The following is a 56,532-nucleotide window of genomic DNA, read 5'->3' on the forward strand; positions in this document are numbered from 1 at the left end:
GTAATCACTCCCTATATTGGTTGGAATTAGCTACTACCATTGTAAGTGATTGCTTTGGGCTTTTTAATTTCTGTTCGGATTAATTATAGAATTTGCCAGTTATTTAAATTTAGAAAAGTTGGCCGATGCCGTAGTGAATAGCCATGGTGACTAGGCCGATTAGAATGTTCCGAATAATCGAAACTTTGACCTTGCCGTCACCAAGTTTAGCACTGATATAAGCTGTAATGGAAACCGCCACAGTAACGGCGATGATGGTCCCCGTCATTTTGTAGGCTTCAGGGAGAATAATCATAGCAAATAATGGGAAAACACCACCGAAGGCTGCGGAGAAAAGAGAAGCAAAGGCTGCTGCCCAAGAATTCATATAATGGCCGAGTTCTAAATCGTATTTAACGTTGACGATGGTCGCTAAAGGTTTTTTCGACATGAGATCTTTGGCAATCGCTAGTGAGGTTTCTGGTGTAACGCCTTTTGATTCGTAGAAGGCTTGCACTTCTTTGATTTGGCCTTCCTTATCATGAATTAAGCGTTGCTGTTCAATGGCAACGGCAGCCTTTTCAGTGTCACTTTGAGAACTAACGGAGGCATATTCGCCAGCGGCCATTGAAAAGGCACAGGCTAGTAGGTCTGCTAAGCCAGCGATAAAAATCGTGAAATTATTAGTTGTGGCGGCGGCAACACTAAAAAGTACGCCAACGACGGTTAAAATCCCGTCATTGGAACCTAAAACACCAGCCCGTAAGGTATTCATCTTTTCTTCCATTGTTTGGTGGGGCTTTTCAATTGAAGGGGTAGTTGTTTTTGAAATCGACATAGAAAAGGATCCTTTCGAGGAAAAATAATTGTGCTTTTTAAAAATTAGTTAGCAGGGTTTTATTGTTTGAACAATGTCCCGATTGCGTAAGTGACAATCATTGTTAATAAACCGGAGACGACGTTTCGAATAATGGCTTTGGAACGATTAGCTTTGCCAAGGGCAGCGGCGCTATAACCAGTAATAGCTAGGGCAATCATCACCGCGATGATAGTTGCGATAACGCTAATGCGATTAGGGAAAAGGGTAATTGCTGCTAGTGGCAAAATAGAACCGATAGGAAATGAAATAAATGAAGCAATCGCAGCTGCATAAGGATTTGTGAAGGCGTTAGGTAAAAAGCCGTATTTTTCCCGGATAACAGTTGTTAGTGGGTCAGCAGTCATCATTTCTTGGGTGGCTTTAGTCGCTAATTCCGGTGCGATACCCGTTTTAATGTATTTTTGACGGACAAAAGCGCTTTGAGATTCATAATTACTTTTTAGATTGAGTTGTGTGTTGAAAATGGCCATTTCTTGCGCATCTTTTTGTGTGCTGACAGAGACGTATTCGCCCATCGCCATCGAGATGGTGCCGGCTAACATGCCGGCAATCCCTGAGATAAAGATGGCGAAGTGATCGCTAGTGGCACCGGCAACCCCAATAACAATACCAGCAACGGAAAGAATCCCGTCGTTGGCGCCCATCACACTGGCTCGCATGACGTTAATTTTTTGAGCAAGAGATAATTTTTTAGTCACAGTAAAGCCTCCAATAACCTTTATTACTTTATAACCATTATAAACTACGATTTGTAATACTTCAACCGATTACTTTTAAATTGCGCAAAATTGAAATATTTTTTAAATTAAAGCTTGCCTTATAGTCCACTAGAAGGTGTATTCTACAGTTACTGAAGTGAAGGAGTGACGATCATGAGCAAAATATTAGTATTGGGTGCGGCAGGCCAAGTCGCACAGCTGGTTATTCAAGATTTATTAGCAGCTAAGCAACACGAATTAGTTTTATATCTGCGGAATGCTGAACGATTGGCAGCTTTAAAAACAAATCCGCATGTGACGATTATCGAAGGCGATGTTTTGGATCAAGCGCGATTAACGGCAGCTTTGAAGGGGATCGATATCGTTTATGCTAATTTAGGTGGCGAATTTGAACCTTTAATGAAGACCGTCGTCAAAGCAATGACAGCGACCGGTGTTAAACGGTTGATTTATATCAGTGGGCTAGGTCTTTACCATGAAGTGCCGGGAGAATTTGGTGCGTGGAATGAACGTGCTGTGGGTCACGATGTCATGGAAGATACGCGCAGAGCAGCAGCAGTTGTTGAACAATCGCCATTAGACTACACGATTTTACGGTGTGCTTATATGACCGACGAACCGATTGTTGATTATGAATTAACGGAAAAAGGGACACCATTTAAAGGGACGATCATTTCACGACAGAGTATCGCCAAGGTGGTGGTAGACCTAATTGATCAACCAACCCTTGGTATTCGCGCAAGTTGGGGGATTAATCAGCCTAATACGGACGGTGATCGACCGGTTTATTAAAAGGAGGCGGTTAGCTTGGCAGAAAAACATTATAAGATTGGTGAATTTGCAACGCTAGTAGGATTATCAACGTATACGTTGCGCTATTACGAGGAACAAGGTTTAATCAAACCACAACGGGATGCAGCCGGGTTACGCTATTACACGTTAGAGGATGTTAAATGGGTCGGTTTTATCCTCCATCTAAAAGGGAAGGGGATGCGGATTACCGAATTACAGAACTATGTTGAATTGCGAGCGCAAGGTGATCCAACGATTGAGGCGCGCAAGGCGCTATTGCAGCAGGTTAAAGCACGCGCTGAAGCCGAAGTCGCTGAGCTACAAGCGAACTTGGTGATAATGGGCCGTAAAATAGACTGGTATGATGGCAAATTAGACCAGTCGATAGGTCAATTAGAAAGCTTTGAAACCTATTTACAGCGATTCGAATCATAATAAAGTGAGGTTATTGAAATGGTTAAAAATGAACGATTAAAAACAGAACAATTATTTACAGTAGGGGAACCGAATGTGGCTTACCAAGATTTTTTTGTTGGGCAAAGCTATTTATCAATGTTGGTTAACGAACCAGATGTGAATGCTAATGTTGGTAATGTCACGTTTGAACCGGGCTGTCGTAACAATTGGCACATTCATCATGATGGTTATCAAATTTTATTAGTTACTGGTGGTGAAGGCTGGTACCAAGAAGCCGGGAAAGCAGCCCAACATTTGGTGCCTGGTGATGTGATTGTCACTAAAGACGGGATTAAACATTGGCATGGTGCCACTAAGGACAGTTGGTTTAGCCACATCGCAATCACAGCTGGAACACCTGAATGGCTAGAGGCTGTTTCTGATGCTGATTATGACGTATTAACAAATTAAAAGGAGGTTTTTAAAATGGCAAAAAAACAGACGGCAGGTCGCGATTTATTAGGTGATTTTGCACCTAAATTCGCTGAATTAAATGATGATGTTTTATTTGGACAAGTCTGGTCACGAGAATCAGAACTACCAGCGCATCAACGGAGTTTAATTACAATTAGTGCATTAATTTCTGGTGGTAATTTCGAACAGTTACCAGCACATCTAAAAATTGGCAAGGAAAACGGCATTACCGAGGCAGAAATTGTCGAAGTTATCACGCATCTGGCCTTTTATGTGGGTTGGCCAAAAGCTTGGTCGGCAATGAACGCCGCTAAAACAATTTACCGGGCTTAAAAAGTATTTAAAAAGTGTCGTTCAAATTAAATTGAGCGACACTTTTTTTGAGCGAATTGATAAGGTGGACAACTATCTTTTTTTAATTGGACTAGTTCAGCGCTTGCATTGGCGTATTACCAGGTATTCTAAAAATTATGATTTGAGAGCTACCATATTTTGAATTAAATACAAGAGTTTAAATTTAAAAAGTCTGCGTGTACTATATATAGTGTTGTTAATTCTTTAAAGGCACCAAGATATAGAAAATGGTGTTGACGATCTGAATAAATAACTAATTTGACATAAAGAGGGTTTTTGATCAATGCAAGATAGTCGTGCAATCGCCAGTGTATTTAATCCAAAGTGGTATATCCAACAAATGAAGGGCTGGACAACAGCCAGTTATGGCTTATTAATGTTTGGTTTGGGTTTTATTTTAGCTGCCACAGTTTCAGGTGGACCAATTAACAGTGTTTCAATCTTAACGATGTTTGCGGGCATGTTAGGTTTTACATGTACGATTAGTATCACTAATACCAAACCCTTAAATGGTGTTTTTGGGATTATTTCTGCGTTAATCTACATTATTGTGGCTTACAACGCTAAAAACTATAATGATATGTTATTACAAACAGTCTACATTATTATGTTAGATATTCCGGTCTTATTGATGCCAGATTGGGCACAAAATGTCGATAAAAAAGTCCGTGGTCTTGCGAGTCGCGGTAAGGGTCTTCGTAACTGGGTACTGACGTTATTATTCTTCGCTGCTTCAGTAGGGTTGTTATATCTCTGGGAAAGTAATATGACAGATAGCCCACGGCCGTTGATTGATAGTGTTGCCGCTTCGGTTGGCTTTACTGGTGCGTTATTGACAACGTTACGTTTTAAAGAAAGTTACTACTTCTGGTTTATTCAAAGTATTGTTTCGATTACGTTATGGGGCATCACAGCGATGCAAGGCGGTTCTAACTGGGTCCTATTCTTTACCTACATCTTGTACTTATCAAACGATTTAGTGTCATTTTTCGATAAGAACGTTGTTTGGTTCCATCCCAAAGAAACGATTGCTGAAAATTAAAGTATCAAAAAAGCATCCTAATATGTGTTAGGATGCTTTTTAATTTGAAAATATTAGAGTTTAACGCCATTTTCTGCGAATAATTCTGGCAATGTTTTAAGTGATTGACCATCATATTCAGCGAAGAAATCAGCAACGCTGTATTCTTTGCCGGTAGGACGAGAAGCATCATAGCTTGCGCTAATTGATTCTGTAAGCTTGCCATCTTTGATGGTTAATTCTAATTCTTCAACAGGGATACTACGTTTGTCAGTAATCTTAGCATCGATTAAGAATGGGCGACCCGCTTTTGTGACTTCAAGAGCTTTGTCAAAAGCGGCAGGTAATTCTTTAGAAGAACGAACGGTGATTGATTCAACGCCCATTGCTTGGGCAATCATCGCGAAGTCTTGATCTTCGATAAAGATTCCTGAATAATCCATTGGTAAATCATCTTGTTCACTCTTAATGAAGTTTAATGAAGCATTAGAAGTGATGATATTGATGATTGGTAATTGATATTTCTTTTCGGTGATTAAATCTTGTATCACCATTGAAAAGGCACCATCACCAGCAATATTGAAGACTTGACGATCTGGGTAGCTGAGTTGACCAGCTAAGGCACCAGGCACGCCTGAGCCCATTGAAGCAAAGAGGGCTGAAATTACCCATTTATTCTTCGGTGTTAAGTGCAAGTGGCGGAAACTATTGATGATATTATCACCAACATCAATTGAAAAGACAGCATCTGGGTCAGCAATCCGATTAATTTCTTTATAGATTGGTTCAAATTCAAGTGGATCAGATGGCCGATTTGTTAAGGCATCAAGATAAGCTTGCCAGTTCTTCATATCAGCAACGGCAGCCTTGAAGAATGGACTTGGTGCAGCAGCTTGACTACGGGCAACCACTTTTTCAACAAAAGTAGTTGCATCTGACCAGATACCAAAATCTAAGAAATGGTGACGGCCAAATTGTGCTTCGTCATTATCGATTTGAACGAATTTAAAGTCGTGTGTCCGGTAAATTAAGTTAGCAAATGGGAAGTCGGCACCGATGGCAATCACAAGATCACTAACGGCCATGATTTCATCGGCAGCTTTTGAAGCAGCTCGGTTAGCCATGCCTAAGTTACCTTCATAACTATCAGGTACTAAGCCTTTTGCAAGACCAGTCATGACGATTGGAATTTGTAATTTCTTCGATAATTCAACGAGTTTGTCGCCGCCATCTTTAATTCCACGACCGACGTGGATCACAGGACGTTTGGCATCTTTGACCATTGCTAAGAATTGGTCAACTTCTTCATCAGTAGCAACAGGACCTGCAACTTGTTTACGATCTGTTGGTGAGCTTGAGCTGTATGGTGTGTCTGGAATTTCAACGTAACCAAAGTTATTAGGAATAATGACAACTGCAACACCCTTGTGTTTGTATGCTTCACGAATAGCCTTATCAACAACATATGGTAAGCTTTCTGGCGTCATAACGAGTCGGTTATAAACGGAAACGTCATCAAACATTGGATTTTCATTAAATTCTTGGAAGTAGTTGTAGTTCATATTTGTACTTGGGACTTGGCCAACTAATGCTAAAACAGGGGCGTGATCTTCTTTAGCATCGTATAAGCCTGTCAAAAGATTCGTTGCACCGGGACCAGCAGAACCAAAAGCAACCCCAATTTTACCCGTTAATTTAGCATCAGCAGCGGCAGCAAGTGCACCAACTTGTTCATGACGTACTTGGATATATTTAAGTCGGTCTTGTTCAACCGTTAATGCACGCATTGTTGAATTAAATGAGCCACCAGGATAACCAAAAACATGGTCAACTCCCCAAGATTCAAGAACGCGAAGCATTGCAACGCTTGCTGGAATAGTTTCTTGCGTTTCAGTATTTGTACCAGTCATAGTAAAAGAACTCCTTTAAGTGAATTAACGATTTAGGTTGCGCACAACCTTATGACATATAATTTAGCACACGTTGAAATCGATTACAAGCGTTTCGCTTCTTTTATCAACGGACTGAACTAATTACTGGTATTGTGACAAAATAAAATAACAAGTATCCCATATTCTGAACATGATTCAGAACTAGGAACGCTTGTTATTTTTTAGGCATTAAGATAATTAAGGAGTTTTTCCGTTGTTAGTTGTTGTTTTTCCACCGCATTAAAATCAGCAATTAATTGACCGGCTTTTAACACTAAAAGACGGTTGCCATAACGCAAGGCATCTTCCAAATCATGAGTAATCATCAAACAGGTGAGTTGATTATCCTGAATGGTTTGATCTGTAAAAGTCATCAATGCCTGGCTTGAAACGGCGTCTAAGGCCGATGTATGCTCATCCAATAATAGCAATTCGGGTTTTTGAATCGTTGCCATCAAGAAGTTTAGGGTTTGGCGTTGTCCACCAGATAAGGTACTGACTGGTCGATTAAGCTGTTGTTCTAGATGGTTGGGTAACGTTTTGGCGAGAGCCTTAATTTGCGGTAATTGTTGTTTTAGACGACGGGGCAACAAACGACGCCGCTGACCACGACGCATGGCTAATAGGATGTTTTCGGCGACGGTCATATCAGCGGCTGTCCCTAATTTAGGATCTTGATAAACACGACTAATTAAACGTGTCCGCTGTTGGGCAGATTGCTTGGTAATCTCTTGCCCATTAAAAATAATTTGGCCACTCGTCGGCGTTAAATCACCAGCAACAGTGTTGAAAAAAGTTGATTTACCAGCACCGTTGGCTCCTAGTAGCACAACGAATTCTCCGGGATTGATGTCAAGGCTTAACTGGTCGAGTAATTGTTTTTGGTCATTATCATCAGATATTTGATAACTTATTTGGTTTAAAGTCATACGAGGCGTCATTTTGTGGTCATTCCTTTCTTTTGTTGTGGTGCAATGATGAAGATGGCGAGGATAATGGCTGAGAACAGTTTGAAATCATTAGCATTAAAGCCAAGTTGGAGGACCAATAGTAAGATTAAACGGTAGACGATACTGCCAAGGATGATGCTGATTAATTTAGAAATGAAGTGGTGACCGACTAATAGCCGTTCACCAATGATGATGGCGGATAAGCCAATGACCATTACGCCAATCCCCATATTGACGTCTGCAAAGCCGTTATATTGCGCAACCAAACCACCTGCTAAAGCGATGAGACCATTGGAAAGGACGATTCCAATCGTTTTAGTTCGTTTGACGGCAATTCCTTGAGAGAGCGCCATTGTCGGATTATCACCGGCTGCAATCAGTGCTTGTCCGAATTCAGTGTAGAGTAATAAGGCAAGGGCCAACATCGCCACGACAATAATGATGAGGTTCAAAATTAGTAGCCGTTGATCGACAGTGAATTGTTGTAAAAAAGGCAATTGGTAGAGATTATGTTGATCACCGATTGCGAGGTTGGCTTGGCCTAAAATACGCAAGTTAACTGAATAAAGACCGGTTAGCGTCAAGATACCGGCTAAGAGGCTCTGAACGTGAAAATAATTGTATAAGATAGCAGTGACTAACCCGGCAAGACAACCGCCAACAAAGGCAACGAGTAGCGAAAGGGCGATATTGTGTTGTTGTAGCATGACGGCACTTAATGCCGCGCCTAGTGGGAAGCTACCTTCGACAGTCATATCAGGAAATTTTAAGATCCGGAAGGTAATGAAGACCCCTAAACTAAGTAAACTCCATAATAATCCTTGGTCGATGGTTGAAATAATGAGGCTCATTTGATAATCGCTCCTTTTTCTTTAGCGGTTTTGACAAGATTTTGAGGAATGGTGATGTGTAAGTCTTTGGCCTTTTTGAGATTTAAGACAAGGTGGCCTTTACGTAAATAGCGAATGGGTGTTGAAGCGGGTTTTGAACGACCGCTTAAAACGGCAGCGGCCATTTTGCCGGTTTCAACGCCCAAATCATATTGACTCAAGCCAACGGTGGCAAGCCCGCCGTCTTTAACCATCGTTTCAGCTGAAGGAAAGACCGGTGTTTTAGTTTTATCGGTGACGTGGACAAGTGTGCCCATTGCACTGGCAATTGTGTTATCGGTCGGTACGTAAATTGCGTCAACTTTAGGCGCTAGATTTTGGCTGACTTGTTCCAGATCGTTGACGGAACTAAGACTTGCATCAATGACTTGGAGGCCTTTTTGTTTGGCGAGTTGCTTGAATAGGTGCATCTGACTGGTTGCCGAGTTATCACTGCTGGAATATAAGATACCAACGGTTTTAAGCTGCGGCATGATGGCTTGCATTAAATCGAGTTGTTTTTGAATGGGTGCTTGGTCGGAAACGCCGGTGATATTGGCGCCGGGATGTTGGTTATTTTTAACGAGGTTTGCACTTGCCGGATCGGTGATGGCGCCTAGGATAATTGGCAGTTGTTTAGTGGCGTTAGCAAGGCTTTGGGCGGCTGGTGTTGCAATGCCGATGGTAACTTTTGCCTTTTCTGTAACAAAGCGGTTGCTCATTAGGCGCAAGTTACTTTGATCGTTTTGTGCGTTTTGAAAATCAATTTTAATATTTTGATGATTATGATAGCCGGCACTCGCTAAACCTGCGACAATACCGCGGTGGATTTCGTCAAGTGCGGGATGGGATAAGGGCTGTAAAATACCAACGGTTGGCAAATCAGGTTGGTGGGCTTCTTTAATTTTTTTGATACCTAGCAGTGTGAGTAAACTACCGAAAATTAAAATGAGTGGTAAAAAACGTTTTAGTTTAGACATTGACGAAAGCTCCTTTAACGTGCTTTTCAGCCCATACTTCTGCGGTTAGCTACGTCCCGCAAACGAACGATTACATCGTTCATTCACTGGACTAGGCTACTCCTCAAAGTATAACCAGGCTGAACGCACTTATTTCTCAAATAAAAAAAGTCCCCCACATAGTCATGTAGGGGACAGAAAAAGCCTACATGGATTTCCTCGAGTAAAATCCATGTAGGCTTAAAATTCAATCGATTACTGATGAATGGCCGCATGGATACAATCAAAAGACTGTATCCCACGACGGTATACAATCTCACTTAGCGGCTTTGCCAACGAATATTCAATTGTACTAAGTGAGTGTTTGTCATTTTCAGTAACCTCCGTTTTATTTGATGTTGAAAAGTATAGCGGCTTGCCAGAATGAAGTCAAGGCCTTTAAGAAAATAAATTCTGAAAAGAAAGCAAAACTTGCGTGAAAAAGCCAGTGAGCAGTATTTTTGACACTGAGTTGTTTAAGATAGTACGTTTGTATTGGTAGAAATAAAACAAACAGGAGATGAAATAATGAAACAAGTACCAGAAACAAAAATCAAACTAACGGATGTAAAGGAGTTGATTAATAAAGGGTATAACCTTTTAGGTGAGCTTCGTGAAGAAGCAGATGCTCCAGTAGCAAAAGCAGAATTTCTGACAGAAGAAATTACAACCGTTTATGGAGAAGAAGCAGCGCGTAAATTTTATAATCCTGAAAACTTCAAGCGGGAAGGGTCTATGCCAAAAGTAGTATTGAAAACTTTATTTGGTGAAGACGGCGTACAGACGATAGATGGAAAGAAACACCATCAACGTAAAAATTATTTCATGGATTTGATGACTCCAGAACGTATGGAAGACTATAGAGCTATTCTAGATCAAAATCTTGCAACCGAACTCGATCAGCAACATGGCACTTTTGAGTTATTCGACCTTTCTAAAAGAGTTCTCTTTAACTCTATTTGTGAATGGGCTGGAATTAATCTAGCACAGTATGATCCGAAAGAAATCGATAAGCTTGCTAGTAATCAAATATCCATGATTAGCGGAGCCATCACTTCTCCAACGAACCACTTAAAAGGAGTAAAAGACCGTAACGAATCAGAGGGATGGGCTCAATCATTAATTAAAGAAGCTCGCAAAAATCCTGTACCAGGCAAAGAAAATCTTGCCCTCTATACATTCGCACAAGCAGAAGACCTAGAAGGAGAGTTATTACCAGTAGAGGTTGCAGCAGTTGAATTGCTAAACATCATTCGTCCTACTGTAGCACTGACGGTTTGGATGGCCTTAATGGGGCATGCGCTTTTCAGTAAAACGAACTTGTATGACCAATTAAAAGAAGACTTTGATACCCTACAAGATTCCTTTATTCAAGAAATGCGTCGCTACTATCCATTCTTTCCTATGTTACCAGCAATCGCTCTTCGTGATGTAGAAATTGATGGTTACGAAATACCAAAAGATAGCTGGGTTGTCTTAGATATTTATGGTACAAACCATGACGCTCGTACGATTGATCATCCAGAAAAATTTGATATCAAGAGATATATTGGAAAAACAAAAGAAATTTCTTATGAAGAAGAATACGAAATGATTGCGCAAGGTGGAGGAGAATTTAGAAATATGCACCGTTGTGCAGGAGAATGGATTACTCTTCACAGTATGCGTGTCTTTTCTGACCAATTAGTAAATAAATATAACTTTAGTATTCCCGAACAAGACTGGACCGTTCCAATGAACCAATTTCCTACGTATCCAAATAGTAAAGCATTGTTGTTTAAAGAATAATTTAAAAATAAAAGTTTGGTAGAGAGCTCCCGATAAAATGGTACCCATGTCAAGGACACAATAAAAAAAGAGATTAAGCTGCTTGAAGATGCCTCCTATATTGAATAGGGGTCATCTTTTTTAAATTCCATTGATAACGGTAATTGTTAGAGTAACGTAAGCGCCTAATAGAAAGGTACCTAGAAAATGAAAAAGAGGCTGGCTCACTGGGTCTATACTAATATCCTTCCAGAATACTCCATATAAAACAGTTCATTTTTTAAGCGTCCAAAAAGAACCTATACACCACTGCCTTAACTGGTTTCTATTCAATAGCCCAGCATTCGGACTTTCCCAGAATAATCTTGTTCATATTCAAGATAATGAAAAACCGCCATCTGTTATTCTTTTAAAATAAGTTTCTTTTAGAATAAATTACGTTGTACCATTTTTTGTGAAAATAACTAGCATCGAAATAAGCCGTAGGCTTCCTTATTTGTAAAATAGCGGAAAGTAGTCAGTTCATTCCATGGTTTGTGTAAAAAAGTGTCTGTTTTTTTACTCCGCTTTTATTTTTGCGTACGTCAAACAAACGATCCCTTCTAATTTTAAAAAAATTAAGCTACCCAAGCAGTTAGATAAGCTAGATGGTTTTTACTGATCTTATCTTTCGCAAAGGCTAACATAATGAGAAAAGTCATCGTCACAAAAAGATTCAGTTTCTTTTTTCCTCGTATCGTATGATTCTCAAATAGGTAATCTCGATCGATTCGTCCATTTACTCGCTCAATAGAGGTTCGCTTTTTGTAGATTCGTTTGAACTTAAAACTATCCCTAGCGACTTTGTTAAATATACGTCAGTCTTCTTCACATTTTATTCTGAAAAGCCGGTTATCCTGATATTGAGATTTAAATCCATAACGTAAACAATCTGTTTTCTTATCATGTCCCATATACGCTAGCTTTATCTCATTTCCTTTTTCATCGACATAGGAAACCGCTCCGTTATACGTATAAATTAAATCTGTATCTCGATATTGTTGGGTTAGCGTATCTTTATCCCACTGGTTTTTAATATCAATAACGGGGATGATGTTTTTAGATTCAATGAGACTTAATAATGGAGCTCCATCATATCCTCTGTCAGCTAGAAGATAGTCACACTGTTTCGTTTGTGAGGTAGAAAATTGTTTGATCAGTCTTTTTGCGACCGTCGGTTCGCCTTCAGATGCTTTAGTCACTTCGTAGGCTACAGACAATTCATAATTTGCATCAACGATTAAATGAAGTCGATAACCAAACCATGTTTTCTTCTTTGTTATCTTCTCGCCATTGGCTGTCGTAGTGGTATATTGTTTTAGTGTGAAATCTGCTTCAGTATCTCTTCTGCCATCATGTTCTACTTTTTTATTTGGTTTTGTAGCATAAGAAGGGATGATTTTTCCATCTAAAGCTAACGTTTGCCCAAATCCATCCAGTGTTTCATATAAAGTAGTGACCAATTCAGTAAACATCTCATCTAATAGGTGTTGATGGAGCAGTAACTTTTTTAAAAATCGAGAAAAAGCAGCTTCTGTGGGAGCTAGTTGAACCCTATACTTGCCTTTTTGTGAGCGCGAAAAATGAGGTGAAATCCGCATAGTTCTCTGAGTTGGCTATTCCGCTTCAACTCTCGAATCAAAGAAGCGACAGAGCGATGTTGAAAGACAAAACTAGCTACGAAAGCACGCCACATGGTATGAACTGGATAATCATTTCTGCCCTTTCCACGTTCTTCTTCTAATGCAGTTAACAGATTTTCACCCGGTAATGCCGTTAATACATCATTCAACTTTTCTAAATCAAGGGGGCAATCTAGCTTGCATTTTACCTTTAAAAAAGCTAAAGTTATTAAGTATACTTGTGTTTTAAAAACAGGAGGAATAGACTACTATGGCACATATTTCATTTGATGCATCACGTTTGGACAAATTTGTTCAATCAAACGAACTTGCAGAAATGCAAGCAATGGTTAATGCTGCAGATTCACAATTACGTGAAGGAACTGGCGCAGGCAACGATTTCCGTGGCTTCTTAGATTTACCAGTTAATTACGATAAAGATGAATTTGCACGGATTAAAGAAGCTGCTGCTAAGATTAAGAGCGATTCAGAAATCTTCGTGGCAATTGGTATCGGTGGTTCATACCTCGGCGCTAAAGCTGCAATTGATTTCTTAAACAACACGTTCTACAACATGTTACCAGCAGAACAACGCGATTTCCCACAAGTTTTATTCGCTGGGAACTCAATTAGTTCAAGCTACTTATCAGACTTAGTTAACTTGATCGGTGACCGCGATTTCTCAATCAACGTTATCTCAAAATCAGGGACAACAACGGAACCTTCAATTGCTTTCCGTGTCTTAAAAGATAAGTTAATCAAGAAATATGGTAAAGAAGAAGCTAAAGGCCGGATCTACGCAACAACTGACCGCGCTAAAGGTGCTTTGAAGACTGAATCAGATGCAGAAGGCTATGCAGAATTTGTTGTGCCTGATGATATCGGTGGTCGTTTCTCAGTATTAACAGCTGTTGGTTTATTACCAATTGCCGTTGCTGGTGGCGATATTGATCAATTAATGAAGGGTGCCGCTGACGCACGCTTAGAATATACAGATACAGACGTTACTAAGAATGATGCATACAAATATGCTGCATTACGTAACATCTTATACCGTAAGGGTTACACAACTGAATTATTAGAAAACTACGAACCAACATTGCAATACTTCTCAGAATGGTGGAAGCAATTGATGGGCGAATCTGAAGGTAAAGACCAAAAAGGGATCTATCCTTCAAGCGCTAACTTCTCAACTGACTTACATTCATTAGGTCAATACATCCAAGAAGGTCGTCGTAACTTGATGGAAACTGTTGTTAACGTTGAAAAACCTAACAGCGACATTGACATCCCAGCTGACGAACAAAACTTAGATGGTTTAGGTTACTTAGAAGGCCATACAATGGACTTCGTTAACAAGAAAGCTTACCAAGGTGTTGTTTTAGCACATACTGATGGTGGCGTACCTGTTATGACCGTTAATATTCCTGACCAAACAGCTTATACATTAGGCTACATGATTTACTTCTTCGAAATGGCAGTTTCAATTTCAGGTTACTTGAACGGCATTAACCCATTCAACCAACCTGGTGTTGAAGCTTACAAGAAGAACATGTTTGCTTTATTAGGCAAACCTGGCTTCGAAGAACTTGGTAAAGAATTAAACGAACGCCTATAATTGATAGTATTTCGTTTTAAAGAAAGCGACTAAAATTAATTTTTAGTCGCTTTTTTAGTGTATAAAAAAAGAGTCAGGCCAAATTGATGCTTGACCCGACTTTAATTTATCTATATTATTCAAATGTCATTTCATTGACTGATTCTTCAAGGCCTTCTAGGACCTCATTTTGTTCGATGAAATCAACCCAAGTTTGATAGTCATCAGCATGCTCACCCCGAATGTTAAAAGCCATCTTTTGTTGGATACTGGCGATGAATTCGGCGACCATCTTATCGACAGCACGATCAACCTTAGCTTCATTCCAACGTTTGGCAGGTTGACGCTTCATATTTTTTTCATTTTGATAATCGAGGCTCTTATCGCGAAAGGTATCGAGAGCGCGGGAGTTTGCTTCGAGGTATTCTAATAAAGCGGCATTATTCATTGAATTCTCCTTAAAATGTGTCTAATAGGCAGCTAACAACGATTTTAATTCTTGTTGCGCAGCCGTATCCTGTGAAACGGTAAATGGTGTAGGGGACGTATTTCGGCTACCACTAAAGGGGGCTAATGCAAAACCATCTTCCGTATTTGTGGTTTGCCCATTTCCCGTTTTGAGTTCGTAAACGACACCGTTATCACCTAATAAATACTTACTAATCGGGCGGTTCATATTCATATTGCTAGCATAATTTCTGGCGTAGGAATCGTATAATTGTGAATCGATACCAGTCGTGCCATCTAATGCGGTGTAAAAAACACAACCACCAACTGCTTGAATGGGGTAGTGGCGCCCGTCACCTTCACCATGTTGGACTAAAACACGGCCATCCGGTGTTTCGGCAAACCAATCACCAGGATCGTCAGCCCCGTGGTCAAAGTACCAGTCACTAACAGCCATATTACCAACTTCAGCACGTTGACCGGCCCACTCTAAGAAATCATGGGTGATTGCTGCTTTTTGACTATCAGTATAAGTGTGAGTCGTTTCTTGAACGGTATGGCTAGTTGTTGCTGAAGAAGTAGTGGTTTTAGAAACCATTTCTGCAGAAGATGATTTTGAATGAGCAACCTGTGAGCTTTGTTGAGCTGAGGATGATGCCACTGAGTGCGTACTAGGTTGTTTTGCTTGGCAAGCTGTTAGTAATAAAAGACTAGTGCCGAATAATAGTGTTAGTGTTTGGTGCTTAAACATGATAAATTCCCCCAATTAAACTTAATAAGTCATTGCCCGGTGGCCTTGGTAACTTGCAATCTTCCAGAAGGCCTTAAATGTCATTTTTTTGCGTTTCCCTGTGTAAGGATCATTAAAATAGAAGTGCTCTTGGTCATAACCGACGATTAAAACGGAATGAGCAGGTTGCCCGTGATAATTAATCCACGCGACGATTGGTTTTTTATGATCAAGTGTCTTTTTTAAGGTCGATACGGATGCATTAGAAAGATCGGTGAAGCTGCCTAGATATTGATCGAATAAATCGGCCCAAGCAGGTGGGTACATGGTATAACCGGAATCATCAAATGGGTTACCCCAAAAACCGGTCTCCATATCGCCAGTGGTTGTGTAGGGAATCAATTCTGGGATAGCTGTTTTGGGTAAGTCGATATCTTTATAAGTCATCAGCATTGCGACGGCCGTGATTTCGCAGCCAGTTGGTAATTCTGGAAATTGAGAAATGGGTGCGATATCTAACAGGACTTTTTTAGGTTTTTTAGTGATATCTTGTGCGGATTGGGCATTTTGTATTTTTAATAGGGGCTTACCAAACTGCGCTTGGACCATCAACAGGCCAATGCCAGCCATCAGTAGTATCCCTAATAATCTTAGACGGTGCTTCTTTTTTAGTTTCAATAATCAGTACTCCTTGCTATAGATGATAGTGGCTGGCGAGTAGTTCAAAGCCAGTTATCAGCAAACTGATACACAGAACTTGCCACCACATTTGTGTGAGAAGGGCTAGTAGGATGAGCCCGCCGCCCATTAAAAGGACGGGTAAATTCCAAGTGTGCTTGGTCCAGAAAATAAGGGCCGTACTAATAAAAATTTCGCAAACAACTAATAAGACAGCAATCATAAAAAAGCCTCGCTTCCAATATTATAAAGACTTCTTATATAGCAGTATACCATTTTGTATGGGGGACAACCATTGATGAGCGCAAAAGTAAAGCGCCTAGTGCTAAACAAAATTTTGTTTAAGACTAGACGCTTATTAATTATTTGAAAAAGGCCATCAAGAGGTGATTAATTTGATCGAACCAGGTGGTAGGATGCACTAATGTCGTTAAGATTTGTTTTCGATGTTTGTGCCAGGCGGCCTTAAGATGTTGATCCGAAAGTTTAGTAATATCAAATGCCACACATAACACTCCTTACTTGAAATATAGTTGTTAAGAGGGGATTTAGCCTTCATTATATAACAATTATTAACATTAGCAAGGGTGTTATTAACAATCAATAATCAATTATCGTCGGCCAATGGTGCGTAAAAAAGAGTACTTTGTTAATAGAATTGGTCAATAACAATGCTTGATAAATGTTAAATACGAATGAAACGGTCTTGGGGGCGCTTTAACGAGTATGACAATCTTTACCGAATTTTAAAGCCTCGTTCGCCTTATTTAACCAACAAGACATTTGTGGTCGAATGAATACTGATAAATTGGGCCACTGAACCAATGAGCAATCGTTCAATAGCACCTTTACCACTAACCCCGACAATGGTTAAATCAATATCGGCTTCTTGTGGGATAGTGATGGCTAATTCACGGCGGGGTGAACCAACCTTGAAAATGGTTTGGACGTCTGCAACGCCTTGATCCTTGGCTTCCTTGGCTTTTTCTTCTAAGTAGAGCTTCGTTGATTTTCGTTCGGCCTCTAGAGAAGAAGAGGGATATGTGATGCTTGTGCTGACAGAGACTTCATCTGGAATAATCTGAGCAATAAAAAGTTTGGCATGATTACGTTTAGCCACTTCGATCGCTTGTTTAAGCGCCTTATCAGCTAATTCTGAACCGTCTAATCCAACTAAAATATTATGATATTCTAACATGATAAAAACCTCCTTCTTAATAACTTAAATATAACATAATGGATTAGTTTTTTCTGCTAATTTGATTTGGTGGTATTAAGTTGTGCTTGACCGATCGTTTACGTAATTATGGCGATGGGTTATACTGAACTTATGAATAATTTCTCCCGAAATTAAAAACTACTTATATAATTTAATTAAATAAAAAAGACCTGAAGATTGTCAGCTTCAGGTCTTTTTTATTGCCCTATTCAACGTGCGTAATGGCAAGTTGTGTCATTTTATGTTTCTGATTAGTTGTTGTAATGATTGAATAGCGAATCTTTTTAGTTGTTAATTGTAAAAGTTTATTGGGACGGTTGAAGGACTGCTTTACAAGCGTTGTAACTTGCTTGTTGTCGGTGCCCAGGCTAGCGGTGAAAGATTCCAAATAGTTTTTAAAGACAAGGTTGTTCTTCGCATCTAGCGATTTAACGGAAATTCCTAAGATTTGTCCATCACTAGCATTGATAGAGATAACATTATGATCATCAATTTGATCCGAGCGAATACCTTCAATCGCTTTAGCATCAAAAACGCCTAAATTTTTTTGGCGTGCTAAAGGATTGTAACGTGCGATGAAAGTAGACCATTTTGTAATAGGTGTTGCAGCAGGACCTTGCAAGTATGTTGGATTATTAAGCTGTTCGTTATCGGCAAATGTGACACGATATTCTTTGGCTTTGTAGGGAATATCAACTTCAAAAGTCCCATCAGTCACTTTGACTGAATGGGTTTGATCGCCAATTTGCCAGTACACCCGTTTTTGCTTGGTTTTACCGGTCACGGTTGCATTGAACCCGCTCCCATTTTCATGAAGCTTAACCGCTACGGGGTTTCCGCAGGCGGTAAGTAGTAAAAGAAGACTTGCTAATAAACTAACTAGTGTTATTCGACGCATTTTTTTACCCTCCAAAATGTAATGGGGTTAACCATAGTTTCAAAAATAAAATGCTCCCCAGCATTTTATTTGAATGGCGTAAACTGTTGGCACCTAATTGAAAAATGATATTTTAGTTTCGCTAATTAATAGCGGTTGAACGGGCATTTTTTAACTGATCAATCGCACGGACATGACTTTTATTTGTTTTATAGATATCATCTGCGTAATCTTGATACGTACTGTTAGGACGCGTTGCAGCTAAGATAAAAGCATTAGTCTTTGCCAAAACGTTTTTAGCGTAGACAAGCCGTTCTTTGTTATGACTTGTCTTATAGTCTTTCATGCTTTCATAATCAGTTTGGGCAATAGCGTAATAATTATCAGCATCATCGAGCTTGCCCTTAGCAACTAGACGACGCCCTTCACCAGCGATTGCATTTTCGTTATCAGTATAAGTTGAATCACCGATTGTAACGGAACCGTCTTTAATCAGTGTTTCCCAAGTAGCAGTGTATTTTTGGGCAACATATTCTGTGGAAGCTGTTGCTTGCTTGATATGTTTTAAAAATTGACGTTCATGTTTATTAAAGCTTTTCTCACGTTTTTCAAGTTTAACTTGTGCTTCATGCGCGGCTTTTTGGGAGAGGTAGTATTGATAACCAACCGGTGCGGCCGCGACGAGCAAGCCAATTAATGCAATAATCAACGCGGCTTTAATGCTTTTTTTAAAGATAAGAAGGAACAAGAGTAGTAATAAGCCCAATCCAAAGATGGCTAAGCCGAAATAGAGAATAACGGCTAACATTAAGTTCATAAAGTGACCTCCAATTAGATAATCAGCGTTATCATGGTTAACCAATGAATATTATCCCATTTTACACAATTTAAGCAAGTTATTTTTAATAGAATAATGTGAAAAAAGGACAAATTTTTTCATAAAAGGGCTTTAATTAGAAAAGCTAATTGTTTTTCTGAAAATTATCACGTATCATGTGATATATACTTATGTTAACATTAGGAGGAAATAGTAGTGGATGCTTCTTTGACAACCCGTTTGGCTGCCGAATTTATTGGAACTGCAATTATGATTATTTTTGGTAACGGGGCAGTAGCCAACGTTGAATTAAAGGGAACAAAAGGTTTTAGTAGTGATTGGTTCTTAATCGCTTTTGGATATGGATGTGGGGTTATGATTCCCGCTGTTATGTTTGGTAGCATTTCTGGTAATCATCTTAATCCAGCTGTGACATTGAGTTTTGCAGTGATGGGCTTATTCCCATGGGAAAATGTCTTACCATATATCATTGTTCAATTCTTAGGCGCAATGGTTGGTCAATTATTATTGGTTGCAGCTTACAAACCATATTATGATCGTACAACAAACCAAGAAGGTATTTTAGGCTCATTCGTTACAATTGATGCTGCTCATAGCCGTATGAATGGTTTTGTAAATGAATTCCTTGGGACACTTATCTTAGTTTTCGGTGCTTTAGCAATCGGTGCTGGTAAGTTTGGCGCTGCCGGACATATCGTTGTTGGTTTATTGGTTATGACATTAGTGGCTTCATTAGGTGGCCCAACAGGTCCTGCCTTGAACCCAGCTCGTGATTTAGGCCCACGTTTGGTGCACATGTTGACACCACTTAAGAACAAAGGCGACTCACAATGGAGTTATGCTTGGGTACCAGTCGTTGCACCAATTATTGGCGCAATCTGTGGTGCAGGAATCTATCAAATTATTTTTGCATAATGATCAAAATAGTCCGCGAGGGCTATTTTTTTTGCACAAAAATACCCGGCTTAAACTCTAATTGGGGAAGAGAGTGAGCCGGGTATCTTATGAGTATCGAAATGATCTTACTTGGGGGAGTATTAATCATTCTTGCTAAAATATATCATAAATACCACTAAAATTAAAGCAAATTACGCATAAAACATAAAAAATGTATAAAAAATAATGATAAATGGTAAAATAAGTCAATGACAGCGATTGCAAACCCGCCTGATTAGCGATTAGTTATTTAGTGAAACTTAAAACAAGGCATGCTACAATAAAGTTATAACAAATGATGCCGATTACATTTTAAAGGAGAAGAGTCAATGATCAAATTTCCGGAATATTTTATGTGGGGCGCAGCCACGTCAGCACCCCAATCAGAAGGCTATGCGCTTAATTATGGTAAGTCGGCCTCAACATGGGACAAATGGTTTGAAATGCACCCTGAGAAGTTTAATGGCGACCAGGGCCCCGATTCAGCCAGTGACACTTACCGATTGTACAAAGAAGACGTTCAAAATATGCAAAAGATTGGTTTGAATTCATTCAGGACCTCAATTGCTTGGACCCGCCTAATGCCAGACGGGGAACATGTTAATCCGGAAGCGGTCGCTTTTTACCGAGATTATTTTGAACGTTTGAAGGCTGCTAATATTACACCAATCATCAATTTATTCCATTTTGACATGCCTTGGTGGTTAATGGAAAAGGGTGGATGGGAAAACCGAGAATCAGTAATGGCCTTTGCGCGATATGCCAAAACAGCATTTGAATTATTTGGTGATTTGGTGGACCGTTGGACGACTTTTAATGAACCAATCGTTCATATTGAATGTGGTTATTTAACGGGTTACCATTATCCAGACATCATTGATTTCAAGAAGGCAGTTCAAGTTGGCTACCATACTTTGTTGGCACACGCTGCGGCGGTTGCTGAATTTAGAAAAGTAAAACCAGACGGTCAAATTGGAATTATTCTCAATATTACACCAGCTTATGCGAAGAGTGATGCGCCAGCAGACTTGGCAGCTAAAGAAAAAGCGGATTTACTTTTGGCTAAGAGTTTCTTAGAACCAACAGTTTTAGGCCAGGTGCCACCTGCTTTGATAACGTTGTTGGCGGAACACCAATTGACGCCTGTTACTGAAGTCGGTGACCGAGATTTATTAGCGGCTAACCGTGTTGATTTCATTGGTGTTAATTATTACCAACCATTGCGAGTACAGGCACCAACCAATCCACACTTCCCGGCGTTGACGACCGATGACCTCTATGAGAATTACGTCTGGCCAGAACGGCGAATTAATCCATATCGTGGCTGGGAAATCTATCCAGAAGCCTTGTATGATGTTGCGATGATGATGAAGAACGACTACCAGAATATTCCATGGTATGTTTCTGAAAACGGCATGGGTGTCGCAGATGAAGAACGGTTTATGGCTGCAGACGGTGAGATTCAAGATGACTATCGGATTGAATTTATGCAGGAACATTTACGCCAATTACACCGAGCGATTGCAGATGGTAGTAGTTGCTTTGGCTACCATACTTGGACGTTTAATGATTGTTGGTCTTGGTTAAACGGGTTTAGAAATCGCTATGGTTTCTTCCGGGTTGATCTGGAGCATAATGCACAACGGACTATGAAGAAAAGTGGTCATTGGTATCGTCAATTAACGGAAAATAATGGGTTCTAATTAAAAAAAATGTCTCGCTAGACCAAGAATAGTTTAGCGAGACATTTTTTAATTAATAAATTTTAGTTGCAACGTATTTAGTTTGAAGCGCGTTAAAGTCGTAAGTTGCTAGATTAGTAAGATCTGCATCGCCGTTGAAGACAGCTGTCGCACTACCGGATAACATTAAGTTAATCGGTAAATCATCTTTATAACGTGCTAAAACAACGGGTTTGTTATGGGCAAAAGCATAACCGCATTCCCACATCGTTCCTGAGTCGGGTTCAAATTGACCTGATTCTGTTTGATAGTCTAATACTGCTACAACGAGATCAGCTTGATCAATTTGGCGAATATCAAATCCGAAAGTAGCGGTTTGCCATTCAAAACTACCAAATTCAGCTTCTGAATAGCTATGTTGATTGGGGCGGAAAATACTTTCGGTCTCAACTGTTGGATTTTGCGCTAGGAGAGCCGCAACTTTGTCGAGTCTTTCGATTTGTTCAGGACTAAAAAAAGGACCTGCGAGATAGATTTTTTTGTTGGTAGACATAAGAGCCGCCTTTCTGGATAATGTTCGTGTTTTAGATAAGCAGTTAAGCTTAAAAGAGTGAACTACTTCATTATAGACGGTAAATAAAAAACATTCAATCAAAAAAAGGTTGCTTCAGCAACCTTTTTTGATTTAACGCTGTTTAAGAAAAATGGCTAGCGCAATTAAAATTACCGCAACAACGACAAACAGATAAATAGAAGATGTCCCAACTGCTTTTTTACGTTCCTTAGCAAGGGGGCGATTAGCTAGCTTTTTATACTGTTTCTTAGCGATTTCGAGTTTCTTTTGATCTTTATCTTTCATATTAATGTACCTCTTTTATTTCAGTGTATCTATTATAGCATGAAACACCATCTTTAATAAAGTTGGAGACTAACAACTAGAAATTATAGATATAACTAGACATTCCGCCTAGAACAAGCTACGATAATGCTAATATCTAAGTAAAGGAAGTAAGAAGATGAAATTGGCAACAGAAAAGAAAACAACCCGGCAAAAATTGTCAATCGCTGGCATGTTAATTACGATGGGCGTTGTCTATGGCGATATTGGGACATCACCATTGTACGTGATGAAGTCCATTGTCGAGGGCAATGGCGGTATTCGTAATATTAGTCAGGATTTTGTGGTGGGGAGCATCTCACTTGTTTTCTGGACATTGATGTTAATGACAACGGTTAAATATGTATTAATCGCGCTGCGCGCCGATAACAACGGTGAAGGTGGTATTTTTGCATTGTATACGTTAATCCGTAAACAAGCTAAGTGGCTCGTGATACCAGCGATTATTGGCGGGGCGACGTTATTAGCTGACGGGATGTTGACGCCAGCTGTGACGGTCACAACTGCGATTGAAGGACTGAAGGGATTGCCGATTAATGGCAATGTTTTGGTTTCCAACCAACGTGAAGTGATTATTTTAACTGTCACAATTTTATCAGTACTCTTTTTTATTCAGAAGTTCGGAACCGATTTGATTGGTAAATCATTCGGGCCAATTATGTTGATTTGGTTTACATTTATTGGTGCGATTGGCGTTATGAATTTAATGGGGGATTTAACAATGCTTAAAGCATTGAATCCTTACTACGCAATTCATCTCCTATTTAGTCCTGAAAATAAGGTTGGGATTCTAATATTAGGTAGTGTCTTCTTGGCAACCACTGGTGCCGAAGCGCTCTATTCTGACATGGGTCACGTTGGCCGGCATAATATCTATGGTAGCTGGCCTTATATTGCCGCTTGTTTGGTCCTTAATTATTTTGGACAGGGTGTTTGGTTATTACAGCACAAAGAAGTTGCCGCTTATCAAAATATGACAGATTTCAATCCATTCTTTGAAGCAATGCCGGCACAATTGAAAATTCCAGCGATTCTTTTAGCGACAGTGGCCGCAATTATTGCGTCGCAAGCTCTAATTTCTGGATCCTATACGTTAGTTTCTGAAGCGATTAAGTTACGGTTATTGCCACGGATTAAAGTTGATTATCCCGCTAAATTAAAAGGGCAACTCTATATTTCAATTGTGAACTGGATCTTATGGGCAGTTTGTTTAGCGGTTGTTTTCTATTTTAAGAACTCAGCTCATATGGAAGCAGCCTACGGTTTAGCAATTACGATTACAATGTTAATGACGACGATTCTCTTGTTCCATTATTTGGGACGACGCGAGAAGCGGTGGTTCTTGGCTTATGTCGTATTACTATTCTTTGGCGCAATTGAGACGATTTTCTTTATTGCAAGTGCCGCTAAATTTATGCATGGTGGTTATGTGACAGTTTTAATCGCCTTTGTCATTTTATTCATCATGTTTGTTTGGTATCGGAGTAATTCGATTAAGGAAAGTAATACCTTTAAATCAAGTACAGTGTCACTATTAGCGTATAAACGCCAACTACATGACCTACGGAATGAAACGTCATTACCATTGTATACAACAAACTTAGTTTATCTTTCAAAACCTCAGGCAGAACCCCGGGGCAAGAATATGGTGAAAAAGAATATCCTCTATTCAATATTGGATAAACGGCCTAAGCGTGCTCAGGTTTATTGGTTTGTTGCTGTGAATGTGACAGATGAGCCTTACACTGCAGAGTACACGGTTGATACATTAGGTACGGATTACATTGTCAGTGTCCAATTGTATTTAGGCTTTAAGATGGAACAAAAAGTAAATATCTTTATTCGCCAAATCATCCATGAAATGATTCATAATGGTGAATTACCAGCACAACCACAACATTACACGACAATTCCTAATCGAGAAGTTGGTGATTTCTCGTTTGTGATCATTCAAGAGGACTTATCACCTGAAACACAAATTAGAGCAATGGACAAAGTCATTGTTCAAATTCGTTTATGGTTAGAGAAGTTTACAGATACGCCAGCATCTTGGTTTGGATTAGAGTATAGTGATGTCTTTGTCGAACGAATTCCGTTAGTTTTAGGACGCCAAAAAGCAATTAATAAGTACCATTTGAAGCGTCGACAAGAAGAATCTTAAAAAAACAAGCAAAAAAACGACTTTTTTAAGTCGTTTTTTTGTTGGATAAGAATCCTATATTACCAGTCATCGTAAGGTATAATATTACAGATTAGGTCGTTAATCGGTTGTTTTGTTACAGGATTGTCATCAATTGTTACTTGTTTGATACTTACAAATGATTTTTAGATGGTATATTAATGTCACGTTATTAATACGACATTAAATAAACTTTTGAAACAACAAGGAGATAAACACACAATATGAAATCACTTAAAACACTTTTATTCAGCGCTACATTATCAACTGCCGCAACTGCAGGTCTTTTATTCGCAAGTAACGGCCATGCCGATGCAGCTACGAACTACACGGTTGTCAGCGGTGATACATTATCATCAATCTCACAAAAATTTGCTGGTAACGGCAGCTTGATCGAAAAAATCGCTAACGCTAATAAAATTGCTAACAAGAACTTAATCTATGTTGGCGAAACATTAACAATCGACGAAGAAACACAAACTGTTACGGTAGCACCTGCTACAACACAAGCAGCTACAACAACACCAGTGGCAACACAACAAACAACACAAGCGACAACAACACCTGTTGCTACACAACAACCTGTTCAAAAAGCAGCAACACAAACACAACCCGTTCAACAACAAGCAACAACAACGCCAGTTGTTAAACAACAACAAACAACGACTACTACGACAACTACAAACACAACAACATCAACAACTAACTCAGCTAAAGAATGGATTGCCAACAAAGAATCAGGTGGTTCATACTCAGCAAGTAACGGTCAATTCGTTGGTCGTTACCAATTATCAAGCTCATACTTAAATGGTGACTACTCAGCAAGTAACCAAGAACGCGTTGCAGATCAATATGTAACAAGCCGTTATGGTTCATGGGAAGGCGCAAAGAGCTTCTGGTTAGCAAACGGTTGGTATTAAGATAAAATAGTTTAAACTAAAAAGCAGTGGCTGACGCCGCTGCTTTTTTTATGGTTAAAATTAAATTAAACTTGACTAATGCGAATGTACGTTCTTATAATGTAACAAGAGAACAGATGATTGAGGTGATCTTGATGCAAACAAGTCGAGTCATAATTGATTTGCAACAACAGAATTTAAGTTTATATTTAAATGGTTTTGGCGTCTTAGAGTTACGACAACAAGCAGGCCAATCAAGCGATTTACGAGATGCCATGAACTATTACTACAATCGTAGTAAATTTCCGCAATTTATTGGACAACATTTACCACAAGTCACTTTAATTGAAATAAATCGCTGGCAAAGTCAATTAGACCAGCAAGTGCAACAGATCCAAACTTTAACCAAGGGCATTGTATAAGTGAGAAGGTGGGATAATTATGCAGTACGTTAGTCTTCAAGGAACGATTGGCAGTACAATAAAAGTTATTTCGTTTGATCCGTACTTAGTTCGGTTTACATTACAAACAACCACTCAAAATTATAATTGCTTGGTTGCCAAGGATGCTTTTAATTTAATGTATGTCGCGGAGCAGAATGCGCACATTGCCGTTTTTGGACACTATAATTGTAGAAGCCAACTCGTGATTGATAAGTACTACGTTAGAAATGCGGTGAGTGAGTAATGTATGATTATACTGATGAACCGCGACGAATTATATTAATGATTGATTCCAAATCATTTTACGCTTCTGTAGAATCAGTTAAGAGAGGGCTAAATCCGTTAAAATCGATTTTGGTGGTGATGTCAACTGCCAAAAACGCTGGCAGTGGCTTGGTGCTGGCAGCTAGTCCACGAGCTAAACAACTTTTTGGTATCAGTAATGTGACCCGAGCGACTCAAGTACCGGTCCATGATAAAAGGCTGATTGTTGCGGAACCACGGATGAACCTTTATATAGAAGAAAATTTAAAAATTAATCGTATTTTTCAAAGATTCACGGCAGAAGAAGACATCCAACCGTATTCGATTGATGAATCATTGTTAGATATAACGACGAGTTGGCATCTTTTTGGTCAAACGCCTTATGAAGTAGCACGCCAGATTCAACTGACGGTGAAAAAAGAAACGGGGATTTATTTGACAGTCGGCATAGGCGATAACCCGTTGCTTGCTAAACTTGCTTTGGACTTGGAAGCTAAACATAATCACAGTTTAATTGCGGAGTGGCACTATGAAGATGTGCCTGATAAGCTGTGGCCCGTAACGGATTTAGCGCGTGTCTGGTCAATAGGTCAGCGGACGGCGACGAAGTTAAATCAATTACAGATTCATTCGATGGGGGACTTAGCGCATACTAATCCATATGATTTAAAACAAAAGATGGGGATTATTGGCAGCCAATTATTTGCGTTTAGCTGGGGGATTGATCGCGCAATTGTCCATCAAAAATACACGCCCAAAGAGCGCTTCTATGGGAATAGTCAGGTACTACCACGTGATTATTTTTTACAAACGGAAATTGAAGTGGTTATCAGAGAAATCGCTGAACAGGTTGCTGCGCGGTTACGTGCGCATCGTAAACAGGCGTGTATGATTAGTTTGGGGATTGGCTTTTCTTTTTCTGAAAATGAAAGTGGTGTCCATTCGGGATTTGGACGATCATTGAAAATTGAACCGACTAATGGTAATCATGAAATTACCACAACAGCGATTCAATTATTTCGAGAGCAGTGGCAACATCAGACCATTCGCCATATTAGTCTGACTTGTGGCCAATTGATTGACGATGACGTGCAACAGTTGGATTTATTCGATCCGCAATTGCGTCATTTAAAGCAACATCAATTAGATCAAACGGTTGACGAAATTCGACAGAAGTTTGGTTTTGCGTCTTTGGTTAAATTATCAAGTAAGGATAAGGGTGCAACCGCGATTGAACGGGCCGGACTTGTTGGTGGTCATGCGGGCGGCAATGCTTATGACTAAACGTTTTGATAACAAACTAGTGACGCAATTTCTGAAACATGATTATCACGATCGGGGCATGATGAAGTGGCAGGGGTTTTATCTAAGTGATCATACATCGGTACGTGCCAAGGAAGCGAGCATCGCTGACGTGTAGTTGCACCGAACACATCTTGCTAAGATGTCTGCTAAACAGACTAGTGAGGTAATCAACGAGGCGATTATTAAAAAGACGATGGTCACGGTGGACCTAGCACAGCGCAACCGGGATGGTCAGATTTTGGCACCGATAACGGGTCGAATTACTGGTTGGGTGGCCAATCAGATAGTAGTTAACAAAAAAGCTATTTATATAGAAGAAATTTACGCAATTAAGAGAATAAAATGATTTAAACACACAAAAAAAGCCTGATTTCTCAGACTTAGCGAAAATACAATTGGGTATATAGGGCTCGAACCTATAAATTCCGGATTCAGAGTCCGGTGCCTTACCAATTTGGCGAATACCCAATGTTATCAACGAATACTATGATACTGCATGCCCTAACGCTTGTCAATTCTGATTTTTAACAAAACCAGTAAAAAGGACTATACTGATATGGGAGGCTATCGATATGAATAAAGTAGATGTTGAAAAGTTATTTCAGGGAAAGGTGATTTCCCAAGATCAGAACCAAGTTCATATTCAATTACAAGATTCACGTAAACTATTGGAGTTATCGATTGAAAATGATGTGTTGGCCTTAATTGAACAGCATCGTGACTATGCATTGAATATTCTGCAGAATCTCAAGCGCAAAACCAATCGTAAAGTCACAAAGGAATCGATTACTATTAACCACCGGAACTATAAGATTTTTATCTAGTTTAATTAATAATTGACATTACGGGTGTTATTCGCTAATATATTAGGTGTTCCAATTATTGCCCGTTGGTCAAATTGGTTAAGACGTCGCCCTCTCAAGGCGGAGTTACGGGTTCGATCCCCGTACGGGTGATATTGATAACATCCTAGAATGGAAAGAGCTATTAAACTAAAGTTTAATAGCTCTTTTTTTGTAGGTTTTATTTTTTTAGTGACAGAAACTGCACCTATTCTTGTTAACCATCAAGGGTTACGCGGTCGTTAGTATTAACGTTCTGATTTGTGTAACCTATGATAATCACTTAAGTGTTCAGTTTTTATGCCCATTTTTTTGGAAAAATAAGTAGCTTTTAATCAATGTGATTGGTTAATTTAGTGTTTAATATCGGTAAATAATATTTAAAAGTATCAGTAAATGATGTCAGATTGACAATTTTTTTGGATTTAAAATGAAAAATAAAGATATTTTCGGTAATTTATAGATAAAACAGCCTTTTTTTTGCGTCATTTTCAATGGATTGTAAATCCTATATTACCAGTCATCGCAAGGGACAATATTACAGATTAGGTCGTTAATCGGTTGTTTTGTTACAGGATTGTCATCAATTGTTACTTGTTTGATACTTACAAATGATTTTTAGATGGTATATTAATGTCACGTTATTAATACGACATTAAATAAACTTTTGAAACAACAAGGAGATAAACACACAATATGAAATCACTTAAAACACTTTTATTCAGCGCTACATTATCAACTGCCGCAACTGCAGGTCTTTTATTCGCAAGTAACGGCCATGCCGATGCAGCTACGAACTACACGGTTGTCAGCGGTGATACATTATCATCAATCTCACAAAAATTTGCTGGTAACGGCAGCTTGATCGAAAAAATCGCTAACGCTAATAAAATTGCTAACAAGAACTTAATCTATGTTGGCGAAACATTAACAATCGACGAAGAAACACAAACTGTTACGGTAGCACCTGCTACAACACAAGCAGCTACAACAACACCAGTGGCAACACAACAAACAACACAAGCGACAACAACACCTGTTGCTACACAACAACCTGTTCAAAAAGCAGCAACACAAACACAACCCGTTCAACAACAAGCAACAACAACGCCAGTTGTTAAACAACAACAAACAACGACTACTACGACAACTACAAACACAACAACATCAACAACTAACTCAGCTAAAGAATGGATTGCCAACAAAGAATCAGGTGGTTCATACTCAGCAAGTAACGGTCAATTCGTTGGTCGTTACCAATTATCAAGCTCATACTTAAATGGTGACTACTCAGCAAGTAACCAAGAACGCGTTGCAGATCAATATGTAACAAGCCGTTATGGTTCATGGGAAGGCGCAAAGAGCTTCTGGTTAGCAAACGGTTGGTATTAAGATAAAATAGTTTAAACTAAAAAGCAGTGGCTGACGCCGTTACTTTTTTTTACACTATTAATAAAGCGCTTTATTTATGTTGGCAACCCCTGCTTAAAAAGTGTACACTAGAATTAATTTAAAAGTTTGGAGTTTTGGGCATGAAAGTATTAGGAATATTAGGTAGTCACCAACGCGATGGCGTTAATGGTCAGCTATTACAAGCCGTTTTAGCAGGTGTGGGTCCCGAAGATGATGTCTCAACTATTTTTCTAAACGATTTCCAAATTTTACCGGACACGGGGCAACCAAATCCGGTGTTAGATCAACTTGAACAACAATTGTTAGCAGCTGATGTGTGGGTATTAGTTGCGCCTACTTATTGGGGCGCGATGTCTGGTGTCATGAAAAACTTCTTAGATTGTATGCGAGGCCGCCTAGTACGCTTTAATCACGTAGGAGACGCTTTGCCAGATCGTTTTAAAGGAAAAAGTTACGTGACTATTAGTAGTTGCTATGCGAGTGGTTTGGAAGAGTTTGTGACCGGTATGACTGATGGGACCTTCAGAACTTTTGATAAGGTGCTTAGTGCAGCCGGACTGCTGAAGATTCGAGAAGTTGTTCAAACTAACTCGTTTGGGCTAAAGACACTACCTATGAAGAAACGCACTGAGTGTCAGTAAATTGGTGCTAGCCTTCAGCATAAAGCAAAAAGGACGGATGATACCGTGAAACGTTATGGACAGTTATTTGGCATGGTTGCTTGTGCCACATTGATTACCATGTTATTGCAACGGCTCGTTAATATTGTGTTACCAGTAACCCAGTTTTGGGCGAATTACGTTTCGTTTGTATTGATTTTTTTTATCTTACTTGCGAGCGTACTCCGCTTTTTCACAGTGGTTAAACATAGAAGACATTAGGAGGCTTTCTTATGAAAATTGCATTAATTGCACACGATCGTCAAAAACCGTTAATCGTTAAATTAGCAACAGCTTACCAGCCTATTTTGGCCCAACATGAACTTTTTGCGACGGGGACAACTGGTCAGAAAATTATTGATGCAACGGGTTTATCCGTTAAACGCTTTAAGTCTGGTCCGTTGGGTGGCGATCAACAAATTGGCGCTTTAATTTCTGAAAATAAAATGGACCTTGTTATTTTCTTACGAGATCCATTGACGGCCCAACCACACGAACCGGATGTTAATGCGCTCATTCGGTTGTCTGACGTTTACGAAGTGCCACTTGCCACTAATATTGGCACTGCGGAGGTGTTATTGCGGGGCCTTGATCAAGGTTTGATGGCTTTCCGAGAAGTCGTTCATGATCAAGATTCTAATCTAATCAATCTATAAACTAGAAAAGAACCGGGACTAAATTTATTTTGTCACGGTTCTTTTTTTGCGTATAATAGAAGTATTGAGTTGGAGGGTTTGTCTTGCAAAAGAAAATTAATTTTCACGACCGGTTAGGAACAGCCATGTTTTTAACCTTTATCGGTGGTTTTTTAGATGCTTATTGTGTGATTCTACGAGGTGGCGTGTTTGCTAGTGCGCAAACGGGTAATATTGTGTTTATCGGTGTTGATATCGCTACTAATCAATGGTCACAATTACCTGAAAAGATTATGCCAATCATCGCTTTTGGAATTGGGGTCATTATTGTGCAATTGGCTCGGCGCCACTTTAACACGGCACGCTTGAATATTTGGCGTTTATGGTTACTCGCATTGCAAATCATTGTTTTAATTATTGTTGGGTTTTTAAGTACTGCTGTCCCTAATATGATTGTTACGACGATGTTATCGATGTCGATGGCAACCCAACTAGCCAGTTATTCAACGGTTAATGGTTATCCATATGCCAATACCTTTACGACCGGTAATTACCGGAAGTTAGTTGAAAATTGTTATTTATTTATTGCCACGAAGGAAAAAAAATACCAACAAAAAGCCAAGTATTTTGGGCTAATTGTTGGTAGCTTCTTTATCGGAACGATTGGTTCTGGTTTCTTAGTCAAAGTCATTAATGTCCGTGCAGCCTGGTTAGCCGCAGCATTGCTGGCAATTTTCTTTGCATTACAGTTATACTTCACTGAAGAAGTAATCGCTGAAACGAAAAAAATGAGCCGTTAACGGTAGTGATAAGTCATCACCAGTGCGACAAAATAGCCTACGCAAACGAGGGTGCTGAGCCAACTGGCAATAATGATAATCGGGTGCGCAATAAAGGCCCGCATAACGAATAAGAAGAGGGTTAAAATTGCGTATTTAACGAATTCAACCTTTAATGCTTGAAATTGTGGGTTATTCAAAAGAAAGATCCACTAGGAAAATATGACGGTCGGAAAGATGGGTGGTTGTGATCCAGACATCTTGAAAGCCGTCTTTTTGTTTCTCTATTGTTTGTTGGTAAAAAGCTTCTAATAAGTCACGGTGGGCATTAACATAGTCTGAATCGATACGGTTAACGTGGAGCCGCATGTCTGGGAATAGTTTTTCAACATCTGGTAGTTGGACCTGATCATCGATGCCAAAGCGGATAACGTTAGCATATTGGAACGGTTCTAACGTCACTGTTTCAGGATTTTCTTGGATATAGGTTAAAATAGTTGTTAAAGTAGACATAGGCGAATTCCTTTCAATGATTAAAAAATAGTTAGTCCTGCTGAGAGATTGTTTAAGACATGTAATATGATACTACTCTTAATGGTTTTTGTGCGATAATAAACGATTGCTAAGACTAATCCGAGTAGTGCTTTGGAAATGAAATAGATCGGATCAGTTGAAACGTGTACGAGACCGAATAATAGAGCGCTCGTCATAATGTTTAGAATAGGTGATTTAACGAAGAACCAATTCATTAAGAAACCACGAAAAAGTAATTCTTCCATCATTGGCCCTAAGATTAAGGTATAGGGCAACATGAAAATACCGAGGACGGCAAAAATTTGAACGAGGCCATCGACATTGGCGTTTCCTGTTTTCTGCATAAAGGGCACCGTCAAATTATTAATCACTAGCATGGCGACAAATCCAATTAGAATTGCACGCCAGTGGGCTTTTGAAAAATGATTATGATATTGCGGCCCTTTTACTTTTTGGTAAAGATACCACATTAAAATGGTGATCCCAATGGTTAGAATTAAAAAGAGCCACCCGACAATTAAAATTAAATGCGTCGTTCGCTGTGCCTTTGGTAGGGCAGCTAAGCTACCTACTAATAAAAGGGGGATTTGTTGCATGATTAAAAGCAAGATAAAACAGATAATGTGTTTGAAATGTTTAATACGCGCCACCTCCATGTGGCTATCATAGCATATTAGTGAGATTATCAATAAAAAAAAATTCTTTTTTTGCTATTTAATAATTTATATGGTATTATAAACAAGTAATCAATATTGAAGCGTAATTTAAGTTTTGAATTTCATAACTCTAATCAGCGTTTATTTATCATTATTTATTGCAACAAAACGTACATGTATATGTATTAGGAGGAAATTATTATGAACAACGGTACAGTAAAATGGTTTAACGCAGACAAGGGTTTTGGTTTTATTACTGGTGAAGATGGCAAAGACGTATTTGCTCATTTCTCAGCTATCCAAGGTGACGGTTACAAGTCATTAGACGAAGGCCAAGCAGTATCATTTGATGTTGAAGACAGCGACCGCGGTCCTCAAGCAACAAACATCGTTAAACTTTAATAATGTTTTAAACCTCGCTTATGCGAGGTTTTTTTATGCTCAAAATTAAAAAGGTTGGTTAAACAATTATTTCTTGTTTAGCCAACCTTTTTTAGTTGTTTACAATTTATTGTAATTACCAGTGCTATAAATAACTAATTAAAAGGCTTAAAGCCGCTATCTGGTGATTATTATCGTATTTTTTTAATTTATATTAATTATTTTGATTCAGATTCCTTGTCGTGATAAAGTGCCTTGAGCGTTTTGTTTTCTTGTTCGAGATGATCGAGCTTCTTAAGGATTTCGTCTAGTTTGTCGTCGGTATCTTGAGTGAAGTAACTGGTAATTGAACTGGTGAGTGTACCGATAAAGCCAATGCCAACTGACATCAGCATAATTGCTGCGATACGACCGATTAGCGTGTGCGGTGAGATATCACCGTAGCCAACCGTTGTGGCGGTCGCAATCGCCCACCAGAATGAATCGGCAAGGGTTGCCTTTTCGGCGAGTGCGTATAAAACGGAAGCGATGATTAATACGGCGGCACTGACATAAGTCAGATAGAGCAGACCATTTTGCTTAAGAAATTTCTTGGAATGGCGTTGTAATTTCCCCGTTAAGCCCACCAAGCGCGTAAAACGGAAAACTTTCATTAACCCAGCAATGCGAAATAGGCGCCCGAGTCGGAAAAATGAAAAAAGAGTGCTTAGTGGGATGATTGCAAGCAGATCAAAGATATTTGTCTTAAAAAAGCGGCGTTTATCAGTAGCAAACCAAAGACGCACGAAATAATCGACCGTAAAAATAATTAAAATCGTGTTATCGATGGTTAGGTAGGGTGCAGTCGTTAGATCGATGAGACTGCTGTAGTCTAATAGGACGAAGATAATTGAGATGATGGCGAGTACGGCGATGGTAATGGTGTAAAAACGTTTGAGTAACTTCATATATATGCCCCACAAAATTAGTTTTTAACAATAGTATTTCTATTATAGGATTAATTGTGACGTTAGACAATAACGGCTAGCGAGTGATATTGCATCAATTATGACGATAACTTAGTATTGCATCCAATTAAAATCAGTGCTAAAATGACAGAACGTCATATTTTACGACGGTATGTCATTTTTAGTTGGAAGGAGTCTTAATGCATGCCTAAAAAAACTTTTTTCCGGTTGCCGGCAGAAAAACAGCAACGGTTATTAAAGGCCGCCCATGCCGAATTTTCACGGGTTCCTTTTAATGAAGCATCAGTTAGCAACATTATTAAAGCTGCTGAAATTCCACGGGGTAGTTTCTATCAGTACTTTGAAGATAAGGCTGATATTTTCTTTTACGACCTCAGTTTGCTGCGTGATAGTTCTAAACAGGATTTGGAACAGCTCTTATTAGATACCAAGGGTGATCTTTTCAAGACGATTCGCATTTTCTTCAAGGCAATGGCGAATGAAGCCATTAATGGTGAGAATGCACAGTTCTATCGGCACTTATTTTTACACATGGATTTCAAAAATCGGCGCAAGATGTCGCCCGAATTGATGCATGCGCATCAAACGGAGGGCTTTCAGTTTTTAATGGATCACGTTGATTTTAGTTTGTTGAAAATTGATAAAACGCAGCCGAATGCTGTTAGATTGCTCCTCCATCAATTAATGAATAACGTTTTTCAAAGCATTGCTTCCTATTATTTAAATCGTGATACTGAGCAAGCCTTAACAATAGAACAAATCTACGAACACTTCGAATTAGTCACTGGTTGGTTAGAAACCGGCGCGAGCGTTCAAGATAAGTAGAATAGAAAGAAGGAACAAAACGCATGATTAAACTTGCAAAAAAGAGAATGTCGGGCTTAGCCGTTTTCGGTGCTGTCTTATTCATGGTGATTCAAGTTGTCAGTAACTTGTATCTCCCTAATTTGACGTCTGATATTGTCAATAACGGGATTGCCAAAGGTGATATTGATTATATCTGGCAAGCCGGCTTCAAAATGCTCGGCTTTTCATTGATCAGTATCCTAGCCGCAATCTGTAACGTTTATTTAGCCGCTAAGACATCACAAGGTCTGGGTCAGAAATTACGATCAGATATTTATCGAAAGGTCATCAATTTCTCACACGATGAAATGGACCAAGTGGGGACCTCGTCACTGATTACACGGACAACCAATGATGTTGTTCAAATTCAAAATGTGGCAATGATGTTCTTACGAATGATGATCATGGCCCCTATCATGTTGATTGGTGCCAGCTTCTTGGCTTACCAAAAGAACGCGCAATTAACGTCAATCTTCGTTGTTGTCTTACCATTGATGGCAATCTTTATCGGTGTCGTGATGTACTTTGCCGTACCGCTTTTCAAAGCGATGCAAAAGAAGACTGACCGGATTAACTTAGTTTTCCGTGAAGGCTTAACAGGGGTGCGGGTAATCCGTGCATTCCGTCGCGATAAGTTCGAACAGGAACGTTTTGACGATGCGAACTTAGATTACACACAAAATGCTAAAAAGGTCTACAGTATCATGTCTGTCATGTTACCTGTGATGACATTGATTATGAGTGGGACAAACATTGCAATCACTTGGATGGGTGGTCACTTAATTGCTGATCAAGCCATGCAAGTGGGGAACTTATTAGCCTTCATGACTTATGCGATGCAAATCTTAATGAGTTTCATGATGCTTTCAATGGTTTTCGTCTTCATTCCACGGGCACAAGCATCAGCCGTTCGGATTAATGAAGTCTTGGATTTACAAACACCAATTGAAAATCCAGAAAATCCCAAGAGTTTTACAGATCAAACTGTCAGCTTGGCCTTCGATAATGTTAACTTCCGCTACCAAAATGCAGAAAAATTAGCCTTAGAGAAGATTGATTTCCAAGCATCTGCTGGTCAAACCGTTGCGATTATCGGGGGGACTGGTTCAGGTAAATCAACCTTGGTTAACTTGATTCCGCGTTTTTACGACGTTGAAGCCGGCCAAGTCCAAGTTGATGGGTTAAATGTCAAAGATGTGACATTGCATGATATTCATGAACAAGTCGCATTTGTACCGCAAAAAGCCAATCTTTTTACAGGGACGATTCGCGAAAATATGCAATATGGGAATCCGGATGCAACTGATGATCAGATTTGGCATGCACTTGAAATTGCCCAATCGAAGGATTTCGTTAGCGAACTTGATGGTGGCTTAGACAGTCACGTTGAACAAGGTGGCGGTAACTTCTCAGGTGGTCAACGTCAACGATTAGCGATTGCCCGAGCATTAGTTAAACGCGCATCGGTTTATGTCTTTGATGATTCATTTTCAGCTTTAGATTTCAAGACGGATGCCCTTTTACGCAAAGCCTTGAAGGAAGATACTGAAATTCAAAAGAGTGTCGTCGTCATTGTTGGACAACGGGTCTCAACGGTGGCTGATGCCGATACAATCTTGGTCTTAGATGAAGGCCAAATGGTTGGTAAAGGCACGCATGCCCAATTAAAGGCAACAAATGCAACTTACCAAGAAATTATCAATTCACAAATCAGAGAGGGGGATGAAGCCTAATGGCAGAAAAAGCAGCAACAAACCGGCCACAAGGTGGTCACGGTCCAGGTCGCGGCATGGGTGGCGTCGTTGAAAAGCCTAAGAATTTCTGGGGCACAACTAATCGTTTATTGAAATACATGTCGAGCCGTTTAATTGCCTTAGTATTTGTCATTGTTTTGGCGATTGTCTCCGTTATTTTCCAAATTAGAACGCCCAAAGTTTTAGGGGAAGCAACAACTGAAATCTTTAAAGGGGTGATGAAAGGCAATGCCATGCAAAAAGCTGGGATTGCAATGGATCGCTTACCAATTGATTTCGATAAGATTCAACACATTATCATGACGGTGATCTTGATGTATCTTGCTTCAGCCGTCTTCAGTTTCTTACAACAATTTATTATGACGCGGATTTCACAACAAACCGTCTATGAATTGCGTAAGGAATTGAAAGATAAGATGCAACGGGTGCCAATCAATTATTACGATACCCATTCAAACGGGGATATCATGAGTCGTGCGATTAATGATATGGATAATATTGCCAGCACGCTACAACAAAGTTTAACGCAAATGGTGACCAGCACGGTAACGTTTATCGGTGTTTTATGGATGATGCTGACGATCAGTTGGCAATTAACGCTGATCGCTTTGGTCACAATTCCGTTGAGTTTAATTGTCATTGGGATTGTCGCACCTAAGTCGCAAAAATTCTTTGCTGCACAACAAAAGAGTTTAGGCTTATTAAATAATCAAATCGAAGAAAACTTTTCGGGTCAAGTGGTCTTGAAGACCTTTAACCGGGAACAAGTGACGATTGATACATTTGAAGAACAAAATGAAAAGTTGTATAAAGCTGCTTGGAAAGCCCAATTTATCTCTGGTGTGATCATGCCATTGATGACTTTCGTCAATAACTTAGGGTACGTCTTCGTGGCGATTATCGGTGGGATTCGCGTCTCACACGGTCAAGTCACATTAGGGGACATGCAAGCTTTCATGCAATATACACAACAATTCTCACAACCAATCTCACAATTGGCTAACTTGGCAAACACAATTCAATCAACGATTGCTTCAGCTGAACGGGTTTTTGCTGTTTTAGATGAAGAAGATATGTCTGAAGAACCTTCAACTGTCCCAGTGGTGCAAGATGATGCCAACCAATTAGAAATGGAACATGTTGAATTTGGTTACCAAGGCAAGGATCTTTTATTGACGGACTATAATTTACAAGTTAAACCGGGCCAAATGATCGCGATTGTTGGTCCTACCGGGGCTGGTAAGACAACTATTATTAATTTACTTGAACGCTTCTACGATGTTAGTGGCGGTTCGATTAAATTAAAAGGTGTTGATACCCGTGACATGAGTCGTGAAGAATTACGGCGTCATTTTGCGATGGTTCTGCAAGATACTTGGCTATTCACCGGGACGATTTGGGATAACTTGAAATATGGTAATGAATCAGCTTCTGACGAAGCAATTTTGGCAGCTGCTAAAGCGGCCCATGTTGACGGCTTTGTTCGTCAATTACCGGAAGGTTATAACACAGTCTTGAATGAAGAAGCTTCCAACATTTCACAAGGTCAACGGCAATTATTGACGATTGCCCGGGCCTTTGTGGCCGATCCAGATATCTTAATCTTGGATGAAGCAACTAGTTCGGTTGATACGCGGACTGAAATTCATATCCAACACGCAATGGAACGGCTATTACAAAATCGAACGAGTTTCGTTGTTGCCCATCGTTTATCAACGATTCGGGATGCGGATAATATCATTGTGATGAATCACGGTTCAATTATGGAAACCGGCACACATGATGAATTGATGGTTCAAGACGGCTTTTACGCTGATCTATATAACAGCCAATTCTCAGGGAACGTCGAGATTTAAATTGGTTTTAAATAAAGGACATCATCAGGTTAAACTGGTGGTGTCTTTTTTTAGATGGCGTATACTAATAGTATTGATTCAAATAGGAGGTTTTGAGATGCGATTTGAACAAACGATTCACCAAATTGAGGCGTTAGTGGCTGATGAGGTTGTACCAGGTGTTTCATATGCTGTGATTGAAGGCCAGCAAGTGACGACTAAGGTCCTGGGTTATTCAGAACTGACGCCTAAACTAATCCCGTTAGAACCAGGACAATTATACGATTTAGCGTCTTTGACGAAGGTGATTGGGACGACGACGTTGATTCTCCGTTTGTTAGAGCGGGGACGCCTGTCACTTACGACCAAGGTTCACAGCATTTTACCAGCGTTTAAAGATCGACGGGTGACGGTTTTGCACCTCTTGACCCACACATCGGGCTTAGAGGGCTATATTCCTAATCGTAATCAGTTAGCTGCGCCAGCATTAAAAGAAGCGCTGTTGACGCAATTGACGGTTGGACCTAATTTTGGGAAAAAGGTTGTCTACACAGATATCGGCATGTTGTATTTGGGCTGGATGCTAGAAGTGATTTATGGTAAACCAATTCAAGACTTAATTCAAAGTCTGGTTTTAACCCCCCTAGGGATGACTGAGAGTACGTTTGCCCCAGAAGCAAGCCGAGCGGTACCAACTGAACTAACAACGGCTAGAGGCCTTATTCAAGGTGTTGTGCATGATCCGAAGAGTTATGTTTTGCAAAATCATAGTGGTGCAGCAGGATTATTTGCACCCCTAGACGATGTTGTACGGTTTGCGCAGTTCCAACTGGGGCAATTAAAGGTTGCTGAGGCCCCCGTTAGCCAAGCAAGTGTTAAGGGCTTATACCGCGACTGGACACCAGCTCATCTAGGCCGGTCATTGGGTTGGGATTTACGTTTTACGGCGGATCAGACCCCATTGATTTATCATACCGGTTTTACGGGGACTTTTATGTTACTCGATCGAAAACGCCAGACAGGCTTGGTTGTGTTGAGCAATCGGATTCACCCGACAGCAGATAATCAAGCTTTTCTTGATCGTCGGACAATGATTGTGGATCAATTCTTGGCTGAAGATAAGGTTTAATCACGAAATCGCTTTAAAAACAGTTACTACCATGTCTTATCCGCTTTCATTTATGGTAGAATAGAAACATTGATAAATAAAGTGCATTAGGAGTGATTGAATTGACAGAACCATTATTTCTAAAACCAGTTTTCCAAGAAAAAATTTGGGGTGGCCGCAAATTAGCAGAAGCCTTCGACTATGATTTACCAGATGGCGACATTGGTGAATGCTGGGCGATTTCAGCACATCCACATGGTCCCAGCACAATCGAAAACGGTCCCTTAAAAGGCCTTACATTAGATCAAGCTTGGGCCCAACACCGCGATTATTTTGGTGATGCCAAGGGAGAAGTTTTCCCATTATTAACGAAGATTTTGGATGCTGAAGCAAGCTTATCAGTTCAAGTCCATCCAGATGATGCTTATGCAGCTGCTCACGAAGGTCCTACAGAATTAGGTAAGACTGAATGTTGGTATATTTTAGATGCCGAACCAGGTGCTTACTTAATCTATGGTCATCATGCTAAAAACAAAGCAGAACTAACGGAAATGATTGAAGCGGGTAAGTGGGATGACTTATTGCGCAAAGTACCTGTTAAAACAGGCGACTTTTTCTACGTCCCAAGTGGCACAATTCACGCCTTGAATAAGGGGATTATGGCCCTTGAAACGCAACAAAGTAGTGATACGACTTATCGGTTATACGATTATGATCGAGTAGATGCGAAGACGGGTGAAAAACGTGAATTGCATCTAAAACAATCAATTGATACCACGATTGTGCCCCATCAAGATCCTGTTTTGAATATTCAAACAGAACACGTTGGGGATTCAACCATCACAACTTATGTGCAACCCCCAATGTCACCATTTTTCAGTGTTTACCAATGGTTGGTCAAGGGTGATTTACACTTTGACCGGACAACAGCCCCTTATACTTTAGTATCAGTGGTTGACGGTGAAGGTGAATTGGTTGCGGATGGTCAAACCTACCTAATTCATAAGAACATGCACTTTGTCTTACCATTTGGCATTAAGTCATGGGACTTAAAAGGTAACATGCAAATTATTGCTTCAGAACCGGGTAACAAGTAAAATAAACATAACGAATTGCAACCGCAGCCGTGGTTGCAATTTTTTTAATGATTAAAAGAGTAGGGTGGCAGTTATGCAAAAACAAATTGAAGCAATTGAACAATTCGTACGAACAGCGTTAGCTCAGGAGCATAGTGGCCATGGTTTTGATCACATTCAACGGGTTGTAAATAATGCCCGCTTAATTCAACGCCAAGTTGGTGATGGCGACTTAACAACGATTACATTAGCCGCACTATTGCACGATGTAATTGATGAAAAAATTGTTAGCGATGTGGCACAAGCCCGCCAAAGCGTAGCGGCTGTTTTAACCCAAAATGGCATTGATAAGATGCAATCAACCGTTATTTTTGACATCATCGATCATATGTCATTTTCTAAAAATATTAATCAGCACCAAGCATTAAGTTTAGAAGGGCAAATCGTTCAAGATGCGGATCGGTTAGATGCGATTGGCGCGATTGGTATTGGCCGGACCTTTATGTATGGCGGCGCTCACGATGGGGTGGCTTATGATCCTGAAATTCAACCACGGGCCGAGTTAACCAAGGCTAATTATCGGGAACCTTCAACGGTGGTTAATCATTTTTATGAAAAGCTCTTCAAACTCGCGGCGACGATGAATACGCAAGTGGCGCGAGAAATCGCAACCGCTAGAACACAAGTCATGCAAGATTTTGTGGCCGAGTACATTGCGGAATGGCAAGGTGAAAAATAACTAAAAAAAGAACGTTGGCTAGAATTACTTCTGGTCAACGTTCTTTTTAGTTAATTTAATTCTGGTTCTGCTAACCAGTCGTTTTGTAAGAGTTCATGGGTTTTCTTTTTGAGGGGGAGCCAGAGTTCAGCGCGTAAAACGTTCACCAATGATTCCCAGAAAAGCCGATCCTTCTTTTGTTGATCGGTGATATGTAGTTCGATAATTTCGCCGGACTCGGTTGTCGCGAGGACCTTATCTTGACTATCAATACTTTTAATTTTAACGGATTCAATGTTTTGGTTTTTTATTAGCATATCGATCGCTCCTTTTAATCTATAACAACAGTATAGCCGGGGAATGTTATCAAACAATTGATATTTTATGAATAAAAATCGGCTTTTTTCTTTAAAAAAGGTTAAGTCGTTTCCTTAATCTTTAGATTAAGGTTTGGATTAAACTAGCCGTTTCCTCAATCGAACGATCGGCAACATTAATCGTCGTGGCGTTTAATTGTTCAAAAATCTGGTTGGCATAGGCAAGCTCGTCACCGACGGTTGTCATATTGGAATAGTTCGTTGTTTGCGGTAATCCCAAGGTGGCCAAACGTTCTTGGCGGATTTTTAGCAGTGTTGAAAGTGGCATGGTTAGACCGATAATCTTATGGGCGGGCACTTTGAATAATTCTTTTGGTAACGGTACGTTGGGAATGAGTGGTAAGTTGGCCACGCGATAGTTTTGGTTGGCCAAATACATACTGAGTGGCGTTTTTGAGGTCCGTGAAACGCCTAATAAAACGATGTCGGCTTCTAATAAACCACGTGGATCTTGACCGTCATCGTAACGAACGGCAAATTCCATGGCGCTAATGCGATGAAAATAGTGTTCATCAAGTTTCCGTAATGAGCCTGGGGTTTCCAGTGATGCGGTTTGACTGCGTTCGCTAATGGCGGTGGTCAGCGGAGACAGAAGATCGATTAAGGTCAAATGCTTGACTTGGCAAAATTGCGTCACCGTTTCTTGAAGTATGTGGTTAACAAGTGTTGTGACAATAATTGCCTGTTCTTGATGGGCATCTTGTAAAATGGGGGTTAATGTTTTTTGATCGGTAATAAACGGAAAGCGTTGAATTTTAAGGGTGACTGACGCGGGGAATTGGGCGTTAACCGCTGCGATAACTGTTCGGGCTGTTTCGCCAATTGAATCTGAAATAATAAAAATTGGAATCGCTGTCATTTTGTAATCCTCCAAAAAATTATGATTGATTGTGTAGTCCGGCTTCGATGAAATAGCGCATGATAATCGATTTGGTGATTTTGCCAATGACCGTGATGCCATCAATGGCAACCACTGGTAGTGAATCAACCTGATGGGCAATTAACCGTTGACCGGCGTGTAAGACAGGTGTGTCCTCGGTGGTCGTTGTAATGTTTGGCATTCGCGTCATAATCATAGCGACTGGGGTAGCTTGCGTATTAGTTGTATTAATGGTTGCCCGTAGTAGGTCCTTCCGCGACAAAACGCCCAGTAAACCTGACTGTTCATCCGTCACATAAAGCGACCCAACATCGTGCATGAATAGTTGCGTGACTGCTTCATCGATCGTTGTCGTTTGAGGGATTAAAAGAGGTGGGACCATCAGTTGACCGACTGTTTCTTGGTAGAGTTCATCGGTTAAGAGCGGCATCACTTCTTGGCCGACGTAAAAGTAGCCAACTTTAGGGCGGGCGTCCAAAATACCGGTCATGGTTAAGATTGCGAAATCATTGCGCAGTGTTGCCCGAGAAAGATGCAATTGTTCAGCGATTTTAGTGCCGCTAATGGGTTGATTTCCTTTGACGATTTTGATAATTGCCTGTTGGCGGTTAGATAATTCCATAAGCGCTCCTTTGAATAAATCGGTTTCAATAAACTCATTATAGGATAGCGTTACGCTAATTGCAATATATTCACACAATAGCGTGGCCTATTAAAATTTATAAACTACACTATTGACTTGCAATGTGACACACTATATAATGCGGTTATCGATAAAATTTGGAGGCGCTATCATGAACTATATTTATGCTTTTGCTGAAGATCAAACGTTAACCAATCAAGAATTAGGTGGTAAGGGAGCCAACTTAGCGGAAATGACGCGCTTAGGATTACCCGTGCCAGCCGGTTTTACAATTACAACGGCTGCTTGTCGACAATACTTAACAAGTGCTAAACAAGAGACGGGTTTTTTAGAAGACGAATTAATGAAAGCGGTTCATATTCTTGAAGAAAAGACGCAGCGGCAATTAGGGAATGCTGAGCAGCCGTTATTGGTGTCCGTCCGCAGTGGTGCACCAATCTCAATGCCGGGGATGATGGATACTATCTTGAATTTAGGGTTAAACGATCAAACGGTAATCGGCTTAGCTGAAATGACCAATGATCCATGGTTTGCTTACGATTGTTATCGTCGGTTGATTCAAATGTTTGGGGATGTGGTTTACGGTATTGATAAGCCAATTTTTGAAGCGGCATTAACGGCACTTAAAAATAAACGGCAAGTTCAAAAGGATACGGACTTAACGTTAGTTGATTTAAAACAATTGATTGAAACCTATAAAGGCTTGTACGTAGCGGCCGGACAATATCAATTTCCACAGTCGGTTGATCAACAACTGCGACTGGCCATTGAAGCTGTCTTTAAATCATGGCAGAATCCACGTGCGCAGACTTATCGACGTTTAAATCAAATCGACGGTGCCATGGGAACCGCAGTCAACGTGCAACAAATGGTCTTTGGTAATTATCAGGGGCAAAGTGGAACCGGCGTTGCGTTCACTCGGAACCCAGCAACTGGTGAACCTGGTTTGTTTGGCGAATATTTATTGAATGCACAAGGTGAAGATGTGGTGGCGGGGATTCGAACCCCCGAACCAATTGCGACGTTAAAGGCGCAATTGCCAGTAATTTATGAACAATTCAAAACGATTGCCAATCAATTAGAAGCCCACTATCGGGATATGCAAGATATGGAATTTACGATTGAAGCTGGGCAGTTATATGTCTTACAAACACGGGTTGGCAAACGCACCGCACCGGCTGCTTTTAGAATTGCTGTGGATTTAGTTGATGAAGGGGTGATTGATCGGCCAACCGCGATTAGTCGCTTGAAGCCGACGATGATTGATGGGTTGTTACACCCACTTTTTGAAACTAGTGCGGTGCAACAGGCAACACAGTTATTGACTGGGTTACCAGCGAGTCCAGGGGCTGCTACTGGTGCGATCTATTTCGACGCCCAAAAAGCACAACAGGCACACGAAGCTGGTGAAAAAGTCGTTTTAGTTCGCCAAGAAACATCACCAGAAGATATCGATGGGATGGTAATTAGTGAAGCAATTGTTACTAGTCGTGGTGGGATGACATCGCATGCGGCGGTTGTTGCACGGGGAATGGGCTGTTGCTGTGTCGTTGGTTGTCAGCAACTTCAAGTCGATTATGAACAACGTGAGGCACATTTTGCCGGCCGAGTTTTAAAAGAAGGGGCGATTATTTCGGTGGATGGTCATACCGGTCGCCTTTATTTAGGGGCGTTGCCACAACAAACAGGCGTTCATGAAACAACGCTTGGAACGGTGCTCAGTTGGTGTGATGAGATTGCACCATTTGCGGTTTGGGCTAACGCTGAGACACCGCAAGAAGTGGCGACTGCTTTTGAATTTGGTGCACAGGGGTTAGGACTCGTGCGGACGGAGCACATGTTCTTTGGCCCAGAACGAATTTTTAAAATGCGCCAAATGATTTTAGCAACTGAACTAGCGGATCGCCAAGTGGCATTGGCGGCACTAAAAGCCCTCCAAATAACTGACTTTAAGCAAATCTTTTCATTAGCTGAAGAGCGACCATGTACAATTCGCTTGTTAGACCCACCATTGCATGAATTCTTACCGCAAAATGAAGTGGAACAGGCTGAATTAGCAACCGCGCTAGGCATTAGTTTGGCCGAAATTAAGCGCCGGATTGCTGATAAAGCGGAGGTTAATCCCATGTTAGGCCATCGTGGCAGTCGTTTGGCGGTGACCTATCCTGAAATTTACCAAATGCAGGTCTTAGCGATTGTTGAGAGTGCCTTGGCGGTTCAAACAACGTACCACCATGCCGTGACGCCTAAAATAATGTTGCCGCTAATTGGCACAGCGACTGAAATGGCATATCTAAAACAACTATTACAACAAACCATCAACGACTATTTGGTAGAAAATCAGCAACAACTAACTTATCAAATTGGCACAATGATTGAGATTCCGCGGGCGTGTTTAGTTGCGGATCAAATCGCAGCGACCGCAGATTTCTTCAGTTTTGGCACCAATGATTTAACGCAAATGACGTATGGTTTTTCCCGCGATGATATTGGCCATTTTATGCCGGATTATCAGCAACAAGGCTTGATGCCGGCTGAACCCTTTCAAACGCTTGACCAAGATGGTGTCGGTGCTTTGATGCAATTGGCGGTTCAAAAAGGCCGTCAAACCAAACCTGATTTATCGATTGGGGTTTGCGGCGAGGTCGGTGGTGATCCAACAGCGATGCCGTTTTATCGTGATTTGGGCATTGATTATGTCTCGTGTTCACCATACCGTGTGCCAAGTGCGCGTTTGGCAGCGGCTCAAAGTCAATTAACATTGGCAGATTAAAATTGGCAGATTAAAATTGGCAGATTAAAATGTAAAAAAGAACCCCTGCAATATCGAAAAAGATATTGTCGGGGTTCTTTTGGGAGTACTTAATTTTGCACCTTTTTGACACCAGCTGCGTCGACTTGGTAACGGGATTCTTCGATTGGAAGGTCCGCTAGTGGTTGAAGATCAAACTCTGGGAAACGGCGGCTAATCGCTGTTGTTAAGAGGCGTTTAGCTAAGACACCGTTATGGGTTAAAATTGGGCCGTGGAAGTAAGAACCAAAGGTGTTTTTATAAACACAACCTTCAGTGCCGTCTTCGCCGTTGTTACCATGACCACGTTTAACGTAACCGAGTGGCTTTTCATCTTTTCCTAAGAAAGTCCGACCGTTATGATTTTCAAAGCCGAGGTAAGTTTCGTTAAATTCACGGTTTTCAATCACGATATCGCCAATAAAACGGCTGTTATCTTGGCTGAGTGTATAGTGATCAAGGGCACCAATCCCAGGAATTTTATCACCGTTCGCACCGATGTAGTAGTGGCCCAATAATTGGTAACCACCACAAATGGCAAGCATTACGCCGCCATTTTCGATGTATGCTGTGAGTGCAGCTTTTTTACTGGTAAGATCTTCTGAAATGATTTTTTGTTCAAAATCTTGGCCACCACCGAAGAGGACGATGTCGTAGCGGCTGGCATCGAAATCTTGGCCAATGCTGATGACGTCGGTTTCTGTTTTTAAACCAATCTTTTTAGCATAATAATCGAGGACTAAAATATTGCCGAGATCCCCATAAGTATTCATTAAGTTGCCATAAAGATGACAAATTTTTAAAGTTTGGGTCATACTGACAGTCCTTTCTTAATGTAGTTGGCCTCTGCCATTTTTTTACGTAATTGCAAGACTGCCGTGTAGGTAGCAAGTACGTAAACATGTTTCGTAGGGGCTGCTTCAATCGCTGCTAGTGTCGCATCTAAGTCGGCTGTTTCGTGTAGTTGTTCGTCAGTAACGCCAGCCACTTTCAAGCGGAAAGTGATATCATCACGCCGTTCGCCACCGGTGATAACCGTTGGAATGTGGTGTTTCAAGAGGTCTTCGAATTCACCGTCCCAAATCCAACTTGTATCAATACCATCAGCGTAGTTAGCGTTCAGTAACATTGCCAATGAGAAATCTTCTGGATCAGAGCTAATCATTTGGAGGACTTGGTTTAAGCCAACTGGGTTTTTAACAAGCACCAATGTGACCGCCTTGTCCTTCAATTGAATCACTTCTTGGCGACCGAAAACTTTTTTATTTTGCGTGAAGGCTTTTTGAATATCCGAAACAGGGACATCCAAGAAGCGGCCAACGCTGTAAGCTGCGAGAGCATTATAGATGTTGTACATACCACCGATTGAGATTTCAAAAGGGGCTTGGTTAATTTCAAATTGAGAACTTGTTGGGCGCATTTCGTTGATGGCCGTCACTTGATCCGTTAGTTCAGGGCGTTTGAAGCCGCAATTTGGGCAGTAGAATTTGCCTTGGCTACTATAACTGATGAACTTGTAGTGAATGATATGTTGGCAAACAGGGCACAAAACACCATCTGTATTGCTTGGTGCGAGCATTTCGCCATCTGGTTGATGATTAAAACCGTAGTAAATTTTAGGATTAGGTAATTCAACCGATGAGAAAAGTGGCACATCACCATTCATAATTAAGGTTGTATTAGGCACGAGCTTAACGCCAGCCAAAATCTTATTATAAGTGGTATAAATTTCACCAAAACGATCCATTTGATCTCTAAAGATGTTAGTCATCACAATTGCCTTAGGTTCAACGTAGCGGCAAAGTGGTTCGACGTTGGCTTCGTCAACTTCAAGAATTGCAAGTTGTTTTTGACCTTTTTTAGGATGATGGGCCAAAAAGGCTGTCGTAATCCCTTGCATCATGTTTGATCCTGTTGAATTGGTCATGATGTTGTCGTATTTTTGCTTGAGCGTTTGAACCGTCAAAGCTGTCGTCAATGTTTTACCATTAGTTCCAGTGATGATAATCACGTCGTAGTTTTTAGTTAAGTTTTTCAAAACAGCGGGGTCTAGATTTGTTGCAATCTGACCAGGTAAAGAGCTGCCGCCTTTCATAAAGGTATGTAAGAACCAGTATGAAAAACGTCCCGTTGTTGTTGCAAATGAACTTTTAATTGTCATGCAAGCCACCCTTTCAATGTTCATAATAATAGCATATTTTCTGGAAAACGACGATAGGGAAGTCATGAAGGGGCAAAATTTATGGAAACTTTAGTTTTTATCGGGGCCGATATTGTTGCGATTCCTATTTTCAGGTATACTAGACTAAAATGTGCTTTGATATAGGGGTGTTTGGAAATGACGCAATTATTTTTTCGATATGGTGCAATGAACAGTGGTAAATCAATTGAAATTCTAAAAGTTGCTCATAATTATGAAGAACAGAATAAATCAGTGATTATCTTAACCAGTGGGATTGATAATCGTGACGGCGTGGGAATCGTTTCAAGTCGAATTGGTTTGAAACGCGAAGCAACACCAATCTTTTCGGACACGAATATTTACGAATTGGTTGAAGCAACTAATCCAGATGCCGCTTGTGTTTTAATTGATGAATCACAATTTTTAGAACGGCACCATGTTATCGAAGCTGCCAAAGTCGTTGATGATTTGAATATCCCGGTGATGGCGTTTGGTCTTAAAAATGATTTTAAGAATGAATTATTTGAAGGCTCGAAATACCTCTTATTGTTTGCCAATAAGATAGAAGAAATGAAGACCATTTGTTGGTTCTGCCGTAAAAAGGCGATTATGAACTTGCGAATGAATAACGGCTTGCCTGTTTATACAGGTGAACAGATTCAAATCGGTGGCAATGAAGCTTACTATCCAGTATGCCGGAAGCACTATTTTAACCCACCAATACAAGAAGAGATTGAAAAGGAAGGCTAATCATTCATGGATAAAATGTTTGAACAACTCGATGGTTTATTAGACCGCTATGCAGAATTACAGGAATTAATGTCTGATCCAGAAGTGATTAATGAAACCAGTCGCTACATGGAACTTTCTAAGGAAGAAGCGGGCTTGCGCGAAATTGTGGGCAAGTATACGCGTTTGAAGGAAGTTTTAAGCGAAGTGACTGAAAATGAAGAACTTTTGCGAGAAACAACCGATTCTGAAATGACAGAATTAGTTAAGGCTGATTTAGAAGAACTCCAAACTGAAAAAGCCCAATTAGAACAAGAAATTAAGATTTTAATGTTACCAACTGACCCTAACGATGAAAAGAATATCATCATGGAAATTCGGGGCGCTGCTGGTGGGGACGAAGCAAGTCTATTTGCTGGTGACCTCCTCAACATGTACCAACGTTACGCTGAATCACAAAACTGGCAAACAGAAATCATCGATGAAACGGCTACTGAAGTCGGCGGCTTCAAAGAAGTTGCGATGATGATTACCGGTAAGAATGTTTATTCTAAACTAAAATATGAAAATGGTGCACACCGTGTCCAACGGATCCCAAAGACGGAATCACAAGGCCGTGTTCATACGTCAACAGCAACCGTTGCTGTTATGCCTGAATACGATGGTGTCGATGTCGAATTAGAAGCAAAAGATATTCGGGTTGATGTTTACCGTGCTTCTGGTGCCGGTGGTCAACATATTAATAAGACCTCTTCAGCTGTTCGGATGACCCATATTCCAACTGGGATTGTTGTGGCAATGCAAGATCAACGTTCACAACAACAAAACCGTGTTAAAGCAATGAAGATTTTACAAGCACGTGTTTATGATTATTATGAATCACAAAACCAGAGTGAATATGACTCAAGTCGTAAATCAGCCGTTGGTTCTGGGGACCGTTCAGAACGAATCAGAACGTATAATTATCCACAAAACCGTGTGACCGATCATCGAATTGGTTTGACGCTCAATAAGTTAGATCGCATTATGAATGGTGAATTAGGCGACGTAATCGATGCCTTAATCCTCTTCGATCAAACAGAGAAATTGGAGCAATTACAAGATGGCACAGCTCACTTATCTTAAAGCCCTGAATTGGGCTTTTTTATTTTTAGAAGAACGCAATAAGGAACATGAAGCAGCGCGTTTCCTATTATTAGGACGTCATCATTGGACGACCACTCAATTAGTATTGCATTACAGAGATGAAATGCCCGCAAACGAGTATGAACAATATCAAGCCGATTTGGCGGCATTTGCGGAGGATCAACCGGCACAATATATTTTAGGTTATGCCAATTTTTACGGACGTGATTTTAAGGTGACGCCCGCAACGCTTATTCCGCGACTTGAGACCGAGGAATTGGTAGAATGGGTATTGTCAGTAGCCCCTGTTAAGGATAGACCACTAAAAGTGCTAGATGTCGGGACCGGTTCTGGTGCCATTGCGATTACCTTGGCCTGTGAACGCCCTGATTGGCAAGTGGCTGCGGTTGATATTTCACCGGCAGCAATTGCCGTGGCTCAACAAAATGCCCAAACATTAGGTGCAAAGGTTGACTTCATCGAAGGTGATTTCTTGACGCCTGTTATGGGGCAACAATTTGACGTGATTGTTTCGAACCCGCCATATATTGCAGAAGACGAACGCTCTGTCATGGATGCTTCGGTACTTAAACACGAACCAGACTTAGCGTTATTTGCGCCTAATAATGGGTTAGCCTTTTATGAACGCTTCGCACAGGAAGTCCCCGCATTTTTAGAACCAGAAGGCGCACTCTTTTTAGAGTTTGGTTATCAACAAAAAGAAGCGATTGTTCGGATTTTTGAACAAAGAGACCCTCTGTTTAGCTTGGAAGTACAAAAAGATATGGCAAATTGGTCTAGAATGATGCGTGTGAGTTACGATTTTAATCGGAATTTGTTATTATAGAATAAGATGTTGATTAAGGAAGGCATATAATGGAAACAAAACGATACACAGTCAACCAAATTGAACAAGCAGCCGCTGCTTTAAATGCGGGCGAATTAGTTTCTTTTCCAACTGAAACGGTTTATGGCTTAGGAGCAGATGCGACTAATCCAGCAGCCGTTAAGAAGGTCTACGCTGCCAAAGGACGTCCTAGCGATAATCCATTGATTGTCCATGTTGCTTCGGTTGAAACGGTTGAACATTACGCAGTGACGTCAAACCCGGCTTTTGGGCAATTAGTCAAAGCTTTTTGGCCTGGTTCATTAACGATTATCTTGCCCTTAAAACATGGGGCATTTGATGCCGTTGTGACGGGTGGTTTGAAAACCGCCGCTTTTAGAATGCCAGACAATCAAGTGACATTGTCATTGATTAAAGCCGCTGGGGTACCAATCGTTGGCCCATCAGCTAATACTTCTGGGAAACCAAGTCCAACGCTTGCTGATCATGTATTACATGATTTGACAGGGAAGATTGCCGGCGTCATTGATGACGGGCCTACCGGTGTTGGCTTGGAATCAACGGTTATTGACTTAAGTGTCGCAACCCCAGTTATTTTACGACCAGGCGTGGTAACACAAGAAGCTATCGAACGCGTCATTGGTCCAATTATGACCAATAAGCACAAAGTCGGAGCAGCAGAAACACCGAAAGCACCCGGGATGAAGTATAAGCATTATGCGCCTAACGCACAGGTTCATATTGTCGCTAATCCGGATGACTTTGATGCTGCGATTGACTGGGCTAGCCAACAAGCTGTCCCATTTGGTGTGATGGCCGTCGATACGATTTTGGAAAAGCAAGCAAAAGTCCGCTTCAAGGACCAATTCTCATTAGGTGAATCGGTTGTCACAGCGAGCCAGCATTTATTTGAAGGACTACGGTATTTTGATTTGAATCCGGAAGTTAAACTAATCCTTGTCCAAGGCTTTGCCAAGGAGGGTGTTGGTTTAGCGTATATGAACCGTCTCGAAAAATCAGCAGGGCAAAAGTATTTTAGCAAGCAACAAGCCGATTAATGGTTAAGTAATTGCCTAATGACCAGTGATCGTGAATTGCAAGTGAGCACTTTTGACCCAATAATCCCCCTAAGGAGTGTTGTGCATGTTAGCTAAGACAGATCCAGTAATTAATGATTTAATTAAGCAAGAAGAAAATCGGCAACGTCATAATATCGAATTAATTGCGTCTGAAAATATTGTTTCGGGTGCTGTTCAAGAGGCACAGGGCAGTGTGCTAACGAATAAATATGCGGAAGGTTATCCCAACAAGCGATTTTACGGTGGTTGCGAGTATATCGATGAAATCGAAACACTTGCAATTGAACGGGCTAAAGAATTATTTGGTGCCGATCACGTCAACGTCCAACCCCATTCTGGTTCGCAAGCTAACATGGCGGTTTATCAAGCACTATTGGAACCTGGCGATAAGATTTTAGGGATGAATCTAACTGATGGCGGCCATTTAACGCATGGGTCACCGTTCAACTTTAGTGGCCAACTCTATGACTTTTATAGCTATGGCGTTGCTGATACGAACGAACAATTGGATTATGCTAGCTTAGCTGCTAAGGCGCAAGAAGTGCATCCTAAGATGATTGTTGCTGGTGCTTCAGCTTATAGTCGCACAATTGATTTTCCGCGGTTACGTGAAATTGCCGATCAAGTTGGTGCCTATTTGATGATTGACATGGCCCATATTGCCGGTTTAGTCGCAACGGGTGTTCATCCGAGTCCAGTGCCATATGCCGATGTTGTCACAACGACCACTCATAAGACATTGCGGGGCCCGCGTGGTGGGATGATTCTTTGCAAAACAGAATATGCTAAGGCAATTGACTCTGCCATTTTCCCAGGGATTCAAGGTGGACCACTAGAACACGTGATTGCTGCTAAAGCAGTTGCATTTGGTGAAGCGCTCCAACCAGAATTTACAGCTTATACAAAACAAATTGTTGCAAATGCGCAAGCAATGGCAGCTGTCTTTGACCAATCAGATTTAGTCCGGGTCGTTTCGGGGGGAACGGACAACCATTTGATGCTATTGGACTTGACCAATAGTGGCCTCAATGGAAAAGAACTGCAAAATCTATTGGATAGCGTTCATATTACGGTTAATAAAAATACAATTCCGTTTGAAAAATTAAGTCCGTTTAAGACAAGCGGGATTCGAATTGGCACACCGGCCATTACATCGCGTGGCTTTAAAGAAACGGATTGTGAACAAATTGCCAATTTAATTCTAGAAGTGATCGAAAAATATGATCAACTAGAAGCGATGACCGCAATTAGTGAAGCGGTCTTGAAATTAACCGACCAATTCCCAATCACACAAGCAAAGTTTTTAGATTAATTTAGGAATACCGCTAGTTTTTTACTGTGATATACGCTACAATAGTAAACAGAATTTTAAGCGGAAAGGAGAGTGGCTCAGAGGATGTTTTCTTTGGAGTCACTCTTTTTTGTTGAAATTCTTTCCATCAAATTGAATAGAATAGGGGCAAAAGGTAATGGCAAAGTTCACAGTTTTAAATCATCCGTTAATTCAACACAAATTAACAATTATTCGTAACAAGAATACGGGGACTAAAGTGTTCCGTGAAGTGGCGAATGAAATTGCCGAATTAATGGTTTACGAAATTACGCGCGATCTAGCAATGGAAGACGTTGAAGTTGAAACACCAATGGGCCCAGCTATTGAAAAGCAACTGAGCGGTAAAAAATTAGCAGTTGTCCCAATTTTACGTGCCGGTTTAGGCATGGTCGATGGCGTTTTGGAATTGATTCCAGCCGCTAAAGTCGGTCATATCGGGATGTACCGTGATGAAAAGACGCTTCAACCACACGAATATTTCGTTAAATTACCAACAGATATTGACCAACGTCAATTATTTATCGTTGATCCTATGTTGGCAACTGGTGGTTCTGCAATTATGGCAATTGACGCCCTTAAAAAACGTGGTGCAACATCAATGCGTTTAGTTGTTTTAGTAGCAGCACCTGAAGGCGTTAAAGCGGTGCAAGAAGCACATCCAGATGTTGATATTTATGCAGCTGGTTTAGATGATGGATTGAATGAAGAAGGCTACATTTATCCTGGTTTGGGCGATGCCGGTGATCGCTTATTCGGGACTAAATAATTAATAGACTTATAATAGGAGGCGTTCGGCGATTTGGCGGACGCTTTTTTGATACCCAACGTTACATTTTGAACATGCTAGCGCTTTATTTAACGCTTAACCGACTCAACAAAAAATAATTGCAAATTAATCGCTAATTACTTTGTACTTTCAAATTAATGGTGGTATTATCTTAATTGTGTTGCGGTAATAATTTATGCGTCTTTTTACATAAATGTTACTGTTTTTTAGGTTAATTGGTTGTACGTAGTTGTTAATCGGAGAACTCGCGTGAACTAGTAAATAAGCCTAGGGAAGGAGGGAATCTTGTGGGTGATAAATATCCCATTATTAGCATTTTGGGAATTCGTTTTAATTTAGCGAACTGCCTTTCGGTATTATTAAGTGCAGCAATTGTTTTCGCGCTCGTCTTCTTCTTATCAAGAAAGATTGCGTTGAAACCAACCAAGCGGCAGAACGTCCTGGAATGGATGATCGACTTTACTAATGGTATCGTTAAGAGTGCTATGCCGGGCGAAGAAGGGAAGCAATTCTACCTATTTGCCTTTGTTATGTTTCTTTTCGTATTCATTAGTAATCAGTTCGGTTTGATTTTCCAGATGAAGGTGGACGAAGTGGTTTGGCTGAAGAGTCCAACTGCGGATCCGATTATTACAATGTCCTTAGCGATGATTGTATTAGTCCTTTCGCATTATTTCAGTATTGAACGACTAGGATTTGGTAATTATTTGAAGAGTTATATTAAACCAGTAGGATTTTTCTTACCGATTAATATCATCGAACAATTTACCAATTTCTTGACGCTGTCATTGCGTTTGTATGGGAACATTTTTGCCGGGGAAGTTTTATTGAATCTTTTAGTTAAGATGGCTTTCTCGCATGGCCCAGCCACAATGCTTGTCACAGCACCAATTCAGATGGTATGGCAAGGATTTTCCGTCTTTATCGGATCAATTCAAGCCTTTGTATTTGTAACATTATCAATGGTCTACATTTCAGAGAAAGTCGAAATGGAAGACTAAAATCAGGAGGAAAAAAATATGAACTTTTTAGCAGCAGCTATCGCAGCAGGACTTGCAGCATTCGCAGCATCATACGGTAATGGTAAGGTAATTTCTAAGACAATCGAAAGTATGGCACGCCAACCAGAATTGTCAGCACAATTAAGATCAACAATGTTTATCGGTGTTGGTTTGATTGAAGCTGTTCCAATTTTATCAATCGTCGTTTCTTTCTTGATCTTATTTAGTTAATCCGAGTGAACAACGTTTCACTTTAAAAATTAGACAGTAAGTCAAGGAAGGAGTGTCAATAGATGTTTAGTAATTTAATCGTTGGTGCTTCTGCATCTTACCTTGGAGATTCACTATTTGTACTTGTTGTCTTCATCATCTTAGTTGCTTTAGTTGGTAAATTTGCTTTCGGACCTGTTTCAAAAATGATGCAGGAACGTTCAAATAAAATTACCAATGATTTAGATAGCGCCGCTCAATCACGTGAAGATGCTGCCAAATTGGCTGCACAACGCGCAACAGAATTGAAGAGCTCTAAATCAGAAGCCGTTGAGATTGTTAACACAGCTAAACAAAACGGTGAAAAACAACGCGAAGGTATGATTACCCTCGCCCAAGAAGAAGTCCAAACTTTAAAACAAAATGCTAAAAAAGACATCGAACAATCTCGTTTAGATGCGTTAAACAGTGCGAGAGATGATGTTGCTCAATTATCTATTGAAATTGCTTCTAAACTCATTAAGAAAGAATTGTCAGTCGCTGATCAAAAGTCATTGATCA

Annotated in this window: 64 protein-coding genes, 2 tRNA genes and 1 pseudogene (1 of these 67 only partly in view); 38 read left to right on the forward strand and 29 right to left on the reverse strand. The window is 40.3% G+C overall.

What is annotated here, in order from left to right; all coding sequences use genetic code 11:
* Nucleotides 1-109: 109 nt before the first annotated feature.
* Together NDN60_RS00005 and NDN60_RS00010 are read right to left on the reverse strand one after the other, a co-directional pair.
* On the reverse strand, nt 110-817 hold the full coding sequence (locus tag NDN60_RS00005; RefSeq protein WP_011374893.1) for a VIT1/CCC1 transporter family protein: 708 nt from the start codon (nt 815-817) through the stop codon (nt 110-112).
* Between the two features lie 59 nt (nt 818-876).
* Nucleotides 877-1,557, reverse strand: coding sequence for a VIT1/CCC1 transporter family protein (locus NDN60_RS00010; RefSeq protein ID WP_011374892.1), 681 nt, complete (start codon nt 1,555-1,557; stop codon nt 877-879).
* 174 nt (nt 1,558-1,731) lie between these two features.
* Here NDN60_RS00010 and NDN60_RS00015 point away from each other — a divergent pair, with 174 nt between their 5' ends.
* The 5 genes from NDN60_RS00015 to pnuC all read left to right on the forward strand — a co-directional run bounded on the left by NDN60_RS00015 (nt 1,732) and on the right by pnuC (nt 4,636).
* Nucleotides 1,732-2,370, forward strand: a complete 639-nt coding sequence (locus NDN60_RS00015; protein WP_011374891.1) for an NAD(P)H-binding protein — start codon at nt 1,732-1,734, stop codon at nt 2,368-2,370.
* A 15-nt stretch (nt 2,371-2,385) separates the two neighbouring features.
* Nucleotides 2,386-2,805 (forward strand): MerR family transcriptional regulator, encoded by a 420-nt coding sequence (locus NDN60_RS00020; protein ID WP_011374890.1) that lies wholly within the window; start codon nt 2,386-2,388, stop codon nt 2,803-2,805.
* 18 nt (nt 2,806-2,823) lie between these two features.
* A complete protein-coding gene (locus NDN60_RS00025) occupies nt 2,824-3,237 on the forward strand; it encodes a cupin domain-containing protein (protein WP_011374889.1) in 414 nt (137 codons plus the stop codon).
* Nucleotides 3,238-3,252: 15 nt separating this feature from the next.
* Entirely contained in the window at nt 3,253-3,573 is a 321-nt protein-coding gene (locus NDN60_RS00030) for a carboxymuconolactone decarboxylase family protein (RefSeq protein ID WP_011374888.1), read from the forward strand.
* A 304-nt stretch (nt 3,574-3,877) separates the two neighbouring features.
* Nucleotides 3,878-4,636 (forward strand): nicotinamide riboside transporter PnuC, encoded by a 759-nt coding sequence (gene pnuC, locus NDN60_RS00035; RefSeq protein ID WP_016265300.1) that lies wholly within the window; start codon nt 3,878-3,880, stop codon nt 4,634-4,636.
* A 53-nt stretch (nt 4,637-4,689) separates the two neighbouring features.
* Here the strand turns inward: pnuC and spxB are convergent, their stop codons facing one another.
* The 4 genes from spxB to trpX form a co-directional block, all read right to left on the reverse strand.
* Nucleotides 4,690-6,525, reverse strand: coding sequence for a pyruvate oxidase (gene spxB, locus NDN60_RS00040; protein WP_099947670.1), 1,836 nt, complete (start codon nt 6,523-6,525; stop codon nt 4,690-4,692).
* 203 nt (nt 6,526-6,728) lie between these two features.
* Nucleotides 6,729-7,487: an ABC transporter ATP-binding protein gene (locus NDN60_RS00045; RefSeq protein ID WP_056948739.1), complete on the reverse strand. Its 759-nt coding sequence runs from the start codon at nt 7,485-7,487 to the stop codon at nt 6,729-6,731.
* The gene (locus NDN60_RS00050) at nt 7,484-8,347 is read right to left on the reverse strand and encodes an ABC transporter permease (RefSeq protein ID WP_011374884.1); all 864 of its coding nucleotides are present in this window, start codon (nt 8,345-8,347) and stop codon (nt 7,484-7,486) included. The genes NDN60_RS00045 and NDN60_RS00050 overlap by 4 nt, the downstream gene beginning before the upstream one ends.
* Nucleotides 8,344-9,345 (reverse strand): tryptophan ABC transporter substrate-binding protein, encoded by a 1,002-nt coding sequence (trpX, locus tag NDN60_RS00055; protein WP_056948738.1) that lies wholly within the window; start codon nt 9,343-9,345, stop codon nt 8,344-8,346. Before trpX ends, NDN60_RS00050 begins: the two co-directional genes overlap by 4 nt.
* Nucleotides 9,346-9,891: 546 nt before the next feature.
* On the opposite strand from trpX, the gene NDN60_RS00060 reads away from it, so the two are divergent.
* Nucleotides 9,892-11,151 carry a cytochrome P450 gene (locus tag NDN60_RS00060; protein WP_056948736.1) on the forward strand — a complete coding sequence of 420 codons (1,260 nt, stop codon included), beginning with the start codon at nt 9,892-9,894 and terminating at the stop codon, nt 11,149-11,151.
* 73 nt (nt 11,152-11,224) lie between these two features.
* Here the strand turns inward: NDN60_RS00060 and NDN60_RS09325 are convergent, their stop codons facing one another.
* The 4 genes from NDN60_RS09325 to NDN60_RS09340 form a co-directional block, all read right to left on the reverse strand.
* Nucleotides 11,225-11,320 (reverse strand): IS3 family transposase, encoded by a 96-nt coding sequence (locus tag NDN60_RS09325; protein WP_331716960.1) that lies wholly within the window; start codon nt 11,318-11,320, stop codon nt 11,225-11,227.
* Nucleotides 11,321-11,747: 427 nt separating this feature from the next.
* The gene (locus NDN60_RS09335; protein WP_082267781.1) at nt 11,748-11,984 is read right to left on the reverse strand and encodes a transposase; all 237 of its coding nucleotides are present in this window, start codon (nt 11,982-11,984) and stop codon (nt 11,748-11,750) included.
* 3 nt (nt 11,985-11,987) lie between these two features.
* Nucleotides 11,988-12,770, reverse strand: coding sequence for a transposase (locus NDN60_RS00065; protein ID WP_011374879.1), 783 nt, complete (start codon nt 12,768-12,770; stop codon nt 11,988-11,990).
* Nucleotides 12,713-12,865 carry a transposase gene (locus NDN60_RS09340; protein ID WP_350028373.1) on the reverse strand — a complete coding sequence of 51 codons (153 nt, stop codon included), beginning with the start codon at nt 12,863-12,865 and terminating at the stop codon, nt 12,713-12,715. Before NDN60_RS09340 ends, NDN60_RS00065 begins: the two co-directional genes overlap by 58 nt.
* A 197-nt stretch (nt 12,866-13,062) precedes the next feature.
* On the opposite strand from NDN60_RS09340, the gene NDN60_RS00070 reads away from it, so the two are divergent.
* Nucleotides 13,063-14,409 (forward strand): glucose-6-phosphate isomerase, encoded by a 1,347-nt coding sequence (locus NDN60_RS00070; RefSeq protein WP_056948732.1) that lies wholly within the window; start codon nt 13,063-13,065, stop codon nt 14,407-14,409.
* A gap of 115 nt (nt 14,410-14,524) precedes the next feature.
* Here NDN60_RS00070 and NDN60_RS00075 read toward each other — a convergent pair whose 3' ends face one another.
* From NDN60_RS00075 to NDN60_RS00105, 7 genes are all read right to left on the reverse strand, one after another.
* Nucleotides 14,525-14,836, reverse strand: a complete 312-nt coding sequence (locus tag NDN60_RS00075) for a hypothetical protein (RefSeq protein ID WP_011374876.1) — start codon at nt 14,834-14,836, stop codon at nt 14,525-14,527.
* A gap of 21 nt (nt 14,837-14,857) precedes the next feature.
* Nucleotides 14,858-15,586, reverse strand: a complete 729-nt coding sequence (locus NDN60_RS00080; protein WP_056948729.1) for a hypothetical protein — start codon at nt 15,584-15,586, stop codon at nt 14,858-14,860.
* 21 nt (nt 15,587-15,607) lie between these two features.
* The gene (locus NDN60_RS00085) at nt 15,608-16,243 is read right to left on the reverse strand and encodes a C39 family peptidase (RefSeq protein ID WP_231952377.1); all 636 of its coding nucleotides are present in this window, start codon (nt 16,241-16,243) and stop codon (nt 15,608-15,610) included.
* A 362-nt stretch (nt 16,244-16,605) separates the two neighbouring features.
* Nucleotides 16,606-16,749, reverse strand: a complete 144-nt coding sequence (locus NDN60_RS00090; RefSeq protein ID WP_011374872.1) for a hypothetical protein — start codon at nt 16,747-16,749, stop codon at nt 16,606-16,608.
* A 257-nt stretch (nt 16,750-17,006) separates the two neighbouring features.
* Nucleotides 17,007-17,441 carry a universal stress protein gene (locus NDN60_RS00095; protein ID WP_011374871.1) on the reverse strand — a complete coding sequence of 145 codons (435 nt, stop codon included), beginning with the start codon at nt 17,439-17,441 and terminating at the stop codon, nt 17,007-17,009.
* Between the two features lie 226 nt (nt 17,442-17,667).
* Nucleotides 17,668-18,360 (reverse strand): hypothetical protein, encoded by a 693-nt coding sequence (locus tag NDN60_RS00100; protein ID WP_011374870.1) that lies wholly within the window; start codon nt 18,358-18,360, stop codon nt 17,668-17,670.
* Nucleotides 18,361-18,481: 121 nt separating this feature from the next.
* Nucleotides 18,482-19,156, reverse strand: coding sequence for a hypothetical protein (locus tag NDN60_RS00105; protein WP_076639187.1), 675 nt, complete (start codon nt 19,154-19,156; stop codon nt 18,482-18,484).
* A 216-nt stretch (nt 19,157-19,372) separates the two neighbouring features.
* Here NDN60_RS00105 and NDN60_RS00110 point away from each other — a divergent pair, with 216 nt between their 5' ends.
* The gene (locus tag NDN60_RS00110) at nt 19,373-20,092 is read left to right on the forward strand and encodes an MIP/aquaporin family protein (protein WP_082268175.1); all 720 of its coding nucleotides are present in this window, start codon (nt 19,373-19,375) and stop codon (nt 20,090-20,092) included.
* Nucleotides 20,093-20,442: 350 nt separating this feature from the next.
* Nucleotides 20,443-21,816 carry a glycoside hydrolase family 1 protein gene (locus NDN60_RS00115; RefSeq protein ID WP_011374867.1) on the forward strand — a complete coding sequence of 458 codons (1,374 nt, stop codon included), beginning with the start codon at nt 20,443-20,445 and terminating at the stop codon, nt 21,814-21,816.
* 52 nt (nt 21,817-21,868) lie between these two features.
* Here the strand turns inward: NDN60_RS00115 and NDN60_RS00120 are convergent, their stop codons facing one another.
* Both NDN60_RS00120 and NDN60_RS00125 read right to left on the reverse strand, forming a co-directional pair.
* Nucleotides 21,869-22,348 (reverse strand): nucleoside 2-deoxyribosyltransferase, encoded by a 480-nt coding sequence (locus tag NDN60_RS00120; RefSeq protein ID WP_011374866.1) that lies wholly within the window; start codon nt 22,346-22,348, stop codon nt 21,869-21,871.
* Nucleotides 22,349-22,480: 132 nt separating this feature from the next.
* Nucleotides 22,481-22,654 carry a hypothetical protein gene (locus tag NDN60_RS00125; protein ID WP_011374865.1) on the reverse strand — a complete coding sequence of 58 codons (174 nt, stop codon included), beginning with the start codon at nt 22,652-22,654 and terminating at the stop codon, nt 22,481-22,483.
* 157 nt (nt 22,655-22,811) lie between these two features.
* Between NDN60_RS00125 and NDN60_RS00130 the strand changes: the two genes are divergently transcribed.
* From NDN60_RS00130 to NDN60_RS00155, 6 genes are all read left to right on the forward strand, one after another.
* Entirely contained in the window at nt 22,812-24,854 is a 2,043-nt protein-coding gene (locus tag NDN60_RS00130; protein WP_011374864.1) for a KUP/HAK/KT family potassium transporter, read from the forward strand.
* A 242-nt stretch (nt 24,855-25,096) separates the two neighbouring features.
* Nucleotides 25,097-25,792 (forward strand): LysM peptidoglycan-binding domain-containing protein, encoded by a 696-nt coding sequence (locus NDN60_RS00135; RefSeq protein WP_056948015.1) that lies wholly within the window; start codon nt 25,097-25,099, stop codon nt 25,790-25,792.
* A 134-nt stretch (nt 25,793-25,926) separates the two neighbouring features.
* On the forward strand, nt 25,927-26,193 hold the full coding sequence (locus NDN60_RS00140) for a hypothetical protein (protein WP_025016524.1): 267 nt from the start codon (nt 25,927-25,929) through the stop codon (nt 26,191-26,193).
* Between the two features lie 19 nt (nt 26,194-26,212).
* Nucleotides 26,213-26,458: a hypothetical protein gene (locus NDN60_RS00145; RefSeq protein WP_011374861.1), complete on the forward strand. Its 246-nt coding sequence runs from the start codon at nt 26,213-26,215 to the stop codon at nt 26,456-26,458.
* The gene (locus NDN60_RS00150; protein ID WP_099947669.1) at nt 26,458-27,762 is read left to right on the forward strand and encodes a Y-family DNA polymerase; all 1,305 of its coding nucleotides are present in this window, start codon (nt 26,458-26,460) and stop codon (nt 27,760-27,762) included. The genes NDN60_RS00145 and NDN60_RS00150 overlap by 1 nt, the downstream gene beginning before the upstream one ends.
* On the forward strand, nt 27,755-27,898 hold the full coding sequence (locus NDN60_RS00155; protein WP_157771046.1) for a hypothetical protein: 144 nt from the start codon (nt 27,755-27,757) through the stop codon (nt 27,896-27,898). Before NDN60_RS00150 ends, NDN60_RS00155 begins: the two co-directional genes overlap by 8 nt.
* Before the next feature lie 280 nt (nt 27,899-28,178).
* Here NDN60_RS00155 and NDN60_RS00160 read toward each other — a convergent pair.
* Nucleotides 28,179-28,251: transfer RNA gene (locus NDN60_RS00160), tRNA-Gln, on the reverse strand.
* Nucleotides 28,252-28,355: 104 nt separating this feature from the next.
* Here NDN60_RS00160 and NDN60_RS00165 point away from each other — a divergent pair.
* The 6 genes and pseudogenes from NDN60_RS00165 (at nt 28,356) to NDN60_RS00190 (ending at nt 32,132) form a co-directional block, all read left to right on the forward strand.
* Nucleotides 28,356-28,607 carry a hypothetical protein gene (locus NDN60_RS00165; RefSeq protein WP_011374858.1) on the forward strand — a complete coding sequence of 84 codons (252 nt, stop codon included), beginning with the start codon at nt 28,356-28,358 and terminating at the stop codon, nt 28,605-28,607.
* A gap of 59 nt (nt 28,608-28,666) precedes the next feature.
* Nucleotides 28,667-28,739: transfer RNA gene (locus tag NDN60_RS00170), tRNA-Glu, on the forward strand.
* Between the two features lie 582 nt (nt 28,740-29,321).
* The gene (locus tag NDN60_RS00175; RefSeq protein WP_056948015.1) at nt 29,322-30,017 is read left to right on the forward strand and encodes a LysM peptidoglycan-binding domain-containing protein; all 696 of its coding nucleotides are present in this window, start codon (nt 29,322-29,324) and stop codon (nt 30,015-30,017) included.
* Nucleotides 30,018-30,157: 140 nt separating this feature from the next.
* A pseudogene (locus tag NDN60_RS00180) lies at nt 30,158-30,919 on the forward strand (flavodoxin family protein).
* An 11-nt stretch (nt 30,920-30,930) separates the two neighbouring features.
* Complete coding sequence (gene mgsA / locus NDN60_RS00185; RefSeq protein ID WP_056948772.1) at nt 30,931-31,353, forward strand: methylglyoxal synthase; 423 nt, start codon at nt 30,931-30,933, stop codon at nt 31,351-31,353.
* An 83-nt stretch (nt 31,354-31,436) separates the two neighbouring features.
* Nucleotides 31,437-32,132, forward strand: a complete 696-nt coding sequence (locus NDN60_RS00190) for a YoaK family protein (protein ID WP_011374854.1) — start codon at nt 31,437-31,439, stop codon at nt 32,130-32,132.
* Here NDN60_RS00190 and NDN60_RS00195 read toward each other — a convergent pair.
* Genes NDN60_RS00195 through NDN60_RS00205 form a run of 3 tightly spaced genes read right to left on the reverse strand, consistent with a single transcriptional unit; the run spans nt 32,129 to nt 33,301 of the window.
* The gene (locus NDN60_RS00195; RefSeq protein WP_035146748.1) at nt 32,129-32,311 is read right to left on the reverse strand and encodes a hypothetical protein; all 183 of its coding nucleotides are present in this window, start codon (nt 32,309-32,311) and stop codon (nt 32,129-32,131) included. The genes NDN60_RS00190 and NDN60_RS00195 overlap by 4 nt on opposite strands.
* Nucleotides 32,304-32,624: a hypothetical protein gene (locus NDN60_RS00200; protein WP_011374852.1), complete on the reverse strand. Its 321-nt coding sequence runs from the start codon at nt 32,622-32,624 to the stop codon at nt 32,304-32,306. The genes NDN60_RS00195 and NDN60_RS00200 overlap by 8 nt, the downstream gene beginning before the upstream one ends.
* Nucleotides 32,625-32,644: 20 nt before the next feature.
* Nucleotides 32,645-33,301: a type II CAAX endopeptidase family protein gene (locus NDN60_RS00205; protein WP_011374851.1), complete on the reverse strand. Its 657-nt coding sequence runs from the start codon at nt 33,299-33,301 to the stop codon at nt 32,645-32,647.
* 201 nt (nt 33,302-33,502) lie between these two features.
* Between NDN60_RS00205 and NDN60_RS00210 the strand changes: the two genes are divergently transcribed.
* Nucleotides 33,503-33,703, forward strand: a complete 201-nt coding sequence (locus NDN60_RS00210; protein ID WP_004270328.1) for a cold-shock protein — start codon at nt 33,503-33,505, stop codon at nt 33,701-33,703.
* Between the two features lie 197 nt (nt 33,704-33,900).
* Here NDN60_RS00210 and NDN60_RS00215 read toward each other — a convergent pair whose 3' ends face one another.
* Entirely contained in the window at nt 33,901-34,629 is a 729-nt protein-coding gene (locus NDN60_RS00215) for an ion transporter (protein WP_011374850.1), read from the reverse strand.
* 204 nt (nt 34,630-34,833) lie between these two features.
* Between NDN60_RS00215 and NDN60_RS00220 the strand changes: the two genes are divergently transcribed.
* The 6 genes from NDN60_RS00220 (at nt 34,834) to NDN60_RS00245 (ending at nt 42,008) form a co-directional block, all read left to right on the forward strand.
* Nucleotides 34,834-35,475, forward strand: coding sequence for a TetR family transcriptional regulator (locus tag NDN60_RS00220; protein ID WP_016265275.1), 642 nt, complete (start codon nt 34,834-34,836; stop codon nt 35,473-35,475).
* A gap of 23 nt (nt 35,476-35,498) precedes the next feature.
* Nucleotides 35,499-37,229: an ABC transporter ATP-binding protein gene (locus tag NDN60_RS00225; RefSeq protein ID WP_011374848.1), complete on the forward strand. Its 1,731-nt coding sequence runs from the start codon at nt 35,499-35,501 to the stop codon at nt 37,227-37,229.
* A complete protein-coding gene (locus NDN60_RS00230) occupies nt 37,229-39,106 on the forward strand; it encodes an ABC transporter ATP-binding protein (RefSeq protein ID WP_056947880.1) in 1,878 nt (625 codons plus the stop codon). The genes NDN60_RS00225 and NDN60_RS00230 overlap by 1 nt, the downstream gene beginning before the upstream one ends.
* A gap of 97 nt (nt 39,107-39,203) precedes the next feature.
* A complete protein-coding gene (locus tag NDN60_RS00235) occupies nt 39,204-40,214 on the forward strand; it encodes a serine hydrolase domain-containing protein (RefSeq protein WP_096584801.1) in 1,011 nt (336 codons plus the stop codon).
* Nucleotides 40,215-40,315: 101 nt separating this feature from the next.
* Complete coding sequence (manA, locus tag NDN60_RS00240; RefSeq protein ID WP_056947876.1) at nt 40,316-41,290, forward strand: mannose-6-phosphate isomerase, class I; 975 nt, start codon at nt 40,316-40,318, stop codon at nt 41,288-41,290.
* A 73-nt stretch (nt 41,291-41,363) separates the two neighbouring features.
* Nucleotides 41,364-42,008 carry an HD domain-containing protein gene (locus NDN60_RS00245; protein ID WP_056947874.1) on the forward strand — a complete coding sequence of 215 codons (645 nt, stop codon included), beginning with the start codon at nt 41,364-41,366 and terminating at the stop codon, nt 42,006-42,008.
* Between the two features lie 50 nt (nt 42,009-42,058).
* Here NDN60_RS00245 and NDN60_RS00250 read toward each other — a convergent pair whose 3' ends face one another.
* From NDN60_RS00250 to NDN60_RS00260, 3 genes are all read right to left on the reverse strand, one after another.
* Nucleotides 42,059-42,304, reverse strand: coding sequence for a hypothetical protein (locus NDN60_RS00250; RefSeq protein WP_011374843.1), 246 nt, complete (start codon nt 42,302-42,304; stop codon nt 42,059-42,061).
* A 121-nt stretch (nt 42,305-42,425) separates the two neighbouring features.
* Nucleotides 42,426-43,223, reverse strand: a complete 798-nt coding sequence (locus NDN60_RS00255; RefSeq protein WP_056947872.1) for a pyruvate, water dikinase regulatory protein — start codon at nt 43,221-43,223, stop codon at nt 42,426-42,428.
* A gap of 19 nt (nt 43,224-43,242) precedes the next feature.
* On the reverse strand, nt 43,243-43,866 hold the full coding sequence (locus NDN60_RS00260) for a helix-turn-helix transcriptional regulator (RefSeq protein ID WP_056947870.1): 624 nt from the start codon (nt 43,864-43,866) through the stop codon (nt 43,243-43,245).
* Between the two features lie 172 nt (nt 43,867-44,038).
* Here NDN60_RS00260 and ppdK point away from each other — a divergent pair, with 172 nt between their 5' ends.
* Nucleotides 44,039-46,660: a pyruvate, phosphate dikinase gene (ppdK, locus tag NDN60_RS00265; RefSeq protein WP_056947868.1), complete on the forward strand. Its 2,622-nt coding sequence runs from the start codon at nt 44,039-44,041 to the stop codon at nt 46,658-46,660.
* An 89-nt stretch (nt 46,661-46,749) separates the two neighbouring features.
* Here the strand turns inward: ppdK and NDN60_RS00270 are convergent, their stop codons facing one another.
* Both NDN60_RS00270 and NDN60_RS00275 read right to left on the reverse strand, forming a co-directional pair.
* Nucleotides 46,750-47,493 carry a type 1 glutamine amidotransferase gene (locus NDN60_RS00270; RefSeq protein ID WP_056947866.1) on the reverse strand — a complete coding sequence of 248 codons (744 nt, stop codon included), beginning with the start codon at nt 47,491-47,493 and terminating at the stop codon, nt 46,750-46,752.
* Nucleotides 47,490-48,839 (reverse strand): Mur ligase family protein, encoded by a 1,350-nt coding sequence (locus NDN60_RS00275; protein ID WP_016265266.1) that lies wholly within the window; start codon nt 48,837-48,839, stop codon nt 47,490-47,492. The genes NDN60_RS00270 and NDN60_RS00275 overlap by 4 nt, the downstream gene beginning before the upstream one ends.
* A gap of 177 nt (nt 48,840-49,016) precedes the next feature.
* Between NDN60_RS00275 and NDN60_RS00280 the strand changes: the two genes are divergently transcribed.
* From NDN60_RS00280 to atpF, 9 genes are all read left to right on the forward strand, one after another.
* Nucleotides 49,017-49,610, forward strand: a complete 594-nt coding sequence (locus NDN60_RS00280; RefSeq protein WP_056947864.1) for a thymidine kinase — start codon at nt 49,017-49,019, stop codon at nt 49,608-49,610.
* 6 nt (nt 49,611-49,616) lie between these two features.
* A complete protein-coding gene (gene prfA / locus NDN60_RS00285) occupies nt 49,617-50,714 on the forward strand; it encodes a peptide chain release factor 1 (protein ID WP_011374836.1) in 1,098 nt (365 codons plus the stop codon).
* Complete coding sequence (gene prmC / locus NDN60_RS00290) at nt 50,692-51,561, forward strand: peptide chain release factor N(5)-glutamine methyltransferase (RefSeq protein ID WP_056947862.1); 870 nt, start codon at nt 50,692-50,694, stop codon at nt 51,559-51,561. The genes prfA and prmC overlap by 23 nt, the downstream gene beginning before the upstream one ends.
* A gap of 29 nt (nt 51,562-51,590) precedes the next feature.
* Entirely contained in the window at nt 51,591-52,619 is a 1,029-nt protein-coding gene (locus NDN60_RS00295) for an L-threonylcarbamoyladenylate synthase (RefSeq protein WP_056947861.1), read from the forward strand.
* 85 nt (nt 52,620-52,704) lie between these two features.
* Nucleotides 52,705-53,952, forward strand: coding sequence for a serine hydroxymethyltransferase (gene glyA, locus NDN60_RS00300; RefSeq protein WP_056947858.1), 1,248 nt, complete (start codon nt 52,705-52,707; stop codon nt 53,950-53,952).
* Nucleotides 53,953-54,109: 157 nt separating this feature from the next.
* A complete protein-coding gene (gene upp, locus NDN60_RS00305) occupies nt 54,110-54,739 on the forward strand; it encodes a uracil phosphoribosyltransferase (protein ID WP_011374832.1) in 630 nt (209 codons plus the stop codon).
* Between the two features lie 308 nt (nt 54,740-55,047).
* Nucleotides 55,048-55,761, forward strand: coding sequence for a F0F1 ATP synthase subunit A (gene atpB, locus NDN60_RS00310; RefSeq protein ID WP_011374831.1), 714 nt, complete (start codon nt 55,048-55,050; stop codon nt 55,759-55,761).
* 18 nt (nt 55,762-55,779) lie between these two features.
* Nucleotides 55,780-55,992, forward strand: a complete 213-nt coding sequence (atpE, locus tag NDN60_RS00315) for a F0F1 ATP synthase subunit C (protein ID WP_011374830.1) — start codon at nt 55,780-55,782, stop codon at nt 55,990-55,992.
* A gap of 62 nt (nt 55,993-56,054) precedes the next feature.
* Nucleotides 56,055-56,532 carry the 5' portion of a F0F1 ATP synthase subunit B gene (atpF, locus tag NDN60_RS00320; protein ID WP_056947854.1) on the forward strand. Its footprint extends 44 nt past the window's final position, so the window shows 478 of its 522 coding nt (coding positions 1-478); the start codon lies at nt 56,055-56,057; the stop codon falls past the right edge of the window.

This window comes from Latilactobacillus sp., from assembly GCF_033176295.1.
Lineage (GTDB): Bacteria > Bacillota > Bacilli > Lactobacillales > Lactobacillaceae > Latilactobacillus > Latilactobacillus sakei.

Excerpts from the sequence above, each read along its gene's own strand:
- NDN60_RS00225 (WP_011374848.1), top strand. The coding sequence starts at position 35,499 with ATGATTAAACTTGCAAAAAAGAGAATGTCGGGCTTAGCCGTTTTCGGT.
- NDN60_RS00130 (WP_011374864.1), top strand. The coding sequence starts at position 22,812 with ATGAAATTGGCAACAGAAAAGAAAACAACCCGGCAAAAATTGTCAATC.
- NDN60_RS00220 (WP_016265275.1), top strand. The coding sequence starts at position 34,834 with ATGCCTAAAAAAACTTTTTTCCGGTTGCCGGCAGAAAAACAGCAACGG.
- NDN60_RS00230 (WP_056947880.1), top strand. The coding sequence starts at position 37,229 with ATGGCAGAAAAAGCAGCAACAAACCGGCCACAAGGTGGTCACGGTCCA.
- NDN60_RS00280 (WP_056947864.1), top strand. The coding sequence starts at position 49,017 with ATGACGCAATTATTTTTTCGATATGGTGCAATGAACAGTGGTAAATCA.
- NDN60_RS00100 (WP_011374870.1), bottom strand. The coding sequence starts at position 18,360 with ATGCGTCGAATAACACTAGTTAGTTTATTAGCAAGTCTTCTTTTACTA.
- NDN60_RS00025 (WP_011374889.1), top strand. The coding sequence starts at position 2,824 with ATGGTTAAAAATGAACGATTAAAAACAGAACAATTATTTACAGTAGGG.
- NDN60_RS00140 (WP_025016524.1), top strand. The coding sequence starts at position 25,927 with ATGCAAACAAGTCGAGTCATAATTGATTTGCAACAACAGAATTTAAGT.
- NDN60_RS00200 (WP_011374852.1), bottom strand. The coding sequence starts at position 32,624 with ATGTCTACTTTAACAACTATTTTAACCTATATCCAAGAAAATCCTGAA.
- NDN60_RS00125 (WP_011374865.1), bottom strand. The coding sequence starts at position 22,654 with ATGAAAGATAAAGATCAAAAGAAACTCGAAATCGCTAAGAAACAGTAT.
- NDN60_RS00080 (WP_056948729.1), bottom strand. The coding sequence starts at position 15,586 with ATGTTTAAGCACCAAACACTAACACTATTATTCGGCACTAGTCTTTTA.
- NDN60_RS00210 (WP_004270328.1), top strand. The coding sequence starts at position 33,503 with ATGAACAACGGTACAGTAAAATGGTTTAACGCAGACAAGGGTTTTGGT.
- prfA (WP_011374836.1), top strand. The coding sequence starts at position 49,617 with ATGGATAAAATGTTTGAACAACTCGATGGTTTATTAGACCGCTATGCA.
- NDN60_RS00245 (WP_056947874.1), top strand. The coding sequence starts at position 41,364 with ATGCAAAAACAAATTGAAGCAATTGAACAATTCGTACGAACAGCGTTA.
- NDN60_RS00150 (WP_099947669.1), top strand. The coding sequence starts at position 26,458 with ATGTATGATTATACTGATGAACCGCGACGAATTATATTAATGATTGAT.
- NDN60_RS00145 (WP_011374861.1), top strand. The coding sequence starts at position 26,213 with ATGCAGTACGTTAGTCTTCAAGGAACGATTGGCAGTACAATAAAAGTT.
- prmC (WP_056947862.1), top strand. The coding sequence starts at position 50,692 with ATGGCACAGCTCACTTATCTTAAAGCCCTGAATTGGGCTTTTTTATTT.
- NDN60_RS00015 (WP_011374891.1), top strand. The coding sequence starts at position 1,732 with ATGAGCAAAATATTAGTATTGGGTGCGGCAGGCCAAGTCGCACAGCTG.
- NDN60_RS00135 (WP_056948015.1), top strand. The coding sequence starts at position 25,097 with ATGAAATCACTTAAAACACTTTTATTCAGCGCTACATTATCAACTGCC.
- NDN60_RS00065 (WP_011374879.1), bottom strand. The coding sequence starts at position 12,770 with ATGCGGATTTCACCTCATTTTTCGCGCTCACAAAAAGGCAAGTATAGG.
- NDN60_RS00270 (WP_056947866.1), bottom strand. The coding sequence starts at position 47,493 with ATGACCCAAACTTTAAAAATTTGTCATCTTTATGGCAACTTAATGAAT.
- NDN60_RS00215 (WP_011374850.1), bottom strand. The coding sequence starts at position 34,629 with ATGAAGTTACTCAAACGTTTTTACACCATTACCATCGCCGTACTCGCC.
- NDN60_RS00165 (WP_011374858.1), top strand. The coding sequence starts at position 28,356 with ATGAATAAAGTAGATGTTGAAAAGTTATTTCAGGGAAAGGTGATTTCC.
- NDN60_RS00075 (WP_011374876.1), bottom strand. The coding sequence starts at position 14,836 with ATGAATAATGCCGCTTTATTAGAATACCTCGAAGCAAACTCCCGCGCT.
- NDN60_RS00235 (WP_096584801.1), top strand. The coding sequence starts at position 39,204 with ATGCGATTTGAACAAACGATTCACCAAATTGAGGCGTTAGTGGCTGAT.
- upp (WP_011374832.1), top strand. The coding sequence starts at position 54,110 with ATGGCAAAGTTCACAGTTTTAAATCATCCGTTAATTCAACACAAATTA.
- NDN60_RS00155 (WP_157771046.1), top strand. The coding sequence starts at position 27,755 with ATGACTAAACGTTTTGATAACAAACTAGTGACGCAATTTCTGAAACAT.
- NDN60_RS00045 (WP_056948739.1), bottom strand. The coding sequence starts at position 7,487 with ATGACGCCTCGTATGACTTTAAACCAAATAAGTTATCAAATATCTGAT.
- pnuC (WP_016265300.1), top strand. The coding sequence starts at position 3,878 with ATGCAAGATAGTCGTGCAATCGCCAGTGTATTTAATCCAAAGTGGTAT.
- glyA (WP_056947858.1), top strand. The coding sequence starts at position 52,705 with ATGTTAGCTAAGACAGATCCAGTAATTAATGATTTAATTAAGCAAGAA.
- NDN60_RS00070 (WP_056948732.1), top strand. The coding sequence starts at position 13,063 with ATGGCACATATTTCATTTGATGCATCACGTTTGGACAAATTTGTTCAA.
- NDN60_RS00105 (WP_076639187.1), bottom strand. The coding sequence starts at position 19,156 with ATGAACTTAATGTTAGCCGTTATTCTCTATTTCGGCTTAGCCATCTTT.
- NDN60_RS00030 (WP_011374888.1), top strand. The coding sequence starts at position 3,253 with ATGGCAAAAAAACAGACGGCAGGTCGCGATTTATTAGGTGATTTTGCA.
- NDN60_RS00295 (WP_056947861.1), top strand. The coding sequence starts at position 51,591 with ATGGAAACAAAACGATACACAGTCAACCAAATTGAACAAGCAGCCGCT.
- ppdK (WP_056947868.1), top strand. The coding sequence starts at position 44,039 with ATGAACTATATTTATGCTTTTGCTGAAGATCAAACGTTAACCAATCAA.
- trpX (WP_056948738.1), bottom strand. The coding sequence starts at position 9,345 with ATGTCTAAACTAAAACGTTTTTTACCACTCATTTTAATTTTCGGTAGT.
- NDN60_RS00175 (WP_056948015.1), top strand. The coding sequence starts at position 29,322 with ATGAAATCACTTAAAACACTTTTATTCAGCGCTACATTATCAACTGCC.
- NDN60_RS00115 (WP_011374867.1), top strand. The coding sequence starts at position 20,443 with ATGATCAAATTTCCGGAATATTTTATGTGGGGCGCAGCCACGTCAGCA.
- NDN60_RS00005 (WP_011374893.1), bottom strand. The coding sequence starts at position 817 with ATGTCGATTTCAAAAACAACTACCCCTTCAATTGAAAAGCCCCACCAA.
- NDN60_RS00260 (WP_056947870.1), bottom strand. The coding sequence starts at position 43,866 with ATGGAATTATCTAACCGCCAACAGGCAATTATCAAAATCGTCAAAGGA.
- spxB (WP_099947670.1), bottom strand. The coding sequence starts at position 6,525 with ATGACTGGTACAAATACTGAAACGCAAGAAACTATTCCAGCAAGCGTT.
- NDN60_RS00205 (WP_011374851.1), bottom strand. The coding sequence starts at position 33,301 with ATGGAGGTGGCGCGTATTAAACATTTCAAACACATTATCTGTTTTATC.
- atpE (WP_011374830.1), top strand. The coding sequence starts at position 55,780 with ATGAACTTTTTAGCAGCAGCTATCGCAGCAGGACTTGCAGCATTCGCA.
- mgsA (WP_056948772.1), top strand. The coding sequence starts at position 30,931 with ATGAAAATTGCATTAATTGCACACGATCGTCAAAAACCGTTAATCGTT.
- NDN60_RS00250 (WP_011374843.1), bottom strand. The coding sequence starts at position 42,304 with ATGCTAATAAAAAACCAAAACATTGAATCCGTTAAAATTAAAAGTATT.
- NDN60_RS00255 (WP_056947872.1), bottom strand. The coding sequence starts at position 43,223 with ATGACAGCGATTCCAATTTTTATTATTTCAGATTCAATTGGCGAAACA.
- NDN60_RS00095 (WP_011374871.1), bottom strand. The coding sequence starts at position 17,441 with ATGTTAGAATATCATAATATTTTAGTTGGATTAGACGGTTCAGAATTA.
- NDN60_RS00060 (WP_056948736.1), top strand. The coding sequence starts at position 9,892 with ATGAAACAAGTACCAGAAACAAAAATCAAACTAACGGATGTAAAGGAG.
- NDN60_RS00120 (WP_011374866.1), bottom strand. The coding sequence starts at position 22,348 with ATGTCTACCAACAAAAAAATCTATCTCGCAGGTCCTTTTTTTAGTCCT.
- NDN60_RS09340 (WP_350028373.1), bottom strand. The coding sequence starts at position 12,865 with ATGTGGCGTGCTTTCGTAGCTAGTTTTGTCTTTCAACATCGCTCTGTC.
- NDN60_RS00275 (WP_016265266.1), bottom strand. The coding sequence starts at position 48,839 with ATGACAATTAAAAGTTCATTTGCAACAACAACGGGACGTTTTTCATAC.
- NDN60_RS00050 (WP_011374884.1), bottom strand. The coding sequence starts at position 8,347 with ATGAGCCTCATTATTTCAACCATCGACCAAGGATTATTATGGAGTTTA.